Source organism: Streptomyces bugieae (genome assembly GCF_036352915.1).
Classification (GTDB): domain Bacteria; phylum Actinomycetota; class Actinomycetes; order Streptomycetales; family Streptomycetaceae; genus Streptomyces; species Streptomyces endophytica.
In genome coordinates, this window is sequence record NZ_JAZBJP010000026.1 from 57,672 (window position 1) to 112,974 (window position 55,303).

A 55,303-nucleotide genomic window follows, 5' to 3' on the forward strand; every position below is an offset into this window, starting at 1 on the left:
CGGGGTCGACCCAGACGCCCTGGATCTGGCAGGCGCGGGTAGTGGCAGCGCCGATCTCCGCCTTGAAGATGACCTTGCCGTCCTCGACGCGGGCGAAGGAGCGGCCGGATCCGACGAGTTCGGCGACCCGGGCCTGGTAGAGCAGACCGCCGTCGCCGGCCATCGGGGAGATGCCGACCTCTTCGGTGAACATGGCGACACAGGCCGGCATGATCAGGTCCATCTCGTTCTTGCGGATCCGCCGGACGTACGGGTCGGGGGCGATCTCGGCGGACTGCGAGGTGGTGACCATCAGCGGCTGGTGGGCGCGGAGCTCGCGAGCCGGGCCCCAGTGCGGCTCCAGCAGCGACCAGAGTTCGGCGGTCGGGCCGGCCGGGCCGACGATGGAGGAGCAGCGCCGGCCCTGGCGGCGGGCGCGCTCGGCGAAGCCGCGGACCGCCTCGGAGGTGGCGCAGACGGGGACGAGGTTGGCGCCGGCGTAGCAGAGCGATTCCAGCCGGCCGTCGATGTACCAGCCCCACATCTCTCCGCCCAGCCGCCAGGGGTCGAGTCCGGCGACCTGGACGCGGGCGGCGACGAAGGCGTTGGCGACCGGGTCGCGGTCGAGGACCGCGAGCGCATCGTCGAGGTCCCCTGGTTCGAGGACCTTGATGGTGGTGGTCGTCAGCACGTCTCGGTTTGCCTCACCGTTACGGGCCTGGGAGGCCAGGCGGGAGCAGGTCTTGGCACTTTACCTCGCGCCCGCGCGGGGCACCCTGTGCGCTGCCCGCGGGGCCGGTCCGGGCAGCCGTGAGCCCCGCGGCCCGGGGTGGGCGGCGGGGCTCGGGGCGCTGTGGGGCGGGTCAGCCGGCGGCGGTGACGACCGGTTCGCCGGAGGCGACGCCGTCCTTCTCCATCTGCTCGGCGATCTTCATGGCCTCTTCGATGAGGGTCTCGACGATCTTCGACTCGGGGACGGTCTTGATGACCTCGCCCTTGACGAAGATCTGGCCCTTGCCGTTGCCGGAGGCGACGCCGAGGTCGGCCTCGCGGGCCTCGCCGGGGCCGTTGACGACGCAGCCCATGACGGCGACCCGCAGCGGCACCTCCATGCCCTCCAGGCCCGCGGTGACCTCGTCGGCGAGCTTGTAGACGTCGACCTGGGCGCGGCCGCAGGACGGGCAGGAGACGATCTCCAGGCGGCGCTGGCGGAGGTTGAGCGACTCCAGGATGGCGATGCCGACCTTGACCTCCTCGGCGGGCGGCGCCGAGAGCGAGACCCGGATGGTGTCGCCGATGCCCTCGCTGAGCAGCGCGCCGAAGGCGACCGCGGACTTGATGGTGCCCTGGAAGGCGGGGCCGGCCTCGGTGACGCCGAGGTGGAGGGGGTAGTCGCACTGGGCGGCGAGCTGGCGGTAGGCGTTGACCATCACGACCGGGTCGTTGTGCTTGACCGAGATCTTGATGTCGCGGAAGCCGTGCTCCTCGAAGAGGGACGCCTCCCACAGCGCGGACTCGACCAGCGCCTCGGGGGTGGCCTTGCCGTACTTCTGCAGCAGGCGGCGGTCGAGGGAGCCGGCGTTGACGCCGATCCGGATCGGGGTGCCGGCGTCGGAGGCCGCCTTGGCGATCTCCTTGACCTTGTCGTCGAACTGCTTGATGTTGCCGGGGTTGACCCGGACCGCGGCGCAGCCGGCGTCGATGGCGGCGAAGACGTACTTCGGCTGGAAGTGGATGTCCGCGATGACCGGGATCTGGGACTTCTTGGCGATCACGGACAGCGCGTCGGCGTCGTCCTGCGTCGGGCAGGCGACCCGGACGATCTGGCAGCCGGAGGCGGTCAGCTCGGCGATCTGCTGCAGCGTCGCGCCGATGTCGGAGGTCCGCGTGGTCGTCATCGACTGCACCGAGACCGGTGCGTCTCCGCCCACGGCGACCGGACCGACGTGGATCTTGCGGCTGACCCGGCGGTCGGCCAGCTTGGTCGGTACGTCCGGCATTCCCAGTGAAATGGCAGTCATCTGGCGAGCAACCCCAAGGTGTGGATCAAGGCCCCGCGTCGGCGGGCTCCGGCCTCCGAGATTACGGCACCGGCATCGCCCGGGGCACATCGAGGCCGTGCGCCCCCACTAAAGGGGGCGGCCGGGCCGCCCATACGGTCGCTGCGGGCCCGGCCGTCACGGATGTCCGGTTCAGGTGAGCTTCACCGGGTTCACCACGTCCGCCACGAGCACCAGCAGCGTGAAGCAGATGAAGATCCCGGCGACGACGTAGGCGACCGGCATGAGCTTGGCCACGTCGAAGGGCCCGGGGTCCGGCCGGCGGACGATCTTGGCGAAGGCCCGGCGGATGGACTCCCACACGGCGCCGGCGATGTGCCCGCCGTCGAGCGGGAGCAGCGGCAGCATGTTGAACAGGAACAGCGAGAGGTTGAACCCGGCGACCAGGAAGAGCATGGTCGCGACCCGCTGCTCCGGCGGGATGTGCAGCGAGAAGACCTCGCCGCCGACCCTCGCGGCCCCGACCACGCCCATCGGGGAGTCCTGCTTGCGCTCGCCGCCGTTGAAGGCCGCGTTCCACAGGTCCGGGACCTTGCCGGGCAGGTTGACCAGGGAGGAGACGCCCTGCTCGACCATGTTGCCCATGCGGTCGACGGACTGGCCGAAGGACTGCTGGACCACGCCGCTGGCCGGGGTGAAGCCGAGGAATCCGGCGGTGACGAACTGGCCGGGGACGTAGCCGCCGTGCCCGTCGGTCTTGGCGACCTTGTTCTTGATCAGGTCGGCGTGCAGGGTCTTGCGGACGCCGTGCCGCTCGACGACCAGCGTCGCGGGTCCGGTGGTGTCCCGGATCTGCTGCTGGAGGGCGCCCCAGTCGGGGACGTCGTGGCCGTTGAACGTGACGATCTTGTCACCGGCGCGCAGGCCGGCGGCCTTGGCCGGGGAGTCCTTGGCGCCGGACGGGCACTTGTCGGTCTTGGCGGCGGCCGAGATCACGCAGTCGGAGACGGAGCCGACCTGGGTGGTCTGGGTGTTGATGCCGAAGCCCATCAGGACGCTCATGAAGATCACGACCGCGAGGATCAGGTTCATGAACGGCCCGGCGAACATCACGATGATGCGCTTCCAGGGCTTGCGGGTGTAGAAGAGCCGCTTCTCGTCGCCGGGCTGCAGCTCCTCGAAGGCCGCCGAGCGGGCGTCCTCGATCATGCCGCGGAACGGCGAGGTGGAGCGGGCCTGCAGCTTCCCGTCGTCCCCGGGCGGGAACATCCCGATCATGCGGATGTAGCCGCCGAGCGGGATGGCCTTGATGCCGTACTCGGTGTCGCCCTTCCTGCGGGAGAAGATCGTCGGCCCGAAGCCCACCATGTACTGCGGCACGCGGATGCCGAACATCTTGGCCGTGGAGAGATGGCCGAGTTCGTGCCAGGCGATGGAGAACAGCAGGCCGACGACGAAGACGACTATGCCGAGGATGGTCATCCAGGTCGTCATGCGCGAGCCTCCGAAGGTGTCCGTGCCGCACGGGCGGCCAGTTCGCGGGCGCGGGCGCGCGCCCAGGTCTCCGCCTCCAGGACGTCCGCGACGGTCAGGGAAGTTCCCCCGGCGGGCGTTCCGTGCTCGGCGACCACATCGGCGACGGTATCCACAATCCCTGTGAACGGCAGCCCGCCCTTGAGGAAAGCGTCCACGCATTCCTCGTTCGCGGCGTTGAAGACGGCCGGTGCGGTGCCGCCCAGGGAGCCGACGTGGCAGGCGAGCGGTACGGACGGAAAGGCCTCGGCGTCCAGCGGGAAGAACTCCCAGGTCTGCGCCGTGGTCCAGTCGATGCCGGGGGCGGCGTCCGGGACCCGGTCGGGCCAGCCCAGGCCCAGCGCGATCGGCATCCGCATGTCGGGCGGGCTGGCCTGGGCGAGGGTGGAGCCGTCGGTGAACTCCACCATCGAGTGGATGAAGGACTGCGGATGGACGACGACCTCGATCGCGTCGAAGGGGACGTCGAAGAGCAGGTGCGCCTCGATGACCTCCAGGCCCTTGTTGACCAGGGTCGCAGAGTTGATCGTGACGACCGGGCCCATGGACCAGGTGGGGTGGGCCAGCGCCTGCTCGGGGGTGACCCCGGCCAGCTCGGCCCTCGTACGGCCGCGGAACGGGCCGCCGGAGGCGGTGACCACGAGCTTGCGGACCTCGGCGCGGTCGCCGCCGGTCAGCGCCTGGAAGAGCGCGGAGTGCTCGGAGTCGACGGGGATGATCTGGCCCGGCCGGGCGACGGCCTTGACCAGCGGGCCGCCGACGATCAGCGACTCCTTGTTGGCGAGCGCCAGCACCCGGCCCGCCTTGAGGGCGGCCAGGGTCGGGGCGAGGCCGATGGAGCCGGTGATGCCGTTGAGGACGGTGTGGCAGGGGGAGGCGGCGAGTTCGGTGGCGGCGTCGGGGCCGGCCAGGACCTCGGGGAGCTTCTCGCCCGGGCCGTAGCGGTCGGCGAGCGCGGCGCGCAGCGCGGGGGCCGCGTCCTGGCGGGCCACCGCGACGGTGTCCACCCGCAGCCGGTGCGCCTGCTCGGCGAGCAGCTCGGTCCGGCCGCCGGCCGCGGAGAGCGCGGTCACCCGGAAGCGGTCGGGGTTGCGCAGCACGATGTCGATCGCCTGGGTGCCGATCGAGCCGGTCGAGCCGAGGATCACCAGGGAGCGGGGCTCGACCGGGCCGTCGGGGTCGCCGGCGGCCGGCTCGAAGCGCAGGTGCGGATGGGCGAGGGAGTCCGTCATGGGGTCCATTGTGGCCGGTCGCGGGGGTGCCGTGGGCACGGAGGGCACACGGCGGGCCCGGTCCGGCCGATCATCGGCGGACCGGGCCCGGGGTGCGTCAGCCGATGGGGCGGTGGACGTTGTCCTTGGCGCTCGGGCCGGGGGTGGCGTCGGCGATCCACGGGCCGTCGCCGCTGGGGTCGACGATGCCGTCCTCCAGCCAGCCGTAGTTGCCGTCGAGGACCCCGGAGACGACCTTGCGGTCGAGCTCGTCGGTGTTGGTCCACAGCCGGCCGAAGAGCTCCTCGATCCGGATCCGCGCCTGCCGGCAGAACGCGTCGGCCAGCTGCTGCGCCTCGCGGCCGTGGTCAGCGGTCTCGCGCAGGTGCTCGGCGCGGACGCAGGCGGCGCTCATCGCGAAGAGTTCGGCGCCGATGTCGACGATCCGGCCGAGGAAGCCCTGCTTGGTCTCCATCCGGCCCTGCCATCGGGACATCGCGTAGAACGTGGACCGGGCGAGCTTGCGCGAGGTCCGCTCGACGTACCGCAGGTGCCCGGCGAGGATGCCGAACTCCTGGTACGTACGCGGGAGTTGGCCGGGACCGGCGACGAGCTTGGGCAGCCAGCGGGCGTAGAACCCGCCGGCCTTGGCGGCCGCCCGGCCCTTGTCGGCGAGGGACTTGTCGGGGTCGATGAGGTCGCCGGCGACGGAGAGGTGGGCGTCCACCGCCTCCCGGGCGATCAGCAGGTGCATGATCTCGGTGGAGCCCTCGAAGATCCGGTTGATCCGCATGTCGCGCAGCATCTGCTCGGCGGGGACCGCGCGTTCGCCGCGGGCGGCGAGCGAGGGGGCGGTCTCGAAGCCGCGGCCGCCGCGGATCTGGACGAGTTCGTCGGCCATCAGCCAGCCCATCTCGGAGCCGTAGAGCTTGGCGAGGGCGGCCTCGATGCGGATGTCGTTGCGGTTCTCGTCGGCCATCTGGGAGGAGAGGTCGACGACCGCTTCCAGGGCGAAGGTGGTCGCGGCGATGAAGGAGATCTTGGCGCCGACGGCCTCGTGCTTGGCGATCGGCCGGCCCCACTGCTCGCGGGCCGCGGACCACTCCCGGGCGACCTTCAGGCACCACTTGCCGGAGCCGACGCACATCGCGGGCAGCGAGAGCCGTCCGGTGTTGAGCGTGGTCAGGGCGATCTTCAGGCCGGCGCCCTCGGGGCCGATGCGGTTCGCCGCGGGCACCCGGACCCGGTGGAAGCGGGTGACGCCGTTCTCCAGGCCGCGCAGGCCCATGAAGGCGTTGCGGTTCTCGACGGTGATGCCGGGCGAGTCGGCCTCGACGACGAAGGCGGTGATGCCGCCCTTGTGGCCCTCGGAGGCGGGCACCCGGGCCATCACGACCAGCAGGTCGGCGACCACGCCGTTGGTGGTCCACAGCTTCACGCCGTCGAGGACGTATTCGTCGCCCTCCGGGACGGCCGTGGTCGCCAGCCGGGCCGGGTCCGAGCCGACGTCCGGTTCGGTCAGCAGGAACGCCGAGATGTCCGTACGGGCCAGCCGCGGCAGGAAGGTCTCCTTCTGCTGCGGGGTGCCGAACAGCTTCAGCGGCTGCGGTACGCCGATCGACTGGTGGGCGGAGAGCAGCGCGCCGATGGCGGGGCTGGCCGTGCCGACCAGGGACAGCGCCCGGTTGTAGTAGACCTGGGTGAGCCCGAGGCCGCCGTATTTGGGGTCGATCTTCATCCCGAGCGCGCCGAGCTCCTTGAGCCCGCGCACCGTCTCGTCCGGAATCCTGCCCTCGCGCTCGATCCGCGCGCCGTCGATCTCCGTCTCGCAGAAGTCCCGCAGGGTGGCGAGGAACTTCTCACCGCGGCGCACGTCGTCCACGGCGGGCGTGGGGTGCGGATGGATGAGGTCGAGCCGGAAGCGCCCCAGGAACAGTTCCTTGGCGAAGCTCGGCTTGCGCCAGTCCTGCTCGCGGGCCGCCTCGGCGACCTGGCGTGCTTCGCGCTCGGAAACGTTGCGGATGGATGGAGCGGTCATCAGGAGCTCACCTCGCCGCGGGGTCGGGAGTTCAGCGCCGGCGGCCGGTCGGCCGCTGGACAGCGCTACTTGTGAGAGTTACCCGATCCGCGCGGCTTGCACCACTGGAGGTACCGGCCGCAGCACGCCGCAACGGCGCCTCCCGGCCATGGGGGGCCTGCGCGGCGGCGCGCCCGCGGTCCGGCCCTCCGTCATCGGCCCTTCGGGGGGTGTGCGCATACCGCGCTGGTTGTACGTACCCGCGGGTCTCCCCCCTGGGACACGGCCGCGACTCCACCTGGGACAGGAGGCGCCGGGGCGGTCCGCGCCGTACGGTCAAGATCCGGCACGACGGGGGAAAACGGTGCCGGAGAACGGGGGACGCGGCGCGCTCCGGAAACAGGGTGCCGGAGCGCGCCGCGTCGAGGGGCCGGCGCCGGGGGGTGCGCCGGCCGGGGTCGGGACGGTGATTCGGCCCGAGGGAAGGCCGTCGCTGTCCACCGGTCCCGACCTGGTCGGGGGCGTCGGGGTGACGCCGGGTGGTGCCCCCGGAGGGGCACCGGTCCTACAGGGCCAGGCCGGTGAGGACCAGCACCCGCTCGTAGGTGTAGTCGTCCATGGCGAACCGGACGCCCTCGCGTCCCACACCGGACTGCTTGACGCCGCCGTACGGCATCTGGTCGGCGCGGTAGGACGGCACATCGCCGATGACCACGCCGCCGACCTCCAGCACCCGGTGGGCGCGGAAGGCGGTCTTGGCGTCATGAGTGAACACGCCCGCCTGCAGGCCGAACTTGGAGTCGTTGACCGCCGCGAAGGCCGCGTCGACGCCGTCGACCTTGGTGAGGGTGAGCACCGGGCCGAAGACCTCCTCGCAGGCGAGGGTGGCGCCCGCGGGCACGCCCTCCAGCACGGTCGGCGCGTAGGAGGCGCCGTCGCGCTTGCCGCCGGCGAGCAGCTTCGCGCCGCCCTGCACGGCCTCGTCCACCCAGGCCTCGACGCGCTTGGCGGCGTCCTCGTTCACCAGCGGGCCGACCTCGGTCGCGTCGTCCGACGGGTCGCCGGTGACCTGCGCCTCGACGGCCGCCACGATCTTGGGCACCAGCCGGTCGTACACCGAGGCGTCCGCGATCACCCGCTGCACGGAGATGCAGGACTGGCCGCCCTGGTAGTTGGAGAAGATCGCGATCCGCTGCGCCGCCCAGTCCAGGTCCTCCTCGGAGGACCAGTCGGGCAGCACGACGGCCGCGCCGTTGCCGCCGAGCTCCAGGGTGCAGTGCTTGCGCGGCACCGAGTCGAGGATCGCGTAGCCGACCTTCTCGGAGCCGGTGAAGGAGACGACCGGCAGCCGCTCGTCCTGGACCAGCGCCTCCATGCGCTCGTTGGGCACCGGGAGGATCGACCAGGAACCGGCCGGCAGGTCGGTCTCGGCGAGCAGCTCACCGAGGATCAGACCGGACAGCGGGGTGGCCGGGGCCGGCTTGAGGATGATCGGGGCGCCGGCGGCGATGGCCGGGGCGATCTTGTGGGCGCAGAGGTTGAGCGGGAAGTTGAACGGCGCGATGCCGAGGACCGTGCCGCGCGGGAAGCGGCGGGTCAGCGCGAGCCGGCCGGCGCCGCCCGCGTCGGTGTCCAGCCGCTGCGCCTCGCCGCCGTTGAAGCGACGGGCCTCCTCGGCCGCGAAGCGGAACACGGAGATCGCCCGGCCGACCTCGCCGCGCGCCCACTTGATGGGCTTGCCGTTCTCCGCGGAGATCAGCTGCGCGATCTCCTCCGTGCGCTCGACGAGCCGGCGCTGCACGTGGTCCAGCGCGGCCGCCCGGACGTGCGCGGGGGTCGCCGCGAACTCCTCCTGGACCGCGACGGAGGCCGCGACGGCCTCCTCGACCTGGTCCTCGGTGGGCACGCTCACCGTGCCGACGAGACGTCCGTCCCAGGGGGAGGTGACATCGAAGGTGGCCTCGCCGGTGGCCTCGCGGCCGGCGAGCCAGAAGGCGGTGGGGGCTGCATCAGTGGGGATCGGCACAGTGGAACCCGGCCCTTCAGACGTGGTGGGTGGTGCGCATGGCTCAGCGAGCGGCTCTGCGGTTTGACTGCTGCCCCCACGGTAGGGGCGCGCCGCCACGATGGCGTTTGTCCGAAGCGGCGTAATCAGGGGGCGGGGCTCTCCGTGGTGGAGGGGGCGCGAGGGCCGCGGGGCGGCAGTGGGGCGGGCGTCGGGGGCCGCGGGGCGTCGGGGGCGCTCCGCTCACTCCCCGCCCTGCGAGGACGACGAGGACGACGAGGACGGCGACGGTGACGACGACGTGGCCTTGAGCGCCAGCCACAGCTCCATCCGCACGTCCGCGTCGTCCAGCGACCGCCCCAGGATCTCCTCCACCCGCCGCATCCGGTAGCGCAGCGTGTGCCGGTGGACGCCCAGGTCGGCGGCGGCCGCGTCCCACTGGCCGTGCCGGGCGAGCCAGGCCCGCAGCGAGGCCACCAGATCACCGCGGCCGGTCGCGTCGTGCTCCCGCAGCGCCCGCAGCAGCCCGTCCGCGAACGCCCGGACGGCGTCGTCGGCGAGCAGCGGGAGGACGGACCCGGCGGCTACGTCCTCGTGCTCGACCAGCACCCGGCCGCGCCGCCGGGCCACCGACAGCGCCTGCTCGGCCTGCCGGTAGGCGTTCGCGGCGGCCGCCGGCCCGGTCGGCGCGGACAGCCCGACGGCCAGTCCCTCGCCGCCCGCGCCCGGTTCGGTACGCCCCGCCCGGCCCCGTGTGCGGGCCTGCGCACCGGTCCGGGCCTCGGCCTGCGCCGCGTACGACGCACAGGCGTCCGCCGCCGCGCCGCCGTCCGCGACCAGCACGATCAGCCGGCCGCCGTCCGGCACCGCGAGCACCGCCTCACCGGTCCGCGCGGCCGCCGAATCCATGGCATCGGCCAGCGCGTCCAGCGCCCCTCCCGTACCGGTGGCCCGAGTGCTTGCCGTACCTCGCGACGTACCGGCCGTGCCGCGCGACGTACCGGCGGTCGGGGAGCCGGCCGACCCGCCGCCCTCCTCCCCCGCCACCGCCACCGCTTCCGCGACCACCATCCGGAACGGCGCGTCCAGCAGCCCGCCGTAGAGCCGCCCGGCCACCGCCCGCGCATGATCCGGCTCGCCGGCCAGCAGCATCTTCAGCACCGCGGCACCCAGCCGCTGCTCGGCGTCCTGCAGCGCCCGGGACCGCTCGGTGGTCAGCGTCAGCAGCGCGACCGCGGAGTGCACCGCGTACCGTTCGGCCGTCCCGAGCGGCGCGCCGGTGCCCACCGCGAGCACCCCGCGCGCCCGCCGGCCGGTGCCCAGCGACTGCAGCTCGACCCGGTCGTCGCCCTCGGCGTCGCTCACCACCGAGCTCGCCGGGGCGGGCCGCTCCCGGAGCCGCGCCACGTCCTCCGCGAGCCGCGCCGCCCGCCGCGCCGCCCAGTCGGGGGCGGCCGCCACGACGGCCCCCGACGCGTCGTACAGCGCCGCCCAGCCGTCCAGGTGCGCGGCGAGCCGGGCCAGCAGATCGGCCGGGCCCTCGGCGCTGAGCGCCGCCCGGGTCAGCTCCCGCTGCGCCTCGAAGCCCGCGGTCACGGCGCGGTACTGATCGGCGGCCACCGCCGCCGACACGGCCTTGCTGATCGCGATGAACGGCGTCCGGCGCGGCACGCCCAGCAGCGGCAGCCCCTGCTCCCGCGCCGCCGCCACCAGCGGCTCCGGCACGTCCTCGTAGTTCACCCCGACCGCGAAGCCCAGCCCGACCACCCCGGCCTCCGCCACCCGCCGCACGTACCTGCGGGTGGCCTCCGGATCCTCCGCGTCCAGCTTCAGCGCCGTGATCAGCAGCAGCTCGCCGCCCTCCATGTACGGCACCGGATCGATCAGCTCACTGGCATGCGCCCAGCGCACCGGCACGTCCAGCCGCTCCTCGCCCGCGAGCACGGTCAGCTTGAGCGCGGTGTGGTTGACCAGAGAAGCGAGCGTGTGCGGCATAAGACCTTCGATGGCTTCGGTGACGTCGGCGAACCTGAGCGGACAACCGATCGTCGACCACCCGACAACCGGCCCACGACCCATTCTTTACGCCGCCCCGTACGAACGGCCACCCCCGATTCTGCCTCAACGGAGGAATCGGGGGGACCGGGGTGCGGGGGCATGGGGCGTGGGGGTCAGGGGCGGAGGTCTACGAGGACGGGTGGGGCCGACTCCCCGCTCACCGAAGTCACGGACAGCACAGCGTGGCCGGGCGGCACCGAATTGGCCAGGTCCGACGCGGACCACCGTTCCCGTTCCACCGTCCGTACCGTCACCGCCTTCGCGGTGACGTTCTTGCCGGTGACCAGCCGTCGGATGGAGTGCAGGACCTTGGTGAACGGCTCGTCGGAGACGATCTGCCGGTCGGTGACGTCCTTGGTCTCCACCCACGCCTTGCCCCACACCTCGGCGAACCGAGCCCCGTCCCACGTGGTCACGCCCGCGAAGGCCACCCGGCAGCCGACCGTCCCCAGCAGCGCACCACGCAGCGACTCCGGTACGTCGTCCAGTCCCCGCAGCGTGAGCACCGCCCCGGCGTTCGCCGTCCGGAGCCGCTGGAGTCCGCGCAGCGCCTCCTGAGTGATGACGTGTGACGCGTCGTCAATGACCACGCAGGCGAACAACGAACGGTCCGGCCGGTTCACAGCGCACTCCGTGAACTGCGCAAGCACCAGCCGCGCCAGAATGCGCGAGGCGTCGGCATGCCCGCGCTCGGGGAGGTCGATCCGCACTCGGAGGGGATGGTCCAGAGCGCGCAGCGACACCTGGCGTGATTGCCCGGTCGGATCGAAGAACCCCTCGAACGCCGGCCGGTCCAGCACCGCGATCCGGTCGGCGAGCATCATCCCCGGATCACCCGGCCGTTCCGCCTGTCGCTCCCGCGCGTCCAGTTCCCGCAGGGCGCTGCGTTCCCCGGCCGCCTCCAGCGCTGCCCGCAGGCCCGCCATGGCCTCTTGGGAGCCGTCCAGGAGTTCCCGTAGCTCCGGCACCGCGGGAAAACGCCCGTGCGCCGCCCTGAACGGACCGAGCAGCTGACCGAGAACGGTCGCCGCCCGTCGCCCATCTCCTCCGGGAGACGTCGCCACCAGGTCGCCCACGAGCGCCTCCGCCAGGATCGCGGCTGCCTCGTCGGTGTCGGTCGTGCCCCCGTAGAGATCCAGGTCGCACTGCGCATCGCGGTGACCGATCTTGACCACGGCATCGAAGGCGTCATCGGGCGCCGGCGCCGTCCCTGCCGTCCCGACGGATACGACCGCGGCCCGTCCGGCGAGCGCCTGGAGGCACAGGGCCTCCACCAAGGGGCGCACCAGGCGGGTGGTCTTCCCCGAACCGGCCGGACCGACCGCGAGCAACGACGTCCCGAGTACGTCGGGTGCCAGCGCGAACCCGGTGCCGCGCCGGTCGTAGGGGTTGCGTACGTCTGTGGAGGCCGTTCCGATGCGTACCTGGGAGGTGAGCAGGTCGTGTCGAGCCGTCCGGTTCGTCAGGTCGCGCGCCCCGGAGGGGTGCAGACAGGCGGCGGAACCGTGCTTCTGGACGCTGTCGATGAAGGCGGGCAGCCGGCTCGGCTGCACCCGAACCGACTGCCAGGCACGGGTGAGCCGGGCGTGATCGACATCGTTCATCAGCCCGGACCGCGCCTCCTGCGCCAGCCGATCGGCCGCCGCACCGGCCCCCGCCTCCCGCAGACCGGCCCAATCGGCCTGGTCGACCTCGAGCATCCGGGCGCCGGTTTCCGCGACCTTCCGGGCGTCGGGCACCTCGCGCCGATCCGACGAGACGTATCGGTGCCGCAGCTCCGAGAAGCAGGCGAACCTGCTGAACACCACCAGCAGCACACCGAGGTCGATGAGCGAATAGCTCGTGGCGTAGTAGAAGTACGAAGCCTGCTGCCCGGACACCGGCGTCAGGTTCTCCAACTGGAGCATCAGCAGGGAGGACTCGGTCGTCTGGTCGGTGCACCACTGCCACAGGAACCAGACCACCACCAACGTCGCAACGGCGCGTGCGATCAGCTGTCCGCCGGGGAGCGCGCTCGGGTCCTTGGGTGCGAGCCAGGAAGGCAGCCGGTCCCACAAGCGGTTCGTCACTGGGGCGATCAGCCGGCGGAACAGCGTGGGCCAACGTCCGACCCGGCCGAAGATCACGACGATCACGCCCAGAATGAGCGCCATGTAGATGAACGAGGAGACGATGTTGGCATTCCCCGTCTTCCAGGAATCGGGCAGCATCACCTCGCGCGGCCACTTCCAGTAGGGGCCCAGGTAGTCGTTCATCAGCAGCGACCAGACCAGCCATGCGCACAGGAACGAGATCACCGCGCCGGCGATCAGCTGCGGTACCGCGATCTCGTGCGGCTCGTCCTTCGGCCTGGGCCGGTGCTCGTACGCCCAGATGCCCGGCCCCGCCAGTACGCGCGGAGCGCTCAGCCAGGCCATGAAGGGGGACTGCGGAGCGGCCCCCGGGCGGACGGCGTTGCCCGACACGGCGGTGTCCTGGCCCGCGGCGGCCGGATCGGGGAAACGCGGGGGCGCAGCGGGCCGCGGTGGCAGCTCCGGGGGTTGCGCCGGTCGCGGGACCTGGTCGGAGCGGGTGTGACGTGCGTCGTGCGTGCCCTCGGTGTCCATCCGGTGCCCCTTGTCCCCCTTGAGCCGTGGCCTGGTGTGCCGGTGCGGCGGTGCCGCGTTGTCGTTGTCATGCCCGCGCTGGTGGGCGCCGCTGCCGGGCGCGCCGGCGCTCAATCTACTGGCCGGGAGCCGTCGCTATGTCCGGTGCGGACAACGCAACACGCGCACTTCTCCCGAACGGAACATGCCAGACCCGCTCCCCCGCCCCTAGCCTGCGAGAACAAGACTCAAGACGTCTGTCCGTTCCCGTTCCATCCAGGAGACTGCCATGAGCGAACTGTCCGGAGGCCCCGCCCTTCCCCAGGAGCGTCGCGTCGTCACCGCGATCCCCGGCCCGAAGTCGCAGGAGCTGTGGGCCCGTAAGCAGGCCAGGGTCGCCAGTGGTGTCGGCGCCGTGCTGCCCGTCTTCGTGAAGCGTGCGGGCGGCGGCGTGCTGGAGGACGTGGACGGCAACTCCCTGATCGACTTCGGCTCGGGCATCGCGGTGACCTCGGTCGGCAACAGCGCGGAGGCGGTCGTCCGCCGGGCCACCGCGCAGCTCGCCGACTTCACCCACACCTGTGTGATGGTGACGCCGTACGAGCCGTACATCGAGGTCTGTGAGGCGCTGGCCGAGCTGACGCCGGGCGACCACGAGAAGAAGTCGGCGCTGTTCAACTCCGGCGCGGAGGCGGTCGAGAACGCCGTCAAGATCGCGCGGGCGTACACCAAGCGGCAGGCCGTGGTCGTCTTCGACCACGGGTACCACGGCCGGACGAACCTGACGATGGCGCTCACCGCCAAGAACATGCCGTACAAGCACGGCTTCGGCCCGTTCGCGCCCGAGGTCTACCGCGTACCGCTGGCCTACCCCTTCCGCTGGCTGACCGGCCCGGAGAACTGTGCGCAGGAGGCCGCGGAGCAGGCCATCTCGCAGATCACCAAGCAGATCGGCGCCGAGAACGTCGCGGCGATCATCATCGAGCCGGTGCTCGGCGAGGGCGGCTTCATCGAGCCGGCCAAGGGCTTCCTGCCCGCCATCGCGAACTTCGCGAAGGAGAACGGCATCGTCTTCGTCGCGGACGAGATCCAGTCCGGCTTCTGCCGCACGGGCCAGTGGTTCGCGTGTGAGGACGAGGGCATCGTGCCCGACCTCATCACCACCGCGAAGGGCATCGCCGGCGGTCTGCCGCTGGCGGCCGTGACCGGTCGCGCGGAGATCATGGACGCCGCGCACGCGGGCGGCCTGGGCGGCACCTACGGCGGTAACCCGGTGGCCTGCGCCGCGGCGCTCGGCTCGATCGAGACCATGCGCGAGCAGGACCTCAACGGCAAGGCCAAGCGCATCGAGGAGGTCATGAAGGCCCGCCTCGTCGCGATGCAGGAGAAGTACGACATCATCGGCGAGGTCCGCGGCCGCGGCGCCATGATCGCGATCGAGCTGGTCAAGTCCGGTTCGAAGGAGCCCAACCCGGAGGCGACCGGCGCGCTCGCCAAGGCCTGCCACCAGGAGGGCCTGCTCGTCCTGACGACCGGCACGTACGGCAACGTGCTGCGCTTCCTGCCGCCGCTGGTCATCGGCGAGGACCTGCTCAACGAGGGTCTGGACATCCTCGAGGCGGCGTTCGCGAAGATCTGATCCGCCCGGGAGCTGATCCCGCCAGGAGTGAGCGGCCCGCAGCCTGTCTGCGGGCCGCTTCCCGTTTCCGCAGGTGGCCGCGGTCGGTCAGCACCCCGGCCTGATCACCGCGTTCCGGGCGGACGCGGGTAGCTGGAGGTGCCGAGTGAAGAAGATGTGCGGGGCCGATGGCGGGCGGGTGATGCGGCTGTCCGGTCCGCTCCCCGTGCCGTACGGTTTCTGCAGATGAGAGAAACACCCCGCCCGCAGGGGACTGCGGGCGACGCCCGGTCGGCGCTTCCCCGGCTCCGGCCAGGCCGTGCCCTCGCGCACAAAGCCGGTCCCCCTCGCGAGAGGGGCTCCGGGAATCCTCACCGATCGGATGTCCGCCCGCCCCATACCCCCCGGGGCGCGCGGGACACCGGTCAGCGCGGCCGCCTCGGAACCACCCCCCCTGTTCCGAGGCGGCCGAACCTTTTTCCGGGCCCGTTCACCACTTGGTCCGTGCTGCTCCTCTGCGCGCTGCTGTTCGCCGTGCTCACCTGGCAGGTGGCGGCGCACGGTCCGCTGCGCACGTACGACGAGCGGCTCGGGCGGGGCGTCGCCGGTGCCCGCCACATCCCCTCCTCGGTCGCCGAGTTCTTCGCCGATCTCGGCAACACGGTCGTGGCGGTGCCGGTGTTGCTGGGGATGGTGGGGCTGGTGATGGTCCTTGGGTGGGGCGGATGGCGGTCACGACGGGGGAACGGGGCGACCGGCGGCCCGGCCGGGCGGTGGTGGCTGCCGCCGCTGGCCGCCGGGCTCGCGCTCGCCGCGGTCCCCGTGCTCGTCGTCCCGCTCAAGCTGTGGCTCGCCCGGCCGGGTCCGCCGCGGATGGCCGGCGGTGGGCAGGACGGCTTCTATCCGTCGGGCCACGCCGCCACGGCGGCGGTCGCCTACGGGGTGGCCGCGCTGCTGCTGATCCGTGGGCGGGGTCCCGGTGCGGGCCGGGCCGGCCGTGGGGCCCGGGGAGTGCTCCCGGTGGCGGTGGCCACTACGGCCGTGCTGCTCAACCTCGGCGTCGGTGTGGGGCTGGTGCGCCGTGGCTACCACTGGCCGCTGGACGTCCTCGGCAGCTGGTGTCTGGCGGGGGTGGTGCTCGCGCTCTGGTGGGCCGTATGCGACCGCTGGGCGCCGGAGGCCAGCGCCTCCTCCGCGCCCGTCACGGCCCCCATGTCCCCCTCGCCACCTCCGCTCCCGTAACCCCGCCCGCCCCTCCGAGGGCACGCAAAGGTACGGAACACCCGAAGGAACACGCGACGGTACGGCCACACCGGGAGGCGGACACGGAGGAGCGGGCGGAAGCCCTCCGCCCGCTCCAGTGACGCCCCCGTCCGCCTCGGGTGACGGACTCAGCTGTCGAAGCCCAGCCCCACCTTGTCCATCGCCTTCAGCCACAGGTTGCGGCGTCCGCCGTGGGTGTCGGCGCGGGTCATCGACCACTGGGTGATGCCGATGCCGGCCCAGCGCAGCGGCTCGGGCGGGAAGGGCAGCGGCTTGCTGCGGACCATCTCCAGCTCCGTGCGCTCGGTGCGTTCGCCGGCGAGCAGGTCCAGCATCACGTCGGCGCCGAAGCGGGTGGCGCCCACGCCGAGACCGGTGTAGCCGGCGGCGTAGGCGACCCGGCCGGCGTGCGCGGTGCCGAAGAAGGCCGAGAAGCGGGAGCAGGTGTCGATGGCGCCGCCCCAGGTGTGGGTGAAGCGCAGGCCCTCCAACTGCGGGAAGCAGCGGAAGAAGTGCCGGGCGAGCTTCTCGTACGTCTCCGGGTGGTGGTCGTACTCGGCGCGGACGCCGCCGCGGTAGCGGTAGACGATGTCGTAGCCGCCCCACAGGATGCGGTGGTCGGCGGTGATGCGGAAGTAGTGGAAGTGGTTGTTGGAGTCGGAGAGGCCCTGGCGGTTCTTCCAGCCGATGGCGGCCAGTTGCTCGTCGGTCAGCGGCTCGGTCATCAGGGCGTGGTCGTAGACCGGGACGATGTACGGGCGCACCCGCTTCACCAGCGACGGGAAGGCGTTGGTGCCGAGCGCGACATGGCGGGCGAAGACCCGGCCGTACGGGGTGCGGACGGCCATGCCCATGCCCTCGGAGGCGAGCGCGGTGGCGCGGGTGCGCTCGTAGATGCGCACGCCGAGGCCCAGGCACGCCTGCTTCAGGCCCCAGGCGAGCTTGGCCGGGTTGACCATGGCGACGCCGTCGCGGTCCCACAGACCGGCCCGGAAGGTCGGTGAGTCGACCTCGGCGCGGAGCTCGTCCTCGTCGAGGAAGGTGTGCCGGTCCAGGCCGAGCTTCGCGGCGTCCTCGGCGGCCTCCTTGAGCTCGGCGATCTGGTACGGCTCGGTGGCGATGTCGATCTCGCCGGTGCGCTCGAAGTCGCAGTCGATGCCGTAGCGGGCCACCGCCTCCCCGATGGCGTCGAGGTTGCGGATGCCGAGTTCTTCGAGCTTGGCGAGTTCGCCGGGCCAGCGGGCCAGTCCGTTGCCCAGGCCGTGGGTGAGGGAGGCGGCGCAGAAGCCGCCGTTGCGCCCGGAGGCGGCCCAGCCGATCTCGGCGCCTTCGACGAGCACGACGTCGCGCTGCGGGTCGCGCTCCTTGGCGAGCAGCGCGGTCCACAGTCCGGAGTAGCCGCCGCCGACGACCAGCAGGTCGCAGTTCTCGTCGCCGACGAGGGCGGGCTGCGCGGCGGGGCGGGCGGGGTCGTCGAGCCAGAAGGGTGTGGGGGCGGCGTCCGCGAGCGCGTGGACGGGGGACGGGGCGTTCATGGCAGCTCGTGCCATGGTTCTCAGCTCCTCTAGCTCCTCTTACGGCGTTTGCCGGCCAGTTGGCCGACCACTACGCACAGCACGGCGACCAGGAACATCGCCGTACCGATGACATTGATCTGAACGGGTGTGCCCCGCTGTGCCGATCCCCAGACGAACATGGGGAAGGTCACGGTGGAGCCGGCGTTGAAGTTGGTGATGATGAAGTCGTCGAAGGAGAGCGCGAAGGAGAGCAGTGCGCCGGCCGCGATGCCGGGCGCGGCGATCGGCAGCGTCACCCGCAGGAACGTCTGCGTGGGCGAGGCGTAGAGGTCCTGGGCGGCCTGTTCGAGCCGCGGGTCCATGCTCATCACGCGGGCCTTGACGGCGGTGACGACGAAGCTCAGGCAGAACATGATGTGCGCGATGAGGATCGTCCAGAAGCCGAACTGGATGCCCATGTTGAGGAAGAGGGTGGCCAGCGAGGCGGCCATGACGACCTCGGGCATGGCCATCGGCAGGAAGATCAGGGTGTTGACGCCGGCCCGGGCGCGGAAGCGGTAGCGGGCCAGCGCGAACGCGATCATGGTGCCGAGGACGGTCGCGCCGACCGTGGCCCATACGGCGATCTGCAGGCTCAGTCCCAGCGAGCCGCACAGGTCGGCGACCCCGCACGGATCGGTCCAGGCGTCCGTGGAGAACCGCTGCCACTGGTAGTTGAAGCGGCCGTTGGGCTTGTTGAACGAGAAGACCATCACGACGAGGTTGGGCAGGATGAGGTAGCCCAGGGTGCCCAGCCCCGCGAGGGTGACGATGTTGCGGCGCAGCCAGCGCAGGCCCCTGTTGGGCGTGCGGCCGTTCGTGGGCGCCGTGGTTGCCGTGGTCCCGGCCGTGGTGCTCGATGCCGCCATCAGACCAGATCCTCCGTCCCGGACTTGCGGATGTAGATCGTGACCATCGCGAGGATGGCCGCCATGAGGATGAAGGAGAGCGCGGCGGCGGTCGGGTAGTCCAGGACCCGCAGGAACTGCGACTGGATGACGTTGCCGATCATCTTCTGGTCGGTGGAGCCCAGCAGTTCGGCGTTGATGTAGTCACCGGCGGCCGGGATGAAGGTGAGCAGGGTGCCCGCGACGACGCCGGGCATCGACAGCGGGAAGGTCACCCGGCGGAAGGTGGTGGCCGGGCGGGCGTAGAGGTCGCCAGCCGCCTCGTGCAGCCGCGGGTCGATGCGCTCCAGCGAGGTGTAGAGCGGCAGGACCATGAACGGCAGGAAGTTGTACGTCAGTCCGCAGACCACCGCGAGCGGGGTGGCCAGCACCCGGTGTCCCTCGGTGATGCCCAGCGCGCTGGTGACGTCGAGGAGGTGCAGCGAGTTCAGGGCGGCGACGACCGGTCCGCCGTCGGCCAGGATCGTCTTCCAGGCCAGCGTGCGGATCAGGAAGCTGGTGAAGAACGGGGCGATGACCAGGATCATCACGACGTTGCGCCAGCGGCCCGCCTTGAAGGCGATGAGGTACGCCAGCGGGTAACCCAGGAGCAGGCAGAGCGCGGTGGCGATGGCGGCGTAGCCGACCGAGCGGACGAACTGCGGCCAGTATTCGCCGAGCGCGTCCCAGTAGGTGGCGAAGTGCCAGGTGACCTTGAAGCCCTCTTCGAGGGAGCCGGTCTGGATGGAGGTCGACGCCTGGTAGACGAGCGGGGCGGCGAAGAAGACGATCAGCCACAGGATGCCGGGCAGCAGCAGCCAGTAGGGGACCAGCCGTTTGCGGGCCGGGGTCTTGCGCACCTCCAGGGGTGCGGTGGTCTGCTCCTCCGCTGGTGCGGGGGTTTCGGTGGTGGTCACGCGGCCTCCTCGTCGAGGTCCGCGCCGGCCTGGATGTCCTGGGTGGCGTCCAGCCCGAAGGTGTGCGCCGGGCTCCAGTGCAGCACGATCTCCGCGCCGGGGACGAGCCGGCCGTCGCGCTCGATGTTCTGCTCGTAGACGGCGAGTTCGCCCAGGCCCGGTACGTCGACGACGTACTGGGTGGAGACGCCGATGAAGCTGGCGTCCTTGATGCGGCCGGGCAGCCGGTTGTGGCCCTCGGTGATGGACCCGGCGTCGTCGGCGTGCCGCAGGGCGACCTTCTCGGGCCGGACGCCGGCCAGCACCTTCTCGCCCGTACGGGCCGAGGCGCTACATCGGGCGGCGGGCAGCCGGAGCTTGGCGTCCGCGGCCTTGAGCAGCAGCTCGTCGCCGCCGGCCTCGACGACCTCGGCCTCGATGAGGTTGGAGGTGCCCAGGAAGTTGGCGACGAAGGTGGTGGCGGGGTTCTCGTAGAGGTCGGCGGGGGCGCCGAGCTGCTCGACCCGACCGCCGTTCATCACGGCCACGGTGTCGGCCATCGTCATGGCCTCCTCCTGGTCGTGGGTGACGTGCACGAAGGTGATCCCGACCTCGGTCTGGATGCGCTTGAGCTCCAGCTGCATCTGGCGGCGCAGCTTGAGGTCGAGGGCGCCCAGCGGCTCGTCGAGGAGCAGCACCTGGGGGTGGTTGATCAGCGCGCGGGCGACCGCGACGCGCTGCTGCTGGCCGCCGGAGAGCTGCTGCGGCTTGCGGCGGGCCATCGGGCCGAGCTGGACCAGGTCGAGCATCTCCTCGACCTGCTTCTTGACGGACTTGATGCCGCGGCGGCGCAGTCCGAAGGCGACGTTCTCGTAGATGTCGAGGTGCGGGAAGAGCGCGTAGTTCTGGAAGACGGTGTTGACCTGGCGCTTGTAGGGCGGCAGGACGGTGACGTCCTGGCCCGCGAGTTCGACGGTCCCGGTGGTGGGCTCCTCCAGGCCGGCGATCATCCGCAGGGTGGTGGTCTTGCCGCAGCCGGAGGCGCCCAGCAGCGCGAAGAAGGAGCCCGCGGGGACGGTCAGGTCGAGCGGATGGACGGCGGTGAAGGAGCCGTAGGTCTTGCTTATCCCTTGGAGGCGGACGTCGCCGCCGCTGCTCTGGGGGGTCGCGGTCTTGGTCATGTCGGTCGTCCCGTGGGTCGGTGGGCGAAACGGCTCGGGGGCGGGCCCGGTGCGTGGTGGGGTCAGGCGCCGGTGAGGTCGGAGAACTTCTGGCTGAACACCTTGTTCTCCTTGGCGGTCAGCGCGCGGAAGGAGTGGGACCTGGCGGCCATCTCCTTGTCCGGCAGGATCAGCGGGTTGTCCGCCGCCTTCTTGTCGATCTTGGCGAGTTCCTCGCGGACGCCGTCGACCGGGCAGACGTAGTTGATGTACGCCGCGAGCTGCGCCGCCACCTTCGGCTCGTAGAAGTAGTCGATGAGCCGTTCGGCGTTTTCCTTGTGGCGGGCCTTGTTCGGCACCATCAGGTTGTCGGTGGACGTCATGTAGCCGCTCTTGGGGACGACGTACTCGATGTCCGGGTTGTCGTTCTGCAGCTGGACGATGTCGCCGGCCCAGGCCACGCACGCGGCGAGGTCGCCCTTGTCCAGGTCCGTGGTGTAGTCGTTGCCGGTGAAGCGGCGGATCTGCTTGGAGTCGACGCCCTTCTGGAGCCGGGCGATCGCCGCGTCGAAGTCGTCCGCGGTGACCTCCTCGGGCTTCTTGCCCATGTCCAGGAGGGTCAGCCCTATCGAGTCGCGCATCTCGGAGAGGAAGCCGACCCGGCCCTTGAGCTGCGGGTCCTCCAGCAGCTGGCTGACCGAGTCGACCTTCCGGCCGCCGGTGGCCTTCTTGTTGTACGCGATGATCGCGGGGATGCCCTGCCACACGTAGGAGTGCGCCCGGCCGGGGTCCCAGGCGGGGTTGCGGAACTGCGCCGAGAGGTTGGCGTAGGCGTGCGGCAGGTTGGCCGGGTCCAGCTCCTGGATCCAGCCGAGGGAGATCATCCGCGCGCACATCCAGTCGGTGAGCACGATCAGGTCGCGGCCGGTGTCCTGGCCGGCCGCCAGCTGTGCCTGGACCTTGCCGAAGAACTCGTCGTTGTCGTTGATGTCCTCGGTGTATTTGACGGCGATGCCGGTGCGCCGGGTGAAACGGTCCAGCGTCGGATGGTGCTTGCCGTCGTCGCTGACGTCCATGTACTCGGTCCAGTTGGAGAAGTTGAGCCGCTTCTCCTTCCGGGAGTGGTCCTGGGACGCCACGGCGTCGGTACGGCCGGCGGGCGGGATGCCGCAGGCCGCCAGGGCGCCCAGGCCGCCGGTGACGGCCGCCATGGCACCGCCCGCGCGCAGCAGCGAGCGGCGGGTCATGGCGAGCCGGCCGTTGGTCGCGCTCCGGCGCATGGCGGCGAGTTCGACCGCGGACAGGGGTTCGGGCTGCTGGTGGTGCTCCATGCGCGGTGCCCTTTCAGGGGGTGAGCCCGGCGCTCGGCCGGCGGTGACGGTGCCGTGCGGCCGGCTGGCCGCGGGGTGAGCCCGTAGGGGCGGGGAACGGGCGGGGCGAGGTGGGGGCTCGCTCCGGGGAGTCGACCGGGGACCGGTCCGGGGGCCGCCGCGGCCCCCGGTGGTCCCTTCAGGTGCGGTCCCCGAAGATCGTGCGGTGCCAGTCCTTCCTGGCGACCGCGGTGTTGTCGTACATCACGTGCTTGACCTGGGTGTACTCCTCGAAGGAGTAGGCCGACATGTCCTTGCCGAAGCCGGAGGCCTTGGCGCCGCCGTGCGGCATCTCGCTGATGATCGGGATGTGGTCGTTGACCCAGACGCAGCCCGCCTTGATCTCGCGGGTGGCGCGGCCGGTGCGGTAGACGTCCCGGCTCCAGGCGGAGGCGGCCAGCCCGTAGGGGGTGTCGTTGGCCAGCGCGATGCCCTCGTCGTCACTGTCGAAGGGCAGCACGACCAGCACCGGGCCGAAGATCTCGGACTGCACGACCTCGCTGTCCTGGGCGGCGCCGGCGATCAGCGTGGGCAGGTAGTACGCGCCCTTGGCCAGCTCGCCCTGGGGGGCCTCGCCGCCGGTGACGACGGTGGCGTAGTCGCGCGCCCGGTCGACGAAGGCGGCCACCCGGTCGCGCTGGGTGTGCGAGATCAGCGGGCCCAGGTCGGTGGACGGGTCGAAGGGGTCGCCGAGCCGTACGGTCGCCATCAGGTCGGCGACGCCGCTGACGAAGGCGTCGTAGAGCGGGCGCTGGACGTAGGCGCGGGTGGCGGCGGTGCAGTCCTGGCCGGTGTTGATCAGCGCGCCGGCGACCGCTCCGTGGACGGCCGCCTCCAGGTCCGCGTCGTCGAACACGACGAACGGGGCCTTGCCGCCGAGTTCGAGGTGGAGGCGCTTGACCGTGCCGGTGGCGATCTCGGCGACGCGCTTGCCGACGGCGGTCGAGCCGGTGAAGGAGGTCATCGCGACGGTGCGGTGGCCCACCAGGTGCTCACCGGCGTCCCGGCCGGCCCCGGAGACGATGTTGAGCACGCCGTCGGGCAGCCCCGCGCGCTGGGCGGCCTGGGCGAAGAGCAGCGAGGTCAGCGGGGTGATCTCGGCGGGCTTCAGGACGATGGTGTTGCCCGCGGCGATGGCCGGCAGCACCTTCCAGGCGGCCATCTGGAGCGGATAGTTCCAGGGCGCGATGGAGCCGACGACGCCGATGGGCTCGCGGCGGATCACGGAGGTGTGGTCGGCGCTGTATTCGCCGGCCGCCTTGCCCTCCAGATGGCGGGCCGCGCCGGCGAAGAATGCGGCATTGTCGATCGAACCCGGCACATCGAACTCATTGCTGAGCTTGATCGGCTTTCCGCAGTTCAGCGATTCGGCGAAGGCGAGATCGGCGGCGTCCTCGGCGAGTGCGGCGGCGAAGCGGTGGAGGGTGTCGGAGCGCTCACCGGGCGTGGCCCCGGCCCACTCCGGGAAGGCCCGTCCGGCCGCCTCGACGGCCGCGTCGACATCGGCCGTACCTGCGAGTTCGTAGCGGTACACCGTCTCGCCGGTCGCCGGGTCCACGACGTCCTGGCTCCGGCCGGAGGTGCCGCTCCGGAGGCTGCCCGCAATGAATTGCGCGCCCTGGGCGAATCGCTCGGTGACGTCGAATCGGTGATCCATGGTGCTCTCCTCCGCCGGGCGCCGGGGCCGCTCCGCGGCACTGCCTGGCGTAGCTATTTCCGGAATCGATGGCCGATCTTGACAGAGTAGAACAGCCTCAACAAGGGATTCCGTTGTTGCCTTTTGGTTACGCGACGAATTCTGCGATTTCCGTGGTGTACACCCCGACACGTTGTCAGTGCCCGCTGACAGAATCCCGGCATGATGCACGACAGCACGGGGAGCGACCCGGGGCGGGCCCCGGAGATCGCTGGGGGGATCATGGCCGGGCGCGCCGCGGACGGGCCGCGCTCGGTCGAGGAACTGCGCCGGGAGACCTCCGCCGGCAAGCGTCCGAAATGCGTCTTTTTCTGGGGCCACCGCCCGCGCCGCGACGGCGGCCTGAGCCCGAGCTGCTTCAGCCAGTGGTGGCCGGCCCCCTTCACGGTCGACGGGACCACCTACGCCACCTCCGAGCACTGGATGATGGCCGGCAAGGCCCGGCTCTTCGGCGACGCCGAGGCGGAGCGGCAGGCCATCGCGGCCGGCCACCCCAAGCAGGCCAAGGACGCCGGCCGGAAGGTCCGGGGCTTCGACGAGGAGACCTGGCGGCGCCACCGCTTCGCCCTGGTCGTCGAGGGCAGCCTGCACAAATTCGGCCAGGACCCCGCCCTGCGGGAATTCCTGCTGGGCACGGACTCCCGGGTCCTGGTCGAGGCCAGCCCGCTGGACCGCATATGGGGCATCGGCCTGGCCGCCGACGACGAGCGCGCCGCGACCCCGGAGCGCTGGCGCGGGCTCAATCTGCTGGGCTTCGCCCTGATGGAGGCCCGCCAGCGACTGCGGGAGGACGCGGCGGCGTAGCCGGGGGGGCGTCCGCTCGTAGCCGGGGGGTCCGCCCACAAGGGCCGCCCCCTGCCCCGTCACCGCCCCGCATAGCATGACGGGGCCGACCGGGCCGTTCCGCTCAACCGCCCATCCTGACCAGGAGGATCCGTTGTCCGATCTCGATGCCTTCATCGCGGGCCTGCCCAAGGCGGAGCTGCACGTCCACCACGTCGGCTCGGCCTCGCCGCGGATCGTCTCCGAGCTGGCCGCCCGGCACCCGGACTCCGCGGTCCCCACCGACCCCGAAGCGCTGGCCGACTACTTCACCTTCCGCGACTTCGCGCACTTCATCGAGGTCTACCTCTCCGTCGTGGACCTGATCCGCGACGCCGAGGACGTCCGGCTGCTGACGTACGAGGTCGCCCGGGACATGGCGCGCCAGCAGATCCGCTACGCCGAGCTGACCATCACGCCGTTCAGCTCCACCCGCCGCGGCATCCCCGATGCCGCGTTCGTCGAGGCCATCGAGGACGCCCGGAAGGCCGCGGAGTCCGAGCTGGGCGTGGTGCTGCGCTGGTGCTTCGACATCCCCGGTGAGGCCGGCCTGGAGGCCGCCGAGGAGACCGCCCGGATCGCCTGCGACCTGCAGCCCGAGGGGCTGGTGTCGTTCGGGCTCGGCGGGCCCGAAATCGGCGTCCCGCGCCCCCAGTTCAAGCCGTACTTCGACCGCGCGATCGCCGCCGGGCTGCGCTCCGTACCGCACGCCGGCGAGACCACCGGCCCCGGCACGATCTGGGACGCGCTCCGCGACCTCCGCGCCGAGCGCATCGGGCACGGCACCAGCGCGCCCCAGGACCCCGCGCTGCTCGCCCATCTCGCCGAGCGCCGCATCCCGTTGGAGGTCTGCCCCACCTCCAACATCGCCACCCGCGCGGTCCGCACCCTGGACGAGCACCCGATCAAGGAGATGGTCGACGCGGGCGTCCTGGTCACCATCAACAGCGACGACCCCCCGATGTTCGGCACCGACCTCAACACCGAATACGCCGTCGCCGCCCGCCTGTTGGGCCTGGACACCGCCGGGCTGGCCGCCCTGGCCAAGAACGCCGTCGAGGCCTCCTTCATGGACGCCCCGGCCAAGGCCCGGCTGGCCGCCGAGATCGACACGTACGCCACCTCCTGGCGCGGCTGAACGGCGCCACCGCCCGCCGACGGCACCACGGTTGCCCGCTGACCGGCGGCGTTCCCCGACGGGAAGGCCGCCGGCATCGCCGACACAACGACCGGATCCGTCCGCGTCATATCCGGCCAAACGCCTTATCCTGCCCTCCTGACGAGGTGTCACACAGTGCAGGAGGTCGCGTGCCCGGCTCACGAGGCGATGCGGAGGACCCCCACGGCGGGACGGGCGACTCGGGAACGGGCACGCGTACGGCCACGCCCGACGAGCGCTCCTGGCTGAAGCGGCACGGCCCCGAGACGCTGATCGGTTCGGTGATCGTGGCCGCGGTGACCACCGTGCTGACCGTGACGATCCCGCTGCTCGCGGGCGGCGACCCGGACGACGACCGCGGCGGCGGGGCCGGCCCCGTCCTCACCCCGTCCGCCGTCACGGCCGCGACCGAGCCCCCGACCTGCACGATGATCGACTGCGACGGTCTCGACCCCAAGGACACCCACTGCGACCGGGGCGCGGTCACCCTGGCCCGGGAGATGGCCGGCAGCATGCAGGTCTCGGTCCGCTACAGCCCCGGCTGCCGAACGGTCTGGGGCAAGCTGACCGGCGCCGAGGAGGGCGACACGATCGAGATCGCCACCTCCCCGGCCAAGAAGGAACGCAAAGCGGTCCGCACCGGGCACACCCAGTACACGGCCATGCTCCCGGCCGGCCAGACCTTCTCCGCCCAGGCGATCGGCATCAGCCTCAAGGGCCAGCCCGCCCACGGCCTCCCGCCGGGCCACCAGGTCCCCGTCGGAGCCGGCCAGAACGACATCCCACCCCTCTAGACGTGCCCTGCCGCCCGGCGCCCCTCCCTACAGCCCCACGATTCCCTACAGCCCCACGATCCCGTTCCACTCCTTCGCGAACTCGGTCCGCTCCTTGGACGTGATGTCCCGGGCGATGGCCAGCCGCTTGCGCATCGCGTCGTCGGGGAAGATCAGCGGGTCCTCGGCGAGCGCGGCCCGCTCCTTGTCCTTGGAGGAGGCCAGGACGTCGCGCGCGGCCGGTACCGGGCAGACGTAATTGACCCAGGCGGCCAGGTCCGCGGCGACCTCCGGCTCGTAGTAGTAGTCGATCAGGCGCTCCGCGTTGCGCTTGTGATCGGCGAGGTTGGGGATCATCAGGCTCTCCGCCCACAGCTCGGCGCCCTCCTGGGGCACCACGAACTCGATGTCCGGGTTGTCCGCCTGGAGCTGGATCACATCGCCCGAGTAGGCCTGGGCGGCGAGCACGTCCCCCGAGTCGAGGTCCTTGATGTAGTCGTTGCCGGTGAAGCGCCGGATGTGGCCCTTGCGGACCAGGCCGCGGATCTGGTCGGTCATCCGGTAGAAGTCGTCCGCGGTCCAGCGGGTGATGTCGGCGCCGTTCCCCTGCATGAGCAGGGCGAACGCCTCGTCGAGCCCGGAGAGCAGGGTGACCCGGCCGCGCAGGTCGGGCTTCCAGAGGTCCGAGGTGTGCTTGATCTCCCGGCCGAGCTTCTTGCGGTTGTAGGCAATGCCGGTGATCCCGGACTGCCAGGGCACCGAGTGCAGTCGGCCGCGGTCGAAGTGCGGGGTGCGCAGCAGCGGGTCGAGGTACTTGGCGACGTGCGGCTGGGCGGCGCGGTCCATCTTCTGCACCCACCCGAGCCGGACGAACCGCGCGCACATCCAGTCACTGATGACGATCAGGTCACGGCCGGTGCTCTGGTGGTTCATCAACGCCGGGCTGATCTTGCCGAAGAACTCGTCGTTGTCGTTGATCTCCTCGGTGTACGTGACGGAGATCCCGGTGCGCCGCTGGAACGCGTCGAGGGTGGGGCGCCGCTCCTTGTCGTGGTCGTCGACGTCGATGTAGAGCGGCCAGTTGGCGAAGACGATCTTCCGGTCCCGCCCGGAACGGTCCGGACCGCCGCGGTCCGCGGCCTCGACGTACGCGGGCGGCACCCCGCATCCGGTCAGAGCGGCCAGCGCCCCCATCACACCCGTTCCGCCCATGCCCCGGAGCAGCGTCCGCCGCGAAAGATCAGCCATGGCGAGCACTCTCACGTGCCGCGGGCGGAGGCGGCAAGCGACAGAGCGTCAGTTGCCGGGCCTCCGCCCGCGACGGTGTGTCGAGCGTTCCGTGCCACTCGACGGTGGGGATCCCCCGGGTCGGCCGGTCGAACCGGCCGGTCCGCTCAGTCGTTGAGCGAGGTCATCACGTGCTTGATCCGGGTGTAGTCGTCGAAGCCGTAGGCCGAGAGGTCCTTGCCGTAACCGGACTTCTTGAATCCGCCGTGCGGCATCTCGGCAACGAGCGGGATGTGGGTGTTGATCCATACACAGCCGAAGTCGAGGCTCTTGGACAGCCGCATGGCGCGGGCGTGGTCCTTGGTCCACACCGAGGACGCCAGCGCGTACTCGACGCCGTTGGCCCACTCCACCGCCTGCTTCTCGTCGGAGAAGGACTGGACGGTGATGACCGGGCCGAACACCTCGTGCTGGACGATCTCGTCGTCCTGCTTGAGGCCGGAGACGACGGTCGGGGCGAAGAAGTAGCCCTTCTCGCCGACCTGCTCGCCGCCCGCCTCGATCTTGGCGTGCGCGGGCAGGCGCTCGATGAAGCCCTTGACCTGCTTGAGCTGGTTGGCGTTGTTCAGCGGGCCGTAGAGCACGTCCTCGTCGTCGACCGCACCGGTCTTGGTCTCCGCGGCCTTCTTGGCGAGCGCGGCGACGAACTCGTCGTGGATGGACTCCTGGACGAGCACGCGGGTGGCGGCCGTACAGTCCTGGCCGGCGTTGAAGTAGCCGGCGACCGCGATGTCCTCGACGGCCTTGGCGATGTCGGTGTCCTCGAAGACGACGACCGGGGCCTTGCCGCCCAGCTCCAGGTGGACCCGCTTGAGGTCCTTGGCGGCGGACTCGGCGACCTGCATACCGGCGCGCACCGAGCCGGTGATCGAGGCCATCGCCGGGACCTCGTGCTCGACCATCAGGCGGCCGGTCTCGCGGTCACCGCAGATGACGTTGAACACGCCGCGCGGGTGGCCCAGCTCGTCCAGCACGCTGCCGATGATGTCGGCGATCAGCACCGTCGAGGCGGGGGTGGTGTCGGACGGCTTGATGACGACGGTGTTGCCCGCGGCCAGGGCCGGGGCGAACTTCCAGACGGCCATCATCATCGGGTAGTTCCACGGCGCGACCTGGGCGCAGACGCCCACCGGCTCGCGGCGGATGATGGACGTGAAGCCGGCCATGTACTCGCCGGCCGAGCGGCCCTCCAGCATCCGGGCGGCACCCGCGAAGAAGCGGATCTGGTCCACCATCGGCGGGATTTCCTCGGAGCGGACGAGCGCGATCGGCTTGCCGCAGTTCTCGGACTCGGCGGCGATCAGCTCCTCGGCGCGCTCCTCGAAGCGGTCCGCGATCTTGAGCAGGACCTTCTGCCGCTCGGCGGGGATCAGGTCACGCCATACGGGAAAAGCAGCCTCGGCCGCGGCCATCGCCGCGTCCACGTCGGCGGCACCCGAGAGAGGGGCGGTGGCGTACGCCTCACCCGTCGCGGGATTGACCACCTCCGTGGTCCGCCCGTCGGCGGCGTCCCGGAACTCCCCGTCGATGTAGTTGCGCAGACGACGCAGTGCGGTGGTCACTGTGCGCCCCCTTCAGTCAGATGTGTCCGGTGGGTGGGAACCACTGTCCGGTGGTTTGGCACCACCCTAGCCGCGTAACCCACGTTTTCAACACACCCGCCACTCGGGAACAACGGAATCAGTGAAATTCTGCTCGCGACACGACTAATTTCATCGATTTGGGGTTGCAAGACTGTCGAGGCTCGTGCACAGTGAGGGACGTGGCCACTCGTGACAGAAACGGCACTCCGTCGATCGACTCCGTCTCCCTGGCGATCATCGAGCAGCTCCAGGAGGACGGGCGCCGTCCGTACGCCGCGATCGGCAAGGCCGTGGGCCTGTCCGAGGCGGCCGTGCGCCAGCGCGTACAGAAACTGCTCGACCAAGGCGTGATGCAGATCGTCGCGGTCACCGACCCCCTCACGGTCGGTTTCCGTCGGCAGGCAATGGTCGGCATCAACGTCGAGGGCGACCTCGACCCCGTGGCCGACGCCCTGACGACCATGGAGGAGGTCGAGTACGTCGTCATGACGGCAGGCTCCTTCGATCTCATCATCGAGATCGTCTGCGAGGACGACGACCACCTTCTGGAAATGATCAACAAGCGGATCCGCACGCTTCCCGGCGTTCGATCCACCGAGAGCTTCGTGTACCTCAAGCTCCGGAAGCAGACCTACACCTGGGGAACGAGATAGCAATGAGCGCCGACCTCTCCAAGACGGCGTACGACCACCTGTGGATGCACTTCACCCGCATGTCGTCGTACGAGAACTCTCCCGTGCCCACGATCGTGCGCGGTGAGGGCACCAACATCTACGACGACAAGGGCAAGCGCTACATCGACGGCCTCGCCGGCCTCTTTGTGGTCAACGCCGGACACGGCCGGGTCGAGCTCGCCGAGACCGCATACAAGCAGGCGCAGGAACTGGCCTTCTTCCCCGTGTGGTCCTACGCCCACCCCAAGGCCGTCGAGCTGGCCGAGCGCCTGGCCCAGCACGCCCCGGGCGACCTGAACAAGGTCTTCTTCACCACCGGTGGCGGCGAGGCCGTCGAGACCGCCTGGAAGCTGGCCAAGCAGTACTTCAAGCTCACCGGCAAGCCCACCAAGCACAAGGTCATCTCGCGTGCGGTCGCCTACCACGGCACCCCGCAGGGCGCCCTGTCGATCACCGGCCTGCCGGGCCTGAAGGCCCCCTTCGAGCCGCTGGTCCCCGGCGCGCACAAGGTGCCGAACACCAACATCTACCGCGCCCCGATCTTCGGTGACGACCCGGAGGCCTTCGGCCGCTGGTGCGCCGACCAGATCGAGCAGCAGATCCTCTTCGAGGGCCCCGAGACCGTCGCGGCCGTCTTCCTGGAGCCGGTGCAGAACGCCGGTGGCTGCTTCCCGCCGCCGCCCGGCTACTTCCAGCGGGTCCGCGAGATCTGTGACCAGTACGACGTGCTGCTCGTCTCCGACGAGGTCATCTGCGCCTTCGGTCGCCTCGGCACGATGTTCGCCTGCGACAAGTTCGGCTACGTCCCGGACATGATCACCTGCGCCAAGGGCATGACCTCGGGCTACTCCCCGATCGGCGCCTGCATCATCTCCGACCGCCTGGCCGAGCCGTTCTACAAGGGCGACAACACCTTCCTGCACGGCTACACCTTCGGTGGCCACCCGGTCTCCGCGGCCGTCGGTATCGCCAACCTCGACATCTTCGAGCGTGAGGGTCTCAACAAGCACGTCCTCGACAACGAGGGCAACTTCCTGAGCACCCTGCAGAAGCTGCACGACCTGCCGATCGTCGGCGACGTCCGCGGCAACGGCTTCTTCTACGGCATCGAGCTCGTCAAGGACAAGGCCACCAAGGAGTCGTTCAACGACGAGGAGACCGAGCGCGTCCTGTACGGCTTCCTCTCCAAGGCCCTGTACGACAACGGTCTCTACTGCCGCGCCGACGACCGTGGCGACCCGGTCATCCAGCTGGCCCCGCCGCTGATCGCCGACCAGTCGGTCTTCGACGAGATCGAGCAGATCCTGCGCGCGGTCCTCACCGAGGCCTGGACCAAGCTCTGATCATCGCGTCACCTCCCGTTTCACTGATGCGGAGCTCACAGATACACAACTGAACACCCAGCGGCTCAGATTCACTCACTTCAAGCCATACGAGTGAATCTGGGCCGTTGTGCTGCCAAGCGGCGAATACCGGGGGTCAGCAATCCTTACCGTGCTAGTGACCGATACCCTCCATGGTCGTTCACCCGCTCGGGGGAACGAATCAACGCGAACGAGCAAGAGGTGCGCAGATGGTGGCCCCGCCTGACAACGACGTTCTCTGGGCCCGCGGCCTGCACCACACGTACGGTGGGACCACCGCCCTCGCCGGAGTCTCCCTCGGCGTCCGCGAAGGCGAGATCCTCGCCGTCAACGGCCCACGCGGCAGCGGGAAGACCACCCTCCTGAAGTGCCTCTCCGGTCAACTCGTCCCGGCCGAGGGCGAGGTCTGGTTCAACAGCGCCCCCGTGCACACCCTCTCCTCCCCCAGCCGCGAACGGCTGCGTCTCGACCGGTTCGGCTGGATCGACACCGAACCCCACCTCGTTCCCGAACTCACCGCCTGGGAGAACGCCGCCCTCCCCCTGCTGCTGCGCGGCACCGGCGCCCGCTCCGCGAAGCACACCGCGATCGAATGGCTCGACCGCCTCGACGTCGGCATGTGCGCCCGCCGCCGCCCCGCCCAGCTCGACCAGTCCCAGCGCCAGCGCGTCGCCATCGCCCGCGCCCTCGCCACCACCCCGCAGGTGCTGTTCGCCGACGAGCCGACCGCCCCCCTGCACCACGCCGACGGCACCCAGGTCCTGCGCACCCTGACCACCGCGGCCCGCTCGCACCAGATCACCGTGGTCCTGACCACTCACGACCCGGACATCGGCACGCTCGCCGACCGGTCCGTCGCACTTCTCGACGGCCGACAGTCGACCGCCACCCCGGCCGGCGCCGGCTCCTCCGACGAGGAAAGCAGGGCAGCGTGCTCGCTCTCCGTCTAGCCCGCGGCTCTCACCCCCTCCTCCTGCTGCGCCGCCTCCTCGTGACCACCGCCGCGGCCGGCACCGGCTTCCTCATCCTGTCCACCATCGGCCACGCTGCCGGCCACCCGGCCGCGGCCGAGGAATCCCTCGTACGGCTGCTGTGGTGCGCCGCCCCGCTCGCCGCCACCGCCCAGCTCGCGGTCTCCACGGCCCGCACCGATCCGGCCGCCCGTCTCCAGCGCGGCATGACCGCCGCCGGCCTGGGCCCCCTCCGACTCACCCTCCTCGCCACCGCTTCCACCGCACTGACCTGCTTCCTCGGCGCCCTCCTCTCGCTGCTCGTCTTCCTGCGCCTCCGCGGCGACCTCGGCGGCGCGGACACCGCCCGCTCTCTCGGCATCGACGCCGACCTGCTGGGCGCCGGCCACCCCCTGCCGCTCGCGGGAGCCCTCCTCCTGCTGGCCCTCGTACCGCTCACCGCGTCCGCCGCGACCGCCGTCTCCCTGCGCCCCCGCGACGACGCCGGGTCACAGGACGCCGAGCCTCGCCCCCGGACCGCCCCGCCGTCCGGCCTCCCCTGGGGCATCGCACTGGCCGCCGCCGGCCTGGCGATCGAGGCCTACACCAGCCCCGCCTCCAAGGCCCACGGCGGACTGCTCCCCCTGCCCGGCCGGCTGATCGGCAGCCCCCCGGGCGTACTGGGCGGCTGGGCCCTGTCGGCCCTGGGCCTCGTCCTGGCCGGCCCCGGCCTGGTGCATTTGTGCGGCCGCCTCCTGTGCGCCGGCCGGCCCGGCGCCCTGCGCCTCCTCTCCGGGCGCGTTCTCCAGGAGGAGTCCCACCGCCTCGGCCGCCCGCTCGGTGTGATGTGCGCGGTTGCATCCGCTGCCTACGTCGCCGTCAAGGTCTACGACTCCGTTCCCTCCCGTTCGTTCGGTCCCCTCACCGGCGTCGGCGCAACGGTCGTCCTCGCCTGCGTCATCGCCAGCGCCCTGACCGCCGCCCTGGAATCCCGATCCGCCCGAGCCCGGACCACGGCCGCCCTCCGCCGCTTGGGCGCCTCCGCCTCCGTCCTCCACCGCGCCGCCGCTCTCCGCACCCTGGTCCTCCTGATCGTCCTGGGCCCGCTGACGTGGACCGTGGCCGAGATGGCGACGCTGCCGTTGATGCATTGAGGCCGTTGATGCATTGAGCTGGTGGGGGCTGTGCAATGAGCTGACGGGTGGGCTGTGCAGTGAGTAGACGGGTGCCCTGCGGGGTTGTGCTGTGGTTCAGCTGAGGGCTGGGAGGTGGGGAGTTGGGCGGTGTGTGGCGCGGTGGTATGGGGTGGTGTGTGCGGTGATGGGACCAGCCTCTGAGTGGGGCGCCGCATCTGGCCCGTACGGCAGTGTCCCCTGAGTACGCCGCTCCGATGAATGCGCCGCTCCGACTCGCATCACGTTGTTCCCTGGTGGGGAGATGGCGGCCCATTCCCACCCCAAGCCGCCCCCTTCAGCGACGGTCCAGCGCCGTGACCTCCACCTCTATTCGCCAGTCCGGTTGGGCCAGTGCGGACACTTCCAGCAGTGTGTCGGCGGGGTAGGGCTCGGACAGGAGCTCCTCGCGCAGCGCGATGACATGCTCGAGGTGGGCCGCCATGTCCGTCACGAAGATGCCGACCTTGACGACGTCGGCCAGTGAAGCACCCGCCGTGGCCAGGACTCGCTCGACGTTCGCGAACGCCTGCCGGCCTTGTTCCAGGAAATCGTCCGAGACGGTCCGCCCCTGCTCGTCGAACCCCGCCTGCCCCGAGACGTGGATCAATCCGCCCGCCCTGATGGCCTGTGAGATCTTGTACGGCTCGTACCAGTCCGGCACGGTGGCGATCCGCTCAATCTCAGTCGCGCTCCGAGCCTCGGTAGCCACATTCCCCATCACCATCGCCATCCTCCCCCTAGGTCCATGCACATGCATCACTTGCATGCACATACATAAGTTTCGGATGCATGTACGCTGCTGTCAAGAGCCCAGCGGAAAAAGGCAGAAGAGGCGGATGGCGATGGACGCGGAGCACTGGGACCGGCTCGGAACACTGCACACGCGCGTCGAACAGGAACTCGCAAGGGCCCTGCAGCAGCACCACAGCATCGGGCTGTCGGAGTACCGCGCGCTGGCCCGGCTGGCCGAGGCGGACGACGGTGAGCTGCGGATGCAGGAACTCGCCGACCTCATCGGACTCAACCAGAGTTCGGTGAGCCGGCTGGCCTCGCGCCTGGAGTCCTCCGGCTTCACCCGCCGGGACCTGTGCCCCGACGACCGGCGCGGCGTGTACAGCGTGATCACCGAGGAAGGCCGCAAGCTGCAGAAGAAGGCGCGGCCGACCTACGACGGCGCCCTGCGCGCCGCCCTGGACTCCGCGGCCGCCGACCGGAACCTCCGCCCCCTGGTGGAATCCCTGCGGCCCTAACATGGCGGGCGTGCACTGGAATTCAGAGTCCCCAGCGTCCGACCGTCACCCCGAGCACGACCGTGAGATCGAGTCCCTGAAGGAGTTCGACCAGGTCGCCTCCACCGGCAGCCTCGCCGGCTACCGCATCCAGTCGGTAGACCTGATGGACCGTACGTTCGCGCTCCTCAGCACGGACACCACGGAATCCGTGTTTCTCGGCTGCGCCATGGAGCCGGACGCGGCGGCCAAGGTCCGCGCCGGTGGCGCCTTGGTCTTCCCGCCCATACCGGACCTCCCGTTCGATCCTTATCGGGGCAGTTTGTACGGGCCGGAGGAGCTTTTCGAGGGGCTGGTCGACGCGGGCTACGACGCCACCCCGGACGCTCTCACCTATCACTGGTACCAGGGCACCAAATCGGACGGCGACATCTTCGCCTCGATGCTCCGCAGCATCCACGACGACGCGGTCTCCGATGCGCTCGACGAACACCTCGCGGGCGCACAGGTGGTGGGCATCATGGGCGGACATGCGCTGGAGCGCGGGTCCGCAGCCTACGCAGGGGCGGCCCGGCTCGGTCGCCGGCTCGCGCGCGACGGCCTGACCGTGGCGACGGGCGGCGGCCCGGGGGCCATGGAGGCCGCGAACCTCGGCGCGTACGCCGCGCCCTTCGAGGACGAGATGCTGGAATCCGCGCTGGAGATCCTTTCCAAGGCCCCGCACTTCGGCCCCTCGATCACCGACTGGGCTCGTGCCGCCTTCGACGTACGCCGGAGCCAGCCGGGCGGCGGCTCCTCGGTCGGCATTCCGACCTGGTTCTACGGACACGAACCGCCCAATGCCTTTGCGTCCCACATCGCCAAATACTTCGTCAACGCGGTGCGCGAGGACGGCCTGCTGGCACGCTCGAACGCCGGCGTCGTGTTCCTGCCCGGCGCCGCCGGAACCGTCCAGGAAATCTTCGACAATGCGACCCCGAACTACTACCAGTCACGGGGCGAGCCGACCCCGATGGTGCTGGTGAACCGCGCGCACTGGACGGAGAAGCTGCCCACCTGGCCCCTGCTCCAGGCTCTCGCCGCGGACCGTCCCATGGCCACCCGGATCGCCCTGGTCGACTCGGTGGACGAGGTCCCGGACGCACTCGTCCGCCTGAGGAGCGGGGCTTCTTCCTGAGCGAGGGGACCTTCCTCCACCCGGCCTTCCGAGAGACGAATGGGCGCGCTCCTGTCGCCGACAACTGATCCGTTTGCCCGCTGAGGCAACTCCCCTCCCGAAATGCACGTCTGCCAAGCCAGGTAATGAACAGGTAATGCAGACAGCGGGCGAACGGAGCTCTCGGTGATCATCGGCCTTCTGACGGCCGTGGCGGCCTCGGCCTGCTACGGCACGGGTTCGGTCCTACAGGCGGTCGGTTCCCGTAAATCCGCACGCAAGGAGGCGGCCAAGGCCTCCACCGCTGGCGTCACCCAGCATGGCGGTCCCAGCCTCTCCTCGACCGCCAAAGCCGCCGTGACCTGGGAATTCATGGTGGGCACCGTGCTGGACTTCATCGGTTTCGGGCTCGGAGCGCTGGCGGCCCGAATGCTGCCGCTGTTCCTGTCCCAGACCGTGATCAGCGCGAACCTCGTGATCACCGCCGTTCTGAGCATCAAGCTCCTCGGCATCCGGCTCAGCAAGGCCGAGTGGAGCTCCATCGGCGTGGTCTGTTCCGCGCTGGTGTTGCTCGCCACGGCCGCAGGCCCGGAAGGCAGCGGCCATACTCCGATCGCCACCCACTGGTGGCTGCTCGCCGCCTCCGTCGTACTCATGGGAGGCGGCACCCTGATCGTGCGCCTGATGGGCGGACGGGCCGCGATCCTCGCCGGTCTGCTCTCCGGCCTGGGCTTCGGTGCCCTTGGCATCGGCGTACGGGTCCTGAACGGCGCGGACCCTTTCCATCTGCCGTCCATGCTCGCCGACCCCGCTCTGTACGCGATCCTCGTCGCGGGCCTCGGCGGCATGTATCTGCACACCGTCGCCCTGCAGATCGGTTCGGTGAACGGAGCCACGGCAGCGCTCGTGGTGGGCGAGACCGTGGTTCCCGGCATCCTCGGCGTCCTCTGGCTCGGTGACTCCTCTCGTCCGGGATTCGCCTGGGTCGCTGTCCTCGGTTTTGTAGTGGCCGTGGCCGGGGCGGTCGCCGTCGCCTGGTTCGGCGAGCCCGAACCGGACGGTTCCGACGCTGCGATGACGTCGGGAGCGCGATCCGGCACAGGAGCGGAGAAGAATCTGGGGTCGCCGGGTGCGGGCTCGCCCGGGGCGGCGGACGGGGCTCTCCCCGGCGGTGCCGTGCCGTCTCCCGGCCACGAACGGACACGGCGCGCGGCGGCGGACGTCCAGCCCAGTGCCGAGGTCAGCCAATAGCCCGTTCGTCCCGTGGCCAGTAAGCGCTCCAGGTTGTCGTAGGAGCGAGCCCCGGACCCAGCCCCAGTCCCAGCCCGGTCCCACTCCGACCTGGCCCAGGCATGCCCTCTCTCCCTCATCCTTCGCACGACATCAGGGTTCGGCCGGCGTGGCGTTGAGGTATTCCGAGACGGCAAGCCGACTGCGGCCATCGCCCACATGACCGGCCTCCCTGTCGCGCATCGCATCGGACGCACAGCCGACCCGAACGACACCCGGTCGTGCCGCGAGTCCGCGACGCGTGCCGGGCGGAGGGCAGCCATTGCGCTGACGCTCCGTTCCCACGTCTCCGCGGGCGAGCCCGCGTGCCGTTCATCTTGCAGCCCGCGCCAGGTCGGCATCGCCAACCACAATGTCGCCAACTGCCTTACATGCCAGGGGTATTGGTAGCCCATCATTCCTCCGTCCTCGCGTGATCACGAGGCTACGGAGTGCGCGCTCGCGGAGCGTCAACCGAGCAACCGAACCTCGGCGTCAACCCGTGGCATGACATGCGGTCGAGAGATCAACCCGTGCGGCGACGCTGCGGCATAGCGCGATTTTGAAAAATGTCGGCATGAGCAAATCTCTCCAGCAGCGGCTGCGCGGATGGATCGCGTCGCCCTCATACCCCTGGATCACCGGCGGAGCGCTGACCGCGTTCGCTGCCGCGGAACTGGTGGTCGTGCCGCGGCACTCGCTGGTGATCGCGCTCGCCGTGCTGGCGTCCGCCGCGGCTCTGACCTGGCGCCGTTCGTACCCGGCCATCGCCGTGCTCGCGGTCGTAGCGGTCCTGGTCAGCTTCGCGGCCGGAAGCGACCTCTATATCGCGGCCGCCGCGAGCGGGTTGATCGGCTGCTACACCCTCGGACGTCGCAGAGTTGCACACCCTGCGGCCGTTGTCGTCGCCGGCTCGGTTCTCTCGCTCATCGTGAACCAGTGGCACATTGCGACATGGGGGTGGCCCGCCTGCTCCCCCAGGCTGTACGCCGAGTGGTTCGTGCTGACCGTGGCGATCCTGGCGGCGGTATCCATGGGCGATGCGGTACGCGCACGGGAGGAGACGCGTCGGGAGCGCACCGCGGCACAGGCTCGGTTGATCGAGATGGAGCGGCGGCAGGCCGCCGAGGCCGAGCGGGCGGCGATCGCTCGCGAACTCCACGATGTCATTTCGCACTCGGTCTCGATGATCGCGGTCCAGGCCGAGGGCGCCACGTACACCACACCAGGTCTCTCCCCGCAGGCCCGCGACGGTTTTCAGCAGATCGCCGCCTCTGCCCGCTCATCGATGGCGGAACTGCGCCGACTGCTGAGCGTCCTGCGGACCGGGCCCGATGACAAGGCCGGCACTGCTCCCCAGCCGACCCTCGACGCACTGGACGACCTCATAACACAGCACCGCTCGGTGGGCGGTGAGGTCGAGCTGCGCATCAGCGGTGAACGCGTCGCGCTGCCCACCTCCTGGGAGCTGTCCGCATACCGCATCGTGCAGGAGGGGCTGACCAACGCGCGTCGGCACGCTCCGGGCGCTCATACGGTGGTGGAGATCGGCTACTGCTCCGACCGGCTGGCGGTGCGCATCGCGGACGACGGACCGGGTCCGGCGGGTCCGACCCACACCGGCCACGGGCTGGTCGGCATGCAGGAGCGGGCGGCGCTGCTCGGCGGGAAGCTCACCGCCGGGCCCGGGCCCGACGGCGGCTTTCTCATAGAAGCGGAAATCCCTTGGTGATCAGAGCAATCGTCGCCGACGACCAGGCGGTCGTCCGCACGGCATTCGTCAATCTGCTGGGCACTCAGGACGACATCGAGGTGGTCGGTGAGGCCGAGGACGGTGTCCAGGCGGTGCGTGTCGCCGCGGAGCAGCGGCCCGACCTGGCCCTGCTGGACATCCGGATGCCGCACAAGAACGGCATCGAGGCCGCTCGTGAGATCACCCGGGCGTCCGAAGGCGCCACCAAAGCACTGATGCTGACGACGTTCGGCTTCGACGAGTACGTCTATGACGCGCTCGCTGCCGGGGCCAGCGGCTTCCTGTTGAAGGATGCGACGTTCCCCGAACTCCTGCATGCCGTAAGGGTCGTGGCGGAAGGGAATGCACTGCTGGCGCCGGAGCTGACGAAGCGGCTCATCGCGGCCTTCGTCAAGCAGCGGGCGGCGCCGGTGCCCGTACGCACGGTCGAGGAGCTGACCGACCGGGAGGTGGAGGTGCTCGTCCAGATCGCCCAGGGGCTTTCCAACGCGGAGATCGCCGAACGTCTGACGATCACGGACCACACCGTCAAGACACACATCAACCGGCTGTTCACCAAGATGGGTCTACGTGACCGGGCTCAAGCAGTCATCCTCGCCTACGAGTTGGGCCTGGTGGTCCCACAGGGCCGCCGGCCGGGCACCCTTCCCCTCGCATGACCAACAAACCGCCCCTGCACAACGGACGACCACCACCTCAAGGAGCACACCATGGCCACAGCAGAGGCACAAGAACAGGCACCGTCACTCTGCACCAGCCCTCGACTCCGCACCCGCCAGTTATTCCGCCGGGTTCGCAGCATCCTGTTCCGTAGCGTCCAGGACCACGACGTCCTGTGCGGTGAACGCGATTCCCACCCGCTCGCCCACCTCCGGCGCCTCGCGCAGGGCACAGGCAGCCTCCAACTGCGGTCCGCTGGACGGCTGGAGCAGCAGGGCGACATGGGTGCCGCGGAAGGTGCGGGCCGCGACCCTACAGGGCAGGCCCTCGGGCGCGGGCATCAGCCGCACACCGGCCGGACGTACGAGCAGCCGGCACGGCCCGTCCGGGGTCCCGTTCGGGATCGGCACCTTGCCCCACGGGGTGACGGCGGCCTCGCCCTGCACCGTTGCCTCGACCACGTTGTCGAAGCCGAGGAAGCGGGCGACGAATTCCGAGGCCGGGCGCTGCCAGACCTCCAGCGGAGTGCCGGTCTGGGCGATCCGCCCCTCCTGCATCACCACAACTCGGTCAGCGAGCGCGAAGGCCTCACCCTGGTCGTGGGTGACGGCCAGTACGGTCGTCCCCAACTCCTGGAAGAGGCGGCGCAGTTCGACGACCAGCCGTTCGCGCAGGCCGCGGTCGAGCTGTCCGAGGGGTTCGTCCAGCATCAACAGGCGGGGGCGCGGGGCGAGCGCACGGGCCAGGGCGACCCGCTGCTGCTCACCGCCGGACAGGGACGCCACGGCGCGCCGCTGGGCACCCGGGAGCCCGACGAGGTCGAGCAGTTCGGCGACCGTACGGTCCCGGTCGGTGCGCGCGGTGCGTCGTATCCGCAGCCCGAAGGCAACATTGCCCGCGACGTCCCGCTGCGGGAAGAGCTGGTGGTCCTGGAACATCAGGCCGACCCCGCGCCGATGCGTGGGTACTCCCGTCTGGTCCCGCCCTTCCAGCAGCACCCGCCCCGCATCGGCCTGCTGGAGACCGGCGACCACCCGCAGCAGGGTGGACTTGCCGCTGCCGCTCGGGCCCAGGACGCAGACGATCTCGTGCGCGGCGACATCCAGGTCCACCGAGTCCAGGGCGGGGCGGTCGGCGGAGCCGAAGCGGACGGTCACGCCGTCCAGCCGCAGCAGGTCCGGCGCAGTGGTCTCGGCCCGTGCCGTCATCTAGAACTCCCCGGGATGGTTGATGCGGATGCGCTCCAGGACCAGCAGGGCGCCGGCGCAGACCACCATCAGGATGGTCGACAGGGCCATCGCCTGCCCGTAGTTGAGCTCTCCGGCCCGTCCCAGCAGCCGTGCCACGGCCACCGGAAGGGTCGGGTGGTCCGGCCGTGCGATGAACACCGTCGCGCCGAACTCCCCGAGCGATACGGCGAAGGCGAACCCCGCGGCGATCAGCATGGCCCGCCGCACCATCGGAAGATCGACTTCTCGCCATACCCGCCATGGCGAGGCGCCGAGGACGGCTGCGGCCTCGCGCAGTCGTCCGTCGACCGCCCTCAGGACGGGCAGCATCGTGCGGACCACGAACGGCACCCCCACCAGTGCCTGGGCGAGCGGGACCAGCCACCAGGAGGCGCGCAGGTCCAGGGGCGGCTTGTCGAGGGTGATCAGAAAGCCGAAGCCGACGGTCACCGCGGAGACGCCGAGGGGCAGCATCAGCAGGGCGTCGAAGCCCCGGACGAACCGGTTGACCGTGGGGGTCCGCCCGGACGGGCTTCTGCGGAGCCGAGGCAGTGTCAGGGCGGCGGCCGCCAGTCCGCCGATCACCAAGGCGATCAGCGTCGCCGCGGCGCCGTAGGCGAGAGAGTTCCACAGGGCGTCGAGCGGGGCGACGACGAAGGTGCTGTTGGCGGACGCGGCGGAGCGCAGGGAGTCGTAGAAGATCGTTCCGTAGCCGTCAGGGCCGGCGAACGACCGCTCGACGAGCACGACCAGCGGGACGACGAGCAGCACGGTGATGATCAGGAGGTTGCCCCACAGCAGTGCCCATTGGCCGCGGCCGCGCGGTCGACGGACAACCTGCGAGGCGTCGACGAGCCGGAGTGCGGATTCCCGTCGGCGCACCGTCCAGGCGTGCAGCGCGAGGACGCCCAGTACGGCCGCGAACTGGATCATGGTGAGGACCGCGGCTGTCGGCAGGTCCAGGAAGTCCGCGGTCTGCCGGTAGATCTCCACCTCCAGCGTCGAGAAGGTGGGGCCGCCCAGGATCTGGACGACGCCGAAGGAGGTGAAGGTGAAGAGGAAGACCATCAGTGCGGCCGCCGCGACGGCCGGTCCCAGTGCGGGCAGTGTCACCCTGCGCCAGGCCGCGAACCGCCCGGCGCCCAGTACCCGCGCGGCCTCTTCCTGACGTGGATCGAGTTGCCCCCACAGCCCGCCGACGGTCCGTACGACCACCGCGTAGTTGAAGAAGACGTGCGCGAGCAGGATCGCCCATACCGAGGTGTCCAGGCGCAGGCCCCAGAGTTCGTCCAGCAGCCCTCCACGGCCGACGAGGGCCAGGAAGGCGGAGCCGACGACGACGGTCGGCAGCACGAACGGCACCGCCACCACCGCACGCAACAGCTGTTTGCCGGGGAAATCGAAACGCGCGAAGACGTAGGCGCCGGGCAGTGCGATGAGCAGCGTCAGGCCGGTGGAGGCCGCCGCCTGCCAGACGGTGAACCACAGCACATGGACGATGTCCGGGTCGGTCAGTACGGTTCCGAGCCGGCCGAGCTGCCACTGTCCGCCGTCCTTCAGCCCCCGTCCGACGATCGCGGCCACCGGATAGGCGAAGAACAGCGCGAAGAAGGCGAGCGGCACCGCCATCAGGCCGAGCCGCACCGCCGTTCCCCGCGCGGGGCGCGCGCGCCGCCGGGTGTCGACTACTTCAGAACGAGCGAGGACCACTGCTTGATCCACTGTTCACGGTTCTTGGTGATCGTCTCCGGCGGCAGCGTCGTCGGCTTGTCGATCTTGGTGCCGTACTTGGTGAACAGCGCGGGCACCTTGGCGTCCTTGCGCGCCGGGTTGACGAACATCTCCAGCGGTTCGTCCTCCTGGAACTTCTTGCTCAGGAGGAAGTCCAGGAGCGCCTTGCCGCCCTTCTCGTTCTTCGCGCCCTTGAGCAGACCACCGAATTCGATCTGCCGGAAGCAGGTGCCGGTCGCCACCCCGGTCGGGGCCTCCTTGGGGGCGGGCTTCTTACCGAGGACCTCGGCCGGCGGGCTGGAGGCGTAGGAGACGACCAGCGGCTTGTCGCCCTTGCCCGCGCCTGCGGCGGAGCCCGAGAAGCGGTCGTTGTACGCCTGCTCCCAGCCGTCGACGACCTCGACGCCGTTGGCCTTGAGCTTCTTCCAGTAGTTCTGCCAGCCGGCGTTCCCGTACTTGGCGATGGTGGCGAGCTGGAAGGCGAGCCCCGGAGAGGAGGTGGCGGAGTTCTCCGTGACGAGCAGGTTCTTGTACTGCGGCTTGGTCAGATCGTCGAGGGTGGTCGGCGGCGCGATCTTGTGCTTGGTGAAGTAGGCGCGGTCGTAGTTGACGCAGATGTCGCCGTAGTCGAGCGGGGTGACGCGGTGCCGGCCCTTGTCGAGCTGCAGGGCGGCCGGGACGTTGTCCAGGCCCTTGGCCTTGTAGGGGGTGAACAGCCCCTCGTTCAGTCCCCGCGAAAGGAGAGTGTTGTCGATACCGAAGAAGACATCGCCCTGGGGGTTGTCCTTGGACAGAATCGCCTGGTTGACGGCCTTGCCGGCATCCCCGCCCTTGACGAAGTTGACCTTGTAGCCGCTCTCCTTCTCGAAGGCGGCCAGGACGGACTTGGAGACAGCGAACGAGTCATGGCTGACGAGCGTGACGGTCTTGGCGTCCGCGCTCCCGCCGCCCGAGCTGCCGCATGCGGCAAGCGTGGTCATACCGACCGCGGCGGCGAGCGCTGTCGCGGTGATCCTGCTGGTGGTGCTCACTGAATTTCCTCCTGGCTGGCCAGGAAGAGACGCGGCCCTGCCCGGCGTCCTCGGCTCTCGACGTCGGGGGACGTACGGAGGGGACGCCGGGCAGGGCGCAACAGCATGAGTGACGACCGAACTTCCTACCCGGAATGACCCGGGCGAGGTTCAAGGGTCTGCGGGCACCGTAGGGCTACGACGCTTCCGCACTCTCAGCGCTGTGGCGCTCCCCTGTCGGAATGTGCATTTGTTCGATCACACAGTACCAGCGGGCGGTCAGCGTTCCGAGGCGGCGAGCTGCCCGCAGGCGCCGTCGATCTCCTGGCCGCGGGTGTCCCGGACGGTCACCGGAACCCCGTGCGCCTCGATGGCCTGGACGAACGCCCGCTCGTCCTCGGGGCGCGAAGCGGTCCACTTCGACCCGGGTGTCGGGTTGAGCGGAATGAGGTTCACATGGACCCGCTTGCCCTTCAGCAGCCGTCCGAGCAGGTCACCGCGCCATGCCTGGTCGTTGATGTCGCGGATCAGGGCGTACTCGATGGAGATCCGGCGGCCGGACTTCTCTGCGTACTCCCACGCCGCGTCCAGCACCTCGCGGACCTTCCAGCGCGTATTGACGGGGACGAGCGTGTCACGCAGCTCGTCGTCCGGGGCGTGCAGCGAGACGGCGAGCCGGCACTTGAAGCCCTCGTCGGCGAACCGCAGCATCGCCGGGACCAGGCCGACCGTGGAGACGGTGATACCGCGCTGGGACAGGCCCAGTCCGTCGGGCTCCGGGTCGGTCAGCCGGCGGATGGCGCCGACCACCCGCTTGTAGTTGGCCAGCGGCTCGCCCATGCCCATGAAGACGATGTTGGACAGCCGCGCCGGACCACCCGGCACCTCACCGTCGCGCAGTGCCCGCATACCGTCGACGATCTGGTGCACGATCTCCGCGGTCGAGAGGTTGCGGTCCAGCCCGGCCTGGCCGGTCGCGCAGAACGGGCAGTTCATTCCGCACCCGGCCTGCGAGGAGATGCACATGGTGACCCGGTCCGGGTAGCGCATCAGGACGGACTCGACGAGCGTCCCGTCGTGCAGCTTCCACAGCGTCTTACGGGTGGTGTCGTCGTCGCACGAGATGTGCCGTACGACCGTCATCAGGTCCGGCAGCAGCTCGCTCGCCAGCTTCTCGCGGGCCGCCGCCGGGATGTCGGTCCACTGCGCCGGGTCGTGCGCATAGCGGGCGAAGTAGTGCTGCGACAGCTGCTTGGCGCGGAACGGCTTCTCACCGATCGCGGCCACCGCCTCGCGGCGCTCGACGGGGCTGAGGTCGGCAAGGTGCCGCGGGGGCTTCTTGGCCCCGCGCGGCGCGACGAAAGTGAGTTCTCCGGGTGCAGGCATGGTCCGTCCAGTGTGGCAGATCATCCGACCCGGCCCAGGTGAGAGCGGTGAGGGAACGGTCACCCTCGGGTGTCCTGCGTCTTCGTCGGCCCGCCTTGCACGGCCCGGTCGGGACCCATGGGCCGCATGCACCCCGCACATTAAGCCGTCCAGGGGGACATTGTGTGACATATCGGTCACCTGCGCGTTGATCAGAACCCCGGCCGTATCGCATGGGCGGGGAGCGTGATCTGACGTCATACGTGAAAGGACTGGAGAGCATGTCGCATATCGCGAAGGCACTCGTGGCAACCGTCGCTGCCGGGGTGGCCGTCACAGGCATGGCCGGCGTGGCCTCGGCCGACGCCCATGCAGGGGGCGGCGCGGTCCGCTCCCCGGGCGTCGTCTCCGGCAACAACATCCAGGTGCCGATCCACATCCCGATCAACGTCTGCGGGAACTCCGTCAACTTCATCGCTCTGCTGAACCCGGCCTTCGGGAACACGTGCATCAACGCCGACGTCAAGCAGCACGGCTACTACCACGACGAGTTCCGCAGGCGCTGAGAGCGGCCCCCGCGAGCGTCTTTGGGCGGGGGCCGTTCTCGTGCCTGCTGTCCGTGAGTGGCAAGAGACCGCAACCCGTACGCGGGCGTGCGGATCGGGTCGACTCCTCGCCTGCCCACAATTGCCCGGTTGGGCCCCGACCTTAGAGGCGCAACCCATAGTGGTGGCTTCCCGACGCCTTGACGCGCCGCCCGCCGACGGCGGGCGGCGCGCGCTTTTGCGCTCGCAGTCGATCCCGGAGCACTTCCCGTTGGTCTGCGGCCGGGACCTGCTCGACGAATGGGCCTGGCACCGCCCTACGGCTCAGAGGCCGACCGACGAGCAGCGTTCCCGCAATGGCGAGATGCGTGTTCTGCGGGTGCAGGCATGGTCTGTCCAGTGTCGTAGAGCGCCTTTGGAGCCCCAGGTGCAATGAGCGACGATCCCGCCACCCTCAGTCGTCAAGTGGCCGCGTCGTCATCTGGCGTCGTGGTCGATGGTCGACCTGCGGCCGGCCTGGCACAGCCCGCCGGCGGCCCGGAGCCGGATGCTGAGAGCCCACGATGGCGCAGCGGCAGCGGTCACAGCCGCGTCCGTCCAACTCGGCACCTGGAGAGGCCGCCGGCGCCACTGCTTCAGTCGATGATCCCGCCCCCGCCGACCCTCCGCAGGATCCAGCGGCGCGACGGGTGTGTGTCACAGGTGAACTGGACGAGCGTGACGTTGTTGTCGGTGGAGACACCGCCCGCGACCGTCATGCACTTGCCGGTCTGTGCATTGACGAGCTGGAACGAGTTGCCGTTCTGGTTGGTGATGATCCAGCGACGCGAGGGGTGCGTATCGCAATTGAACTGGACGAGCTCGACGTTGTTGTCGGTGGAGACACCGCCGGCCACCGTGGCACACTTGCGGGTCTGGTCGTTGACGACCTGGTTGGACCGGCCGTTGCTGTTGGCGATGATCCAGCGACGCGAGGGGTGTGAATCGCAATTGAACTGGACGAGCCTCACGTTGTTGTCAGTGGAGACACCGCCCGCGACCGTCGCGCATTTGCCCGTCTGCGCATTGACGAGCTGAAAGGTTCCCGATATCTGTGCCGGGGCGCTGTCCGTGGCCGGCTGCGCGACTGCGCCATCGGGAAAGAGCATCACGCCCCCGGCCACAAGAACTGTCGATGCCGTCAAAAGACGGCGCCTACGGTTGTTTTTGCGCATAGGAGTGCTCCTCTCGTCACTTCTGCGAGGAGGTGAGAAGGAAATGCGTTGGCCCGCCCGCCGGCCCTGCTCCAGGACTCCTGCGTAACGAACTCCGGCGCCGTGTCGACGGCTGACAGTCGACGGCTGACAGTGGGCCACCGATAGAGGCGCGGCGGCCGCTCCCACCATCGAAGCACGACTCGTACAGATCGGCAGCCGGTAAGGCATGGGCGCAGATCGCGCCGATGCGCTGTGCTTCCCCGCCTTTCGGCAGCTCGGTCACAGCTTTCAGCTCGGCCGGACGACTCGCCGGCTTGACCTACGGCGCGCCAGCCCGTCCACTCCCGCCCCGCCGGACGCGTGCCGCAGAATTCAGGAGTGAGTGCGCCACGCGTTCCGCGTCTTCGGGTGTCAGCATAATTTCTTGAGCCCCTGAGCACTGCCAGGACAACTGTGCCATCGAGCGCATTTGTCGCTACGCCTACCTCAACGCCGTTGCCTGAGACATCCGCAACATCCAGATCCAGGTCCAAATCACAGCCATCTTGCTTCCCTTAGGGATGGCGCAATTCTGCAACGAGCCCTGCCGACGGATAACTCGTAACCAGCGAGGCCGACTTGCATTCCGGCCGCCGGCTCGAAGCGTCGCTTTCGCGCACGACGGCCTCGACCGGAACGATGCCGAGACCCGAACGATCGACTCCGGCGCCGCCCGCCCCCTACTCCTCCCCCGCCAAGTCCCCCAAGTGGGCCGCCAGTACGGCGGTGCACATCTGCGGGCTCAGGACGTCGGGGTTGCGGACGGCGCCGAGGCCCAGGCCGTCGAGGAGGGCGGTCAGGCGCTCGGTCTCGATCTCCAGGTCGCGGCCAGGGCGCAGGGTGCCGGACTCGTCGAGGCGGGTCAGCACGCGGCGGACCAGCCGTCGGGAGCCGGCGGCGGCCTGGTCGGAGAGGTCCCTGAAGGCCGGGTTGGTGCGGGCCGCTGCGTTGAAGTCGAGGAAGACGGTGACCTCCGCGCGGCGGCGTTCGTCGAGCGGAAGGAGTTCGGCCAGCAGACCGGCTGCAAGGCGGAGGCGTTCCACGGGGGGATGCCGGCTCAGGTCTCCGATGTCCTCGACGTGGCGGAGCAACCGGTCGGTGAGGCCGTCGAGCATCGACTGCATGGCGAAGTCCATCAGCTCCTGCTGGCTGGCGAAGTAGTGGCGCAGGGAGCCGATGTTGAGTCCGGCCTCGTCGGCGACGGCGCGCAGCGAGGTGCGCTGCAGACCGTCCCGTACGACGACTCGGAACAGGGCGTCGACGACCTCGCGGCGGCGGGCGTCCGGATCCACGACCTTGGGCATGACCTCTTTGTATCACGTTGTATCACAGCCGTGATAAATTGTTTTATGTCACAGCTGTGATAGAAAACGGGAGGCTCCGGTGGAGACGTATCTCAACCTCATGCTCATCAGGTTCGGCGTGATCGCGGGCGGCATCGTGGTGCTCGCCCTGGTGGTCTTCGGCATTGCCGTGTTCCTCAAGCGCAGGGGCCGGCTGGACGAGGCACGCCGTTATGCCGATCCCGCCGTACGGGCCGCGCTCCGCATGGCCGCCCGGCGGCTGGAAGACGGGGCCGGGCGGGACCGGCGACGGGACGGCCGACGGTGACCGGGCCCGCCCTGGAGGCGCCCGGCCTCCCCCTGGAAGCGTCCGATCGTTACCTGGCGGCGTCCGATCTCGCCCACCATCTGCTGATGGATTTCGCCATCAAGATCCTCATCGTCGTCGTGGCCCTGGTGGTGCTCGGGCTGGGGATGACGGTGATCTGGAGGCGGGTCGGCCGACCGCGGAAACGGCAGCGGAAGATTGACGAGTGAGGGGGCGGGCGGGGCGGCCGGCGGAACCCACCCCACAGCCGACCCCACCCGCGTACCCCCGCCACGCAAAAGCCCCCTGCCAGCGCAATCCGCTGGCAGGGGGCTCCGGCTTCTCCGGCTTGTTCTCGTCGGCTCAGGGGCCGGGTGGCGCCGTCGGGTCAGCCCGCTCCGACGAAGACCACGAAGAGCAGCCAGACGATGGGCGCCGTCGGCAGGAGGGAGTCCAGGCGGTCCATGATGCCGCCGTGACCGGGGAGCAAGGTGCCCATGTCCTTGATGCCCAGGTCCCGCTTGATCATGGATTCGCCCAGGTCGCCGAGGGTGGCGCTGGCCGCGACCGCGAGGCCGAGCAGCAGGCCCTGCCACCACTCGCCGTGCTTGATCAGGAATTCCATGCACAGCGCGCCGGCCACCATCGCGAAGAGCAGCGCGCCGACGAGTCCCTCGCGGGTCTTGCCCGGGCTGATGCGCGGGGCGAGCTTGTGCTTGCCGAACCGCCAGCCGACCGCGTACGCGCCGGTGTCGCTGACGACGGTGAGCAGCAGGAACGTCAGCACGCGTTGCGGCCCGTCGTCGGCCGCGAGCATCAGCGCCACGAACGTCGCGAGGAACGGCACGTAGAACGCCGCGAAGACACCGGCGGTGACGTCCCGCAGATAGTTCTCGGGAGCCTCGGTCATCCGCCACACGAGGACGGCGAGCGCGGTGAGCGCCATCGCCACCCAGGCCCCCTCGGCTCCGCGCACGTACCCGGCGACGACCATGGCGGTGCCGCCGACGGCGAGCGGCACCAGCGGCACCCTGATGTCCTTGCGTTCCGCCAGCCGCGAGGTCAGCTCCCACAGCCCGACGACGACGGCGATCGCGATCACGCCGATGAAGACCGGCTTGTAGACGAAGAGCGAGGCGAGGATGACCGCGCCGAGACCGGCACCGACCCCTATCGCGGCGCGCAGATTGCGCCCCGCGCTCTTCTTCTTGGGCTTCTCTGAGTCCGGCGAACGGTCGGACCCGGGGACGGAGGTGGGCATGGGCTCCTGCGGCTGGTCGTCGCGGAACAGGGGGCCGCTCCGTGGAGCAGCCCCCCGGTCGTCCGGGTGGTCCCGGTTATCCCGGATGTGCCGATGTTCCCGGTCGTCGTCCTGGTGTCCGCCTGGCTCGGGCACGATGGGCATGGGCCGAGTCTGCGCCGCTTCGCCCCAGTCGTGCACGGGACCCGCCGAGGCGGACGGCGCCACCCCGCGAAGCGAGGAGGCCGGTCCGTATTCGGGCGGTCCCCATTGACCGGCGCCGGGCGGGGCCCCCCAGGATGACTCGTTCATCAGACCTCGAGGAGCTCGGATTCCTTGTGCTTGAGCAGCTCGTCCACCTGCGCGACGTACTTCGCGGTGGTGTCGTCGAGCTCCTTCTCGGCGCGGCGCACCTCGTCCTCGCCGCTCTCCTTGTCCTTGACCAGCTTGTCCAGGGACTCCTTGGCCTTGCGGCGGACGCTGCGGATCGAGATCTTCGCGTCCTCGCCCTTGTTCTTGGCGACCTTGATGAACTCCTTGCGGCGTTCCTCGGTCAGCTCGGGGAAGGTCACCCGGATGATGTTGCCGTCGTTGCTCGGGTTGACGCCGAGGTCGGAGTCGCGGATCGCCTGCTCGATGTTGCGCAGGGCGCTCTTGTCGAACGGGGTCACGACGGCCATCCGCGGTTCGGGAACCGAGAACGACGCCAGCTGGTTGATCGGCGTCATGGCACCGTAGTAGTCCGCCACGATCTTGTTGAACATCGCCGGGTGCGCACGCCCGGTGCGGATCGCGGCGAAGTCCTCCTTGGCGACCACGACGGCCTTCTCCATCTTCTCCTCGGCTTCGAGGAGGATCTCTTCGATCACCACTTGCTCCTGGTCTTTTCGGTAAGAAGCAGAGCCTCGCCCCTGCCGCGCGTCTACTCCTGCACGGTGTCCGACCGGCAGGCGGTTGTCCATCCCCGTACCGGGGTCTTACCCCGGCCGGTGGTTGCCGCCCGTACGGACCGATGCCCGTACGGAAGGGCGGCAGTTGGGGCCGTCAGGCCCGGGTGTCCTGATCGCTGACGAGCGTGCCGATCTTCTCACCCTTCACCGCACGCGCGATGTTGCCCTCGGCGAGCAGTTCGAACACGAGGATCGGGAGCTTGTTGTCCCGGCACAGCGTGATGGCGGTGGCGTCCGCGACCTTCAGGTCACGGGTGATGACCTCACCGTATTCGAGGGCGTCGAACTTGACCGCGTCCGGGTTGATCTTGGGGTCGGAGTCGTAGACCCCGTCCACGCCGTTCTTGCCCATCAGCATGGCCTCGGCGTCGATCTCCAGGGCACGCTGGGCGGCGGTGGTGTCGGTGGAGAAGTACGGCATGCCCATGCCGGCGCCGAAGATGACGACCCGGCCCTTCTCCAGGTGGCGCACCGCGCGCAGCGGGATGTAGGGCTCGGCGACCTGGCCCATGGTGATCGCGGTCTGGACGCGGGAGTCGATGCCCTCCTTCTCCAGGAAGTCCTGGAGGGCCAGGCAGTTCATCACCGTGCCGAGCATGCCCATGTAGTCGGACCGGGCCCGGTCCATGCCGCGCTGCTGGAGTTCGGCACCGCGGAAGAAGTTGCCGCCGCCGATCACGATGGCGATCTCGTACCCGTCGCGCACCACGGCGGCGATCTCGCGGGCCATCGCGTGCACGACGTCGGGGTCGACGCCCAGTCCGCCGCCGCCGGCGAACGCCTCGCCGGACAGCTTCAGCAGGAAGCGCCGCCTGCCGTCCTTGGCGGCATGGTCTGTGTGCGCGCCGTCGGCACCGTGATTCATTGAGCTCTCCTCGTGCACATACGAAGAAGGCCATTGCCGTGGGTCTGGTCCAGATCCCTGTGCGGCAATGGCCTCCTCGTCACATCTGCGGCCGGCCGGTGAGCGGCCGACTGCGTACGACCCTAGCGGGGTCGTAGGTCATTCGCTGCCTTGCGGCAGGCTCTCAGATGCCGACCTTGATGCGCGAGAAGCGCTTCAGGGTGACACCGGCCTCCTGGAGGACCTTCTCGACGGACTTCTTGTTGTCGAGCGCGTACGGCTGGCCGAGCAGCGTCGCGTCCTTGAAGAAGCCGTTGAGGCGACCCTCGACGATCTTCGGAAGGGCGGCCTCGGGCTTGCCCTCCTGGCGGGTGGTCTCCTCGGCGACGCGGCGCTCGGCCTCGACGACCTCGGCCGGGACGTCCTCGCGGGCGAGGTACTTCGGCGCGAAGGCGGCGATGTGCTGGGCGACGCCCTTGGCGACCTCGGCGTTCTCCTTGTCGAGCTCGACGAGGACGCCGATCTGCGGGGGCAGGTCGGGCATGGTGCGGTGCATGTACGCGGTCACGTAGCCGCCGGAGAACTGCGCGAAGCGGTCCAGGACGATCTTCTCGCCCAGGTTGGCGTTGGCCTCGTCGACGAACGCCTGGACCGTCTTGCCGGCCTCGATCTCGGAGGCGAGCAGGGCCTCGACGTCGGCCGGGGAGGTCTTCGCGACGTGCTCGGCGATCGCCTTGGCGACGGCCTGGAACTTCTCACCCTTGGCGACGAAGTCCGTCTCGCACTTGAGCTCGACGATGACGCCGGAGGTGTTGTCGTCCGCGATCAGGGAGACCACCGCGCCGTTCTCGGCGGAGCGGCCCTCGCGCTTGGCGACACCCTTCTGGCCCTTGATGCGCAGCGCCTCGACGGCCTTGTCGACGTTGCCCTCGGCCTCGTCCAGGGCCTTCTTGCAGTCCATCATGCCGGCGCCGGTGAGCTCGCGGAGCTTCTTGACGTCGGCGGCGGTGTAGTTCGCCATGGTCTGTGAATCTCTTCTCGAAATCTCGAAGTCGAAAGATCTACGGGTGGACGGCGGGGGCGGCGCTCGTGGCGCACTCCCCCGCCGTCGTCAACCGGTCCTGAGGTCAGGCCTGCTCGGCGTCCGCAGCCGGCTTCTCGGCCTCGGCGGCCGGGGCCTCGGCGGGCTTCTCCGCCTCGTCGGCCTTCTTCTCGCCCTCAAGCAGGTCGCGCTCCCACTCGGCCAGCGGCTCGGCGGCAGCCTTGTCGCCGGGCTTCTGGTCGCCGGTGGCGGCGCCGGAGCGGGCGATGAGGCCCTCGGCGACGGCGTCGGCGATCACGCGGGTGAGCAGGGTGACGGAGCGGATCGCGTCGTCGTTGCCCGGGATCTTGTAGTCGACCTCGTCCGGGTCGCAGTTGGTGTCGAGGATCGCGACGACCGGGATGTTGAGCTTGCGCGCCTCGCCGACGGCGATGTGCTCCTTCTTGGTGTCCACGATCCAGACGGCGCTGGGCACCTTCTGCATCTCGCGGATACCGCCCAGGGTCTTCTCCAGCTTGGCCTTCTCACGGGAGAGGACCAGGAGCTCCTTCTTGGTGAGGCCGGACGCGGCCACATCCTCGAAGTCGATCTGCTCGAGCTCCTTGAGGCGCTGCAGGCGCTTGTAGACGGTCGAGAAGTTGGTCAGCATGCCGCCGAGCCAGCGCTGGTTCACGTAGGGCATGCCCACGCGGGTCGCCTGCTCGGCAATGGCTTCCTGGGCCTGCTTCTTCGTACCGACGAACATGACGGAGCCGCCGTGGGCGACGGTCTCCTTGACGAACTCGTAGGCGCGGTCGATGTACGACAGCGACTGGAGCAGGTCGATGATGTAGATGCCGTTGCGCTCGGTGAAGATGAAGCGCTTCATCTTCGGGTTCCAGCGGCGGGTCTGGTGCCCGAAGTGGACGCCGCTCTCCAGCAGCTCCCGCATCGTGACGACGGCCATGGCCGTACTCCTTGTTGTTCTCGGTTCCACTGCGGCCGGTCGGCCGCGGTGCCTGACGCCCCGACGCGCCTGCCGGGGAAGACACCTTGCGGAGCCGTCCGAGGACCGAGGAGCGCGGCCGACGTGCTGCCCGAACGGGACTGGTGCACTGACGGCGGGGCGTGCGAAGTCGACCCGGTGACCCGGATCGCCACCAGAAGTGTACGGGACGGCTGATGCACCGGGCGACACGCATCATTTCGAGCCCTGACCGGGTGAGACCGACACCCGTCCGGGTGAGGCAGTTGTCCACAACCGGCCCGTTGTCCACAGTTCCGGACCAAGATCCCCACGCCGGACCGGACTGCGTCACCGTCGACCCATGCGACAGCAACGACAGCGACGACAGCAAGAGCAGCAAGAGCAGCAAGAGCGGGGGCTGGGGCCAAGGCCTCCGACCCGGCAACGGCACGTTCGACGATGTCAGGGACGTCAGGCGAGAAAGGATCGACCGCAGGACGTACGAGAGGACGTACGACACGACCGACCGCACGGCGTCCGACCGCACGACGTCCGGCCCAGCCGCGATGGCTCGGGCGGCGGTCGGCCGCGCGGCGGGCGGCTTACCGCCTCGGCGTCGCTGACCGGCCACCGGCCTTTACGACTGCCCCCGTCCCCGTACTCGCCTCCGCTCGGCGACCCGGCCGCCTACGGGCCGAGCTGCTTCTTTCCGGCCCGCGTGACCAGAGCCCTGCTGGCCCCGGCGCTGGCTCTGGGACTGGCCTTGACCACCTCGCCGCTCGCGCACGCGGCGGCTGCGGGGCTGGGGCCCAGGGCGGCAGTGCGCGAGGGGCAGGTAATGGGCCAGGTGGCGGGGGCTTCGCCGGGTGAGGGGCGGCAGTCACAGTCCGCAGACCTGGGGCGAGGCGCCGCCGGGGACACGACCGAGGCCGAGGCCGGTGGTGCCGCGACCGGTGGTGCCGGGGGTGGTGGCGCTGAGTCCGGCGGCACGCCGCCCGCTACAGGTGAACGGGCCTGGCCGGTGACGGGGGCGGAAGGGATACGCCCCACGGTCTTACGCGGCTGGGAGCCCCCGCCGGCACCCTGGGCGGCCGGACACCGTGGCGTGGACCTGGCTTCCTCCGTCGGCGCGACGGTCCGGGCCGCCGCACCGGGTCGAGTGGCGTACGCCGGGACCGTGGCCGGCCGCGGGGTACTGACCATCGAGGTGTCCCGCTCCGGCCGCCCTCCCTTACGCACGACGTACGAACCCGTGCGCGCCACCGTCCGGAAGGGCCAGCGGGTCACTGCGGGCCAGCCGGTCGCCGTAGTCCAGCGAGGGCCTTTCCACTGCCGAGCACCGTGCCTCCACTGGGGGCTGCGCCGCGGCAGGACCTACCTGGACCCGCTGTCCCTGCTGCCGCCGAGCATGTGCGGCGGAGGCCCTTCACGCCTGCTGCCGGTGTTCGGTGTGCCGGTGCCGCCGGGCAGCAGTACTACGGAGCCTGGGGATCCGCGCCCGCACCAGTCAGTGAAGCCAGCGAGCCAGATGGGTGCGACACCTGTGGCTCGGGAGACGGGGGCGGCACCGACGGGGGCTGCCGTCATGGGTGCGGTCGTGCTGGCAGTGGCGGCGCTCTGGGCGCTGGGCCGACTTCGTGCTGATCGCTCGGCGAGAGGTCGGCCGGTGCGAGGGGGTGGGCGCGGGGAGCGGCAGGGGTGAGGCGCGCGCTGGGCGGTTCGCCCGGTTCAGCCGGTGCACCTTGAAAGCGTGACTTCTTGAGTGCCTGACGTCCCGAGTCCCACCGAGTCCCTCAGGTCGCCGTGCCGGTCAGCCCGCGCGGCGGGGTACGGGGTGCGGGCAACGAGTGGGGGCCGGGGGCGGGTGAGGCGCTGGGGTGTGGGGGTG

Annotated in this window: 46 protein-coding genes (1 of these 46 running past the window's edge); 18 read left to right on the top strand and 28 right to left on the bottom strand. The window is 70.3% G+C overall.

Going from position 1 to position 55,303, the window contains the following annotated elements; all coding sequences use genetic code 11:
• From V2J85_RS29605 to V2J85_RS29640, 8 genes are all read right to left on the bottom strand, one after another.
• A protein-coding gene (locus V2J85_RS29605; RefSeq protein WP_261955399.1) for a GNAT family N-acetyltransferase crosses the window boundary here: on the bottom strand, positions 1 to 670 show its 5' portion. 176 nt of this gene lie to the left of the window's left edge; only the first 670 of its 846 coding nucleotides appear in the window; the start codon lies at positions 668 to 670; its stop codon lies off the left edge, out of view.
• Between the two features lie 172 nt (positions 671 to 842).
• Positions 843 to 2,000 (bottom strand): flavodoxin-dependent (E)-4-hydroxy-3-methylbut-2-enyl-diphosphate synthase, encoded by a 1,158-nt coding sequence (gene ispG / locus V2J85_RS29610; protein ID WP_261955400.1) that lies wholly within the window; start codon positions 1,998 to 2,000, stop codon positions 843 to 845.
• Positions 2,001 to 2,171: 171 nt separating this feature from the next.
• A complete protein-coding gene (locus V2J85_RS29615; RefSeq protein ID WP_261955401.1) occupies positions 2,172 to 3,473 on the bottom strand; it encodes a M50 family metallopeptidase in 1,302 nt (433 codons plus the stop codon).
• Positions 3,470 to 4,744: a 1-deoxy-D-xylulose-5-phosphate reductoisomerase gene (gene dxr / locus V2J85_RS29620; RefSeq protein ID WP_261955402.1), complete on the bottom strand. Its 1,275-nt coding sequence runs from the start codon at positions 4,742 to 4,744 to the stop codon at positions 3,470 to 3,472. Before dxr ends, V2J85_RS29615 begins: the two co-directional genes overlap by 4 nt.
• A 97-nt stretch (positions 4,745 to 4,841) precedes the next feature.
• On the bottom strand, positions 4,842 to 6,761 hold the full coding sequence (locus V2J85_RS29625) for an acyl-CoA dehydrogenase family protein (RefSeq protein WP_261955403.1): 1,920 nt from the start codon (positions 6,759 to 6,761) through the stop codon (positions 4,842 to 4,844).
• A gap of 544 nt (positions 6,762 to 7,305) precedes the next feature.
• A complete protein-coding gene (locus V2J85_RS29630; RefSeq protein ID WP_261955404.1) occupies positions 7,306 to 8,766 on the bottom strand; it encodes an aldehyde dehydrogenase family protein in 1,461 nt (486 codons plus the stop codon).
• 222 nt (positions 8,767 to 8,988) lie between these two features.
• Positions 8,989 to 10,740 carry a PucR family transcriptional regulator gene (locus V2J85_RS29635; protein ID WP_330823254.1) on the bottom strand — a complete coding sequence of 584 codons (1,752 nt, stop codon included), beginning with the start codon at positions 10,738 to 10,740 and terminating at the stop codon, positions 8,989 to 8,991.
• Positions 10,741 to 10,916: 176 nt separating this feature from the next.
• Entirely contained in the window at positions 10,917 to 13,409 is a 2,493-nt protein-coding gene (locus V2J85_RS29640; RefSeq protein WP_330823256.1) for an ATP/GTP-binding protein, read from the bottom strand.
• A 268-nt stretch (positions 13,410 to 13,677) separates the two neighbouring features.
• Between V2J85_RS29640 and gabT the strand changes: the two genes are divergently transcribed.
• Both gabT and V2J85_RS29650 read left to right on the top strand, forming a co-directional pair.
• Positions 13,678 to 15,027: a 4-aminobutyrate--2-oxoglutarate transaminase gene (gene gabT, locus V2J85_RS29645; RefSeq protein WP_330823257.1), complete on the top strand. Its 1,350-nt coding sequence runs from the start codon at positions 13,678 to 13,680 to the stop codon at positions 15,025 to 15,027.
• 483 nt (positions 15,028 to 15,510) lie between these two features.
• Positions 15,511 to 16,248 carry a phosphatase PAP2 family protein gene (locus V2J85_RS29650; protein WP_330823258.1) on the top strand — a complete coding sequence of 246 codons (738 nt, stop codon included), beginning with the start codon at positions 15,511 to 15,513 and terminating at the stop codon, positions 16,246 to 16,248.
• Positions 16,249 to 16,397: 149 nt separating this feature from the next.
• On the opposite strand, the gene V2J85_RS29655 is transcribed toward V2J85_RS29650, so the two are convergent.
• The 6 genes from V2J85_RS29655 to V2J85_RS29680 all read right to left on the bottom strand — a co-directional run bounded on the left by V2J85_RS29655 (position 16,398) and on the right by V2J85_RS29680 (position 23,795).
• Positions 16,398 to 17,819 carry an NAD(P)/FAD-dependent oxidoreductase gene (locus tag V2J85_RS29655; RefSeq protein ID WP_330823260.1) on the bottom strand — a complete coding sequence of 474 codons (1,422 nt, stop codon included), beginning with the start codon at positions 17,817 to 17,819 and terminating at the stop codon, positions 16,398 to 16,400.
• A 14-nt stretch (positions 17,820 to 17,833) separates the two neighbouring features.
• Entirely contained in the window at positions 17,834 to 18,694 is an 861-nt protein-coding gene (locus V2J85_RS29660; RefSeq protein ID WP_261955410.1) for an ABC transporter permease, read from the bottom strand.
• Positions 18,694 to 19,629, bottom strand: coding sequence for an ABC transporter permease (locus V2J85_RS29665; RefSeq protein WP_261955411.1), 936 nt, complete (start codon positions 19,627 to 19,629; stop codon positions 18,694 to 18,696). The genes V2J85_RS29660 and V2J85_RS29665 overlap by 1 nt, the downstream gene beginning before the upstream one ends.
• Positions 19,626 to 20,789 carry an ABC transporter ATP-binding protein gene (locus tag V2J85_RS29670; RefSeq protein WP_261955412.1) on the bottom strand — a complete coding sequence of 388 codons (1,164 nt, stop codon included), beginning with the start codon at positions 20,787 to 20,789 and terminating at the stop codon, positions 19,626 to 19,628. The genes V2J85_RS29665 and V2J85_RS29670 overlap by 4 nt, the downstream gene beginning before the upstream one ends.
• Positions 20,790 to 20,851: 62 nt before the next feature.
• Entirely contained in the window at positions 20,852 to 22,099 is a 1,248-nt protein-coding gene (locus V2J85_RS29675; protein ID WP_261955413.1) for a polyamine ABC transporter substrate-binding protein, read from the bottom strand.
• Between the two features lie 178 nt (positions 22,100 to 22,277).
• Positions 22,278 to 23,795, bottom strand: a complete 1,518-nt coding sequence (locus V2J85_RS29680) for a gamma-aminobutyraldehyde dehydrogenase (RefSeq protein WP_261955414.1) — start codon at positions 23,793 to 23,795, stop codon at positions 22,278 to 22,280.
• 201 nt (positions 23,796 to 23,996) lie between these two features.
• On the opposite strand from V2J85_RS29680, the gene V2J85_RS29685 reads away from it, so the two are divergent.
• The 3 genes from V2J85_RS29685 (at position 23,997) to V2J85_RS29695 (ending at position 26,609) form a co-directional block, all read left to right on the top strand.
• Entirely contained in the window at positions 23,997 to 24,638 is a 642-nt protein-coding gene (locus V2J85_RS29685; protein ID WP_419836846.1) for an NADAR family protein, read from the top strand.
• 76 nt (positions 24,639 to 24,714) lie between these two features.
• A complete protein-coding gene (locus V2J85_RS29690; RefSeq protein WP_410011259.1) occupies positions 24,715 to 25,794 on the top strand; it encodes an adenosine deaminase in 1,080 nt (359 codons plus the stop codon).
• A gap of 170 nt (positions 25,795 to 25,964) precedes the next feature.
• On the top strand, positions 25,965 to 26,609 hold the full coding sequence (locus V2J85_RS29695) for a DUF2690 domain-containing protein (RefSeq protein WP_330823262.1): 645 nt from the start codon (positions 25,965 to 25,967) through the stop codon (positions 26,607 to 26,609).
• Positions 26,610 to 26,654: 45 nt separating this feature from the next.
• Here V2J85_RS29695 and V2J85_RS29700 read toward each other — a convergent pair whose 3' ends face one another.
• Both V2J85_RS29700 and V2J85_RS29705 read right to left on the bottom strand, forming a co-directional pair.
• Positions 26,655 to 27,836, bottom strand: coding sequence for an ABC transporter substrate-binding protein (locus V2J85_RS29700; RefSeq protein WP_330823263.1), 1,182 nt, complete (start codon positions 27,834 to 27,836; stop codon positions 26,655 to 26,657).
• A 146-nt stretch (positions 27,837 to 27,982) separates the two neighbouring features.
• On the bottom strand, positions 27,983 to 29,437 hold the full coding sequence (locus V2J85_RS29705; protein ID WP_261955418.1) for a gamma-aminobutyraldehyde dehydrogenase: 1,455 nt from the start codon (positions 29,435 to 29,437) through the stop codon (positions 27,983 to 27,985).
• A 200-nt stretch (positions 29,438 to 29,637) separates the two neighbouring features.
• Between V2J85_RS29705 and V2J85_RS29710 the strand changes: the two genes are divergently transcribed.
• From V2J85_RS29710 to V2J85_RS29725, 4 genes are all read left to right on the top strand, one after another.
• The gene (locus V2J85_RS29710; protein WP_018087114.1) at positions 29,638 to 30,111 is read left to right on the top strand and encodes an Lrp/AsnC family transcriptional regulator; all 474 of its coding nucleotides are present in this window, start codon (positions 29,638 to 29,640) and stop codon (positions 30,109 to 30,111) included.
• A 2-nt stretch (positions 30,112 to 30,113) separates the two neighbouring features.
• Entirely contained in the window at positions 30,114 to 31,475 is a 1,362-nt protein-coding gene (locus V2J85_RS29715; RefSeq protein ID WP_261955419.1) for an aspartate aminotransferase family protein, read from the top strand.
• Between the two features lie 230 nt (positions 31,476 to 31,705).
• Positions 31,706 to 32,446, top strand: a complete 741-nt coding sequence (locus V2J85_RS29720; RefSeq protein WP_330823266.1) for an ABC transporter ATP-binding protein — start codon at positions 31,706 to 31,708, stop codon at positions 32,444 to 32,446.
• Positions 32,428 to 33,600 (top strand): hypothetical protein, encoded by a 1,173-nt coding sequence (locus V2J85_RS29725; RefSeq protein WP_330823268.1) that lies wholly within the window; start codon positions 32,428 to 32,430, stop codon positions 33,598 to 33,600. Before V2J85_RS29720 ends, V2J85_RS29725 begins: the two co-directional genes overlap by 19 nt.
• A gap of 316 nt (positions 33,601 to 33,916) precedes the next feature.
• Here V2J85_RS29725 and V2J85_RS29730 read toward each other — a convergent pair whose 3' ends face one another.
• A complete protein-coding gene (locus tag V2J85_RS29730; RefSeq protein WP_330823269.1) occupies positions 33,917 to 34,351 on the bottom strand; it encodes a RidA family protein in 435 nt (144 codons plus the stop codon).
• Positions 34,352 to 34,463: 112 nt separating this feature from the next.
• Between V2J85_RS29730 and V2J85_RS29735 the strand changes: the two genes are divergently transcribed.
• From V2J85_RS29735 to V2J85_RS29755, 5 genes are all read left to right on the top strand, one after another.
• Positions 34,464 to 34,871 carry a MarR family winged helix-turn-helix transcriptional regulator gene (locus V2J85_RS29735; protein WP_261957410.1) on the top strand — a complete coding sequence of 136 codons (408 nt, stop codon included), beginning with the start codon at positions 34,464 to 34,466 and terminating at the stop codon, positions 34,869 to 34,871.
• A gap of 10 nt (positions 34,872 to 34,881) precedes the next feature.
• The gene (locus V2J85_RS29740; RefSeq protein WP_410011260.1) at positions 34,882 to 36,027 is read left to right on the top strand and encodes an LOG family protein; all 1,146 of its coding nucleotides are present in this window, start codon (positions 34,882 to 34,884) and stop codon (positions 36,025 to 36,027) included.
• A 165-nt stretch (positions 36,028 to 36,192) separates the two neighbouring features.
• On the top strand, positions 36,193 to 37,257 hold the full coding sequence (locus tag V2J85_RS29745) for a DMT family protein (RefSeq protein WP_330823271.1): 1,065 nt from the start codon (positions 36,193 to 36,195) through the stop codon (positions 37,255 to 37,257).
• Between the two features lie 595 nt (positions 37,258 to 37,852).
• Complete coding sequence (locus V2J85_RS29750) at positions 37,853 to 39,007, top strand: sensor histidine kinase (protein WP_330823273.1); 1,155 nt, start codon at positions 37,853 to 37,855, stop codon at positions 39,005 to 39,007.
• A complete protein-coding gene (locus V2J85_RS29755) occupies positions 39,001 to 39,687 on the top strand; it encodes a response regulator transcription factor (RefSeq protein ID WP_330823275.1) in 687 nt (228 codons plus the stop codon). Before V2J85_RS29750 ends, V2J85_RS29755 begins: the two co-directional genes overlap by 7 nt.
• Before the next feature lie 120 nt (positions 39,688 to 39,807).
• Here the strand turns inward: V2J85_RS29755 and V2J85_RS29760 are convergent, their stop codons facing one another.
• From V2J85_RS29760 to rlmN, 4 genes are all read right to left on the bottom strand, one after another.
• A complete protein-coding gene (locus tag V2J85_RS29760; protein ID WP_330823276.1) occupies positions 39,808 to 40,896 on the bottom strand; it encodes an ABC transporter ATP-binding protein in 1,089 nt (362 codons plus the stop codon).
• Positions 40,897 to 42,546 (bottom strand): ABC transporter permease, encoded by a 1,650-nt coding sequence (locus tag V2J85_RS29765; RefSeq protein ID WP_330823285.1) that lies wholly within the window; start codon positions 42,544 to 42,546, stop codon positions 40,897 to 40,899.
• A 56-nt stretch (positions 42,547 to 42,602) separates the two neighbouring features.
• The gene (locus V2J85_RS29770) at positions 42,603 to 43,679 is read right to left on the bottom strand and encodes a thiamine ABC transporter substrate-binding protein (RefSeq protein ID WP_330823277.1); all 1,077 of its coding nucleotides are present in this window, start codon (positions 43,677 to 43,679) and stop codon (positions 42,603 to 42,605) included.
• A 258-nt stretch (positions 43,680 to 43,937) separates the two neighbouring features.
• The gene (rlmN, locus tag V2J85_RS29775; protein ID WP_030413730.1) at positions 43,938 to 45,044 is read right to left on the bottom strand and encodes a dual-specificity RNA methyltransferase RlmN; all 1,107 of its coding nucleotides are present in this window, start codon (positions 45,042 to 45,044) and stop codon (positions 43,938 to 43,940) included.
• Positions 45,045 to 45,304: 260 nt separating this feature from the next.
• Between rlmN and V2J85_RS29780 the strand changes: the two genes are divergently transcribed.
• The gene (locus V2J85_RS29780; RefSeq protein ID WP_261955430.1) at positions 45,305 to 45,589 is read left to right on the top strand and encodes a chaplin; all 285 of its coding nucleotides are present in this window, start codon (positions 45,305 to 45,307) and stop codon (positions 45,587 to 45,589) included.
• Between the two features lie 614 nt (positions 45,590 to 46,203).
• On the opposite strand, the gene V2J85_RS29785 is transcribed toward V2J85_RS29780, so the two are convergent.
• Complete coding sequence (locus V2J85_RS29785; protein WP_330823280.1) at positions 46,204 to 46,782, bottom strand: RICIN domain-containing protein; 579 nt, start codon at positions 46,780 to 46,782, stop codon at positions 46,204 to 46,206.
• Positions 46,783 to 47,483: 701 nt separating this feature from the next.
• Entirely contained in the window at positions 47,484 to 48,107 is a 624-nt protein-coding gene (locus V2J85_RS29790; protein WP_261955432.1) for a TetR/AcrR family transcriptional regulator, read from the bottom strand.
• A 79-nt stretch (positions 48,108 to 48,186) separates the two neighbouring features.
• Here V2J85_RS29790 and V2J85_RS29795 point away from each other — a divergent pair, with 79 nt between their 5' ends.
• Complete coding sequence (locus V2J85_RS29795) at positions 48,187 to 48,414, top strand: hypothetical protein (RefSeq protein WP_261955433.1); 228 nt, start codon at positions 48,187 to 48,189, stop codon at positions 48,412 to 48,414.
• A complete protein-coding gene (locus V2J85_RS29800; protein WP_261955434.1) occupies positions 48,411 to 48,623 on the top strand; it encodes a hypothetical protein in 213 nt (70 codons plus the stop codon). Before V2J85_RS29795 ends, V2J85_RS29800 begins: the two co-directional genes overlap by 4 nt.
• Positions 48,624 to 48,781: 158 nt before the next feature.
• Here V2J85_RS29800 and V2J85_RS29805 read toward each other — a convergent pair whose 3' ends face one another.
• The 5 genes from V2J85_RS29805 to rpsB form a co-directional block, all read right to left on the bottom strand.
• Positions 48,782 to 49,945, bottom strand: coding sequence for a phosphatidate cytidylyltransferase (locus V2J85_RS29805; protein ID WP_330823282.1), 1,164 nt, complete (start codon positions 49,943 to 49,945; stop codon positions 48,782 to 48,784).
• Positions 49,945 to 50,502 carry a ribosome recycling factor gene (frr, locus tag V2J85_RS29810; RefSeq protein ID WP_030413725.1) on the bottom strand — a complete coding sequence of 186 codons (558 nt, stop codon included), beginning with the start codon at positions 50,500 to 50,502 and terminating at the stop codon, positions 49,945 to 49,947. Before frr ends, V2J85_RS29805 begins: the two co-directional genes overlap by 1 nt.
• Before the next feature lie 175 nt (positions 50,503 to 50,677).
• Positions 50,678 to 51,448, bottom strand: coding sequence for a UMP kinase (gene pyrH, locus V2J85_RS29815; RefSeq protein WP_261955436.1), 771 nt, complete (start codon positions 51,446 to 51,448; stop codon positions 50,678 to 50,680).
• Positions 51,449 to 51,611: 163 nt separating this feature from the next.
• Positions 51,612 to 52,448, bottom strand: coding sequence for a translation elongation factor Ts (gene tsf, locus V2J85_RS29820; protein WP_261955437.1), 837 nt, complete (start codon positions 52,446 to 52,448; stop codon positions 51,612 to 51,614).
• A gap of 106 nt (positions 52,449 to 52,554) precedes the next feature.
• Positions 52,555 to 53,415: a 30S ribosomal protein S2 gene (rpsB, locus tag V2J85_RS29825; RefSeq protein ID WP_261955438.1), complete on the bottom strand. Its 861-nt coding sequence runs from the start codon at positions 53,413 to 53,415 to the stop codon at positions 52,555 to 52,557.
• An 838-nt stretch (positions 53,416 to 54,253) separates the two neighbouring features.
• Between rpsB and V2J85_RS29830 the strand changes: the two genes are divergently transcribed.
• Complete coding sequence (locus V2J85_RS29830) at positions 54,254 to 55,117, top strand: murein hydrolase activator EnvC family protein (RefSeq protein ID WP_330823286.1); 864 nt, start codon at positions 54,254 to 54,256, stop codon at positions 55,115 to 55,117.
• The last annotated feature ends 186 nt before the right edge of the window (positions 55,118 to 55,303 follow it).

Bases quoted from the DNA above. Each gene is read 5' to 3' on its own strand.
- V2J85_RS29785 (WP_330823280.1), bottom strand. From the start codon at position 46,782: ATGCGCAAAAACAACCGTAGGCGCCGTCTTTTGACGGCATCGACAGTT.
- rpsB (WP_261955438.1), bottom strand. From the start codon at position 53,415: ATGGCCGTCGTCACGATGCGGGAGCTGCTGGAGAGCGGCGTCCACTTC.
- V2J85_RS29720 (WP_330823266.1), top strand. From the start codon at position 31,706: ATGGTGGCCCCGCCTGACAACGACGTTCTCTGGGCCCGCGGCCTGCAC.
- gabT (WP_330823257.1), top strand. From the start codon at position 13,678: ATGAGCGAACTGTCCGGAGGCCCCGCCCTTCCCCAGGAGCGTCGCGTC.
- V2J85_RS29655 (WP_330823260.1), bottom strand. From the start codon at position 17,819: ATGGCACGAGCTGCCATGAACGCCCCGTCCCCCGTCCACGCGCTCGCG.
- rlmN (WP_030413730.1), bottom strand. From the start codon at position 45,044: ATGCCTGCACCCGGAGAACTCACTTTCGTCGCGCCGCGCGGGGCCAAG.
- V2J85_RS29750 (WP_330823273.1), top strand. From the start codon at position 37,853: ATGAGCAAATCTCTCCAGCAGCGGCTGCGCGGATGGATCGCGTCGCCC.
- V2J85_RS29780 (WP_261955430.1), top strand. From the start codon at position 45,305: ATGTCGCATATCGCGAAGGCACTCGTGGCAACCGTCGCTGCCGGGGTG.
- V2J85_RS29625 (WP_261955403.1), bottom strand. From the start codon at position 6,761: ATGACCGCTCCATCCATCCGCAACGTTTCCGAGCGCGAAGCACGCCAG.
- V2J85_RS29670 (WP_261955412.1), bottom strand. From the start codon at position 20,789: ATGACCAAGACCGCGACCCCCCAGAGCAGCGGCGGCGACGTCCGCCTC.
- V2J85_RS29640 (WP_330823256.1), bottom strand. From the start codon at position 13,409: ATGGACACCGAGGGCACGCACGACGCACGTCACACCCGCTCCGACCAG.
- V2J85_RS29765 (WP_330823285.1), bottom strand. From the start codon at position 42,546: ATGGCGGTGCCGCTCGCCTTCTTCGCGCTGTTCTTCGCCTATCCGGTG.
- V2J85_RS29680 (WP_261955414.1), bottom strand. From the start codon at position 23,795: ATGGATCACCGATTCGACGTCACCGAGCGATTCGCCCAGGGCGCGCAA.
- V2J85_RS29660 (WP_261955410.1), bottom strand. From the start codon at position 18,694: ATGGCGGCATCGAGCACCACGGCCGGGACCACGGCAACCACGGCGCCC.
- V2J85_RS29805 (WP_330823282.1), bottom strand. From the start codon at position 49,945: ATGAACGAGTCATCCTGGGGGGCCCCGCCCGGCGCCGGTCAATGGGGA.
- V2J85_RS29790 (WP_261955432.1), bottom strand. From the start codon at position 48,107: ATGCCCAAGGTCGTGGATCCGGACGCCCGCCGCCGCGAGGTCGTCGAC.
- V2J85_RS29700 (WP_330823263.1), bottom strand. From the start codon at position 27,836: ATGGCTGATCTTTCGCGGCGGACGCTGCTCCGGGGCATGGGCGGAACG.
- ispG (WP_261955400.1), bottom strand. From the start codon at position 2,000: ATGACTGCCATTTCACTGGGAATGCCGGACGTACCGACCAAGCTGGCC.
- dxr (WP_261955402.1), bottom strand. From the start codon at position 4,744: ATGACGGACTCCCTCGCCCATCCGCACCTGCGCTTCGAGCCGGCCGCC.
- tsf (WP_261955437.1), bottom strand. From the start codon at position 52,448: ATGGCGAACTACACCGCCGCCGACGTCAAGAAGCTCCGCGAGCTCACC.
- V2J85_RS29635 (WP_330823254.1), bottom strand. From the start codon at position 10,740: ATGCCGCACACGCTCGCTTCTCTGGTCAACCACACCGCGCTCAAGCTG.
- pyrH (WP_261955436.1), bottom strand. From the start codon at position 51,448: ATGAATCACGGTGCCGACGGCGCGCACACAGACCATGCCGCCAAGGAC.
- V2J85_RS29730 (WP_330823269.1), bottom strand. From the start codon at position 34,351: ATGGCGATGGTGATGGGGAATGTGGCTACCGAGGCTCGGAGCGCGACT.
- V2J85_RS29685 (WP_419836846.1), top strand. From the start codon at position 23,997: ATGATGCACGACAGCACGGGGAGCGACCCGGGGCGGGCCCCGGAGATC.
- V2J85_RS29760 (WP_330823276.1), bottom strand. From the start codon at position 40,896: ATGACGGCACGGGCCGAGACCACTGCGCCGGACCTGCTGCGGCTGGAC.
- V2J85_RS29675 (WP_261955413.1), bottom strand. From the start codon at position 22,099: ATGGAGCACCACCAGCAGCCCGAACCCCTGTCCGCGGTCGAACTCGCC.
- V2J85_RS29690 (WP_410011259.1), top strand. From the start codon at position 24,715: ATGACGGGGCCGACCGGGCCGTTCCGCTCAACCGCCCATCCTGACCAG.
- V2J85_RS29735 (WP_261957410.1), top strand. From the start codon at position 34,464: ATGGACGCGGAGCACTGGGACCGGCTCGGAACACTGCACACGCGCGTC.
- V2J85_RS29715 (WP_261955419.1), top strand. From the start codon at position 30,114: ATGAGCGCCGACCTCTCCAAGACGGCGTACGACCACCTGTGGATGCAC.
- V2J85_RS29830 (WP_330823286.1), top strand. From the start codon at position 54,254: ATGGGCCAGGTGGCGGGGGCTTCGCCGGGTGAGGGGCGGCAGTCACAG.
- V2J85_RS29615 (WP_261955401.1), bottom strand. From the start codon at position 3,473: ATGACGACCTGGATGACCATCCTCGGCATAGTCGTCTTCGTCGTCGGC.